At 71.3% G+C, this 57,671-nt stretch carries 44 protein-coding genes (2 of these 44 only partly in view); 26 read left to right on the top strand and 18 right to left on the bottom strand.

Going from position 1 to position 57,671, the window contains the following annotated elements; all coding sequences use genetic code 11:
- On the bottom strand, positions 1–449 hold the 5' portion of the coding sequence (locus ACFWYW_RS31495; protein WP_379609395.1) for a nitroreductase family protein. 187 nt of this gene lie to the left of the window's left edge; the window shows 449 of its 636 coding nt (coding positions 1–449); it begins with the start codon at positions 447–449; the stop codon falls past the left edge of the window.
- A complete protein-coding gene (locus ACFWYW_RS31500; protein WP_379609396.1) occupies positions 449–1,561 on the bottom strand; it encodes a CaiB/BaiF CoA transferase family protein in 1,113 nt (370 codons plus the stop codon). Before ACFWYW_RS31500 ends, ACFWYW_RS31495 begins: the two co-directional genes overlap by 1 nt.
- Positions 1,562–1,729: 168 nt before the next feature.
- Between ACFWYW_RS31500 and ACFWYW_RS31505 the strand changes: the two genes are divergently transcribed.
- The 4 genes from ACFWYW_RS31505 to ACFWYW_RS31520 all read left to right on the top strand — a co-directional run bounded on the left by ACFWYW_RS31505 (position 1,730) and on the right by ACFWYW_RS31520 (position 6,958).
- Positions 1,730–3,238 carry a serine/threonine-protein kinase gene (locus tag ACFWYW_RS31505; protein WP_379609398.1) on the top strand — a complete coding sequence of 503 codons (1,509 nt, stop codon included), beginning with the start codon at positions 1,730–1,732 and terminating at the stop codon, positions 3,236–3,238.
- Positions 3,235–4,215 carry an NAD(P)-dependent oxidoreductase gene (locus ACFWYW_RS31510; protein WP_379609399.1) on the top strand — a complete coding sequence of 327 codons (981 nt, stop codon included), beginning with the start codon at positions 3,235–3,237 and terminating at the stop codon, positions 4,213–4,215. Before ACFWYW_RS31505 ends, ACFWYW_RS31510 begins: the two co-directional genes overlap by 4 nt.
- A 130-nt stretch (positions 4,216–4,345) precedes the next feature.
- On the top strand, positions 4,346–5,695 hold the full coding sequence (locus ACFWYW_RS31515) for an FAD-binding oxidoreductase (protein WP_379609741.1): 1,350 nt from the start codon (positions 4,346–4,348) through the stop codon (positions 5,693–5,695).
- A 3-nt stretch (positions 5,696–5,698) separates the two neighbouring features.
- Positions 5,699–6,958 (top strand): class I SAM-dependent methyltransferase, encoded by a 1,260-nt coding sequence (locus ACFWYW_RS31520; protein ID WP_379609400.1) that lies wholly within the window; start codon positions 5,699–5,701, stop codon positions 6,956–6,958.
- Positions 6,959–7,004: 46 nt separating this feature from the next.
- Here ACFWYW_RS31520 and ACFWYW_RS31525 read toward each other — a convergent pair whose 3' ends face one another.
- On the bottom strand, positions 7,005–7,580 hold the full coding sequence (locus ACFWYW_RS31525) for a Uma2 family endonuclease (RefSeq protein WP_379609401.1): 576 nt from the start codon (positions 7,578–7,580) through the stop codon (positions 7,005–7,007).
- 106 nt (positions 7,581–7,686) lie between these two features.
- Between ACFWYW_RS31525 and ACFWYW_RS31530 the strand changes: the two genes are divergently transcribed.
- Positions 7,687–8,487 (top strand): LLM class flavin-dependent oxidoreductase, encoded by an 801-nt coding sequence (locus ACFWYW_RS31530; protein ID WP_379609402.1) that lies wholly within the window; start codon positions 7,687–7,689, stop codon positions 8,485–8,487.
- Positions 8,488–8,502: 15 nt separating this feature from the next.
- Here the strand turns inward: ACFWYW_RS31530 and ACFWYW_RS31535 are convergent, their stop codons facing one another.
- Genes ACFWYW_RS31535 through ACFWYW_RS31545 form a run of 3 tightly spaced genes read right to left on the bottom strand, consistent with a single transcriptional unit; the run spans position 8,503 to position 10,566 of the window.
- The gene (locus ACFWYW_RS31535; RefSeq protein ID WP_379609403.1) at positions 8,503–9,102 is read right to left on the bottom strand and encodes a TetR/AcrR family transcriptional regulator; all 600 of its coding nucleotides are present in this window, start codon (positions 9,100–9,102) and stop codon (positions 8,503–8,505) included.
- Positions 9,080–9,991: an alpha/beta fold hydrolase gene (locus ACFWYW_RS31540; protein ID WP_379609404.1), complete on the bottom strand. Its 912-nt coding sequence runs from the start codon at positions 9,989–9,991 to the stop codon at positions 9,080–9,082. The genes ACFWYW_RS31535 and ACFWYW_RS31540 overlap by 23 nt, the downstream gene beginning before the upstream one ends.
- 35 nt (positions 9,992–10,026) lie before the next feature.
- On the bottom strand, positions 10,027–10,566 hold the full coding sequence (locus ACFWYW_RS31545) for a hypothetical protein (protein WP_379609405.1): 540 nt from the start codon (positions 10,564–10,566) through the stop codon (positions 10,027–10,029).
- 105 nt (positions 10,567–10,671) lie between these two features.
- Between ACFWYW_RS31545 and ACFWYW_RS31550 the strand changes: the two genes are divergently transcribed.
- From ACFWYW_RS31550 to ACFWYW_RS31580, 7 genes are all read left to right on the top strand, one after another.
- The gene (locus ACFWYW_RS31550) at positions 10,672–11,952 is read left to right on the top strand and encodes an FAD-binding oxidoreductase (RefSeq protein ID WP_379609406.1); all 1,281 of its coding nucleotides are present in this window, start codon (positions 10,672–10,674) and stop codon (positions 11,950–11,952) included.
- Positions 11,953–12,350: 398 nt separating this feature from the next.
- Complete coding sequence (locus ACFWYW_RS31555) at positions 12,351–12,866, top strand: hypothetical protein (protein ID WP_379609407.1); 516 nt, start codon at positions 12,351–12,353, stop codon at positions 12,864–12,866.
- Positions 12,867–13,077: 211 nt separating this feature from the next.
- Entirely contained in the window at positions 13,078–13,926 is an 849-nt protein-coding gene (locus ACFWYW_RS31560) for a DUF4097 domain-containing protein (RefSeq protein WP_379609408.1), read from the top strand.
- Positions 13,927–14,163: 237 nt separating this feature from the next.
- Complete coding sequence (locus ACFWYW_RS31565; RefSeq protein WP_379609409.1) at positions 14,164–15,132, top strand: ATP-binding cassette domain-containing protein; 969 nt, start codon at positions 14,164–14,166, stop codon at positions 15,130–15,132.
- Positions 15,129–15,905 carry an ABC transporter permease gene (locus ACFWYW_RS31570; RefSeq protein ID WP_379609410.1) on the top strand — a complete coding sequence of 259 codons (777 nt, stop codon included), beginning with the start codon at positions 15,129–15,131 and terminating at the stop codon, positions 15,903–15,905. The genes ACFWYW_RS31565 and ACFWYW_RS31570 overlap by 4 nt, the downstream gene beginning before the upstream one ends.
- 16 nt (positions 15,906–15,921) lie before the next feature.
- Positions 15,922–16,386 (top strand): pyridoxamine 5'-phosphate oxidase family protein, encoded by a 465-nt coding sequence (locus ACFWYW_RS31575; RefSeq protein WP_379609411.1) that lies wholly within the window; start codon positions 15,922–15,924, stop codon positions 16,384–16,386.
- 69 nt (positions 16,387–16,455) lie between these two features.
- Positions 16,456–17,682 carry a serine hydrolase domain-containing protein gene (locus tag ACFWYW_RS31580; RefSeq protein ID WP_379609412.1) on the top strand — a complete coding sequence of 409 codons (1,227 nt, stop codon included), beginning with the start codon at positions 16,456–16,458 and terminating at the stop codon, positions 17,680–17,682.
- 340 nt (positions 17,683–18,022) lie between these two features.
- Here ACFWYW_RS31580 and ACFWYW_RS31585 read toward each other — a convergent pair whose 3' ends face one another.
- The gene (locus tag ACFWYW_RS31585; protein ID WP_379609413.1) at positions 18,023–18,469 is read right to left on the bottom strand and encodes a MarR family winged helix-turn-helix transcriptional regulator; all 447 of its coding nucleotides are present in this window, start codon (positions 18,467–18,469) and stop codon (positions 18,023–18,025) included.
- 96 nt (positions 18,470–18,565) lie between these two features.
- Here ACFWYW_RS31585 and ACFWYW_RS31590 point away from each other — a divergent pair, with 96 nt between their 5' ends.
- Positions 18,566–20,176: a DUF885 domain-containing protein gene (locus tag ACFWYW_RS31590; protein WP_379609414.1), complete on the top strand. Its 1,611-nt coding sequence runs from the start codon at positions 18,566–18,568 to the stop codon at positions 20,174–20,176.
- 56 nt (positions 20,177–20,232) lie between these two features.
- Here ACFWYW_RS31590 and ACFWYW_RS31595 read toward each other — a convergent pair whose 3' ends face one another.
- Entirely contained in the window at positions 20,233–21,768 is a 1,536-nt protein-coding gene (locus tag ACFWYW_RS31595) for a long-chain fatty acid--CoA ligase (protein ID WP_379609415.1), read from the bottom strand.
- A gap of 148 nt (positions 21,769–21,916) precedes the next feature.
- Here ACFWYW_RS31595 and ACFWYW_RS31600 point away from each other — a divergent pair, with 148 nt between their 5' ends.
- On the top strand, positions 21,917–23,476 hold the full coding sequence (locus ACFWYW_RS31600; protein WP_379609416.1) for a GMC family oxidoreductase: 1,560 nt from the start codon (positions 21,917–21,919) through the stop codon (positions 23,474–23,476).
- Here the strand turns inward: ACFWYW_RS31600 and ACFWYW_RS31605 are convergent.
- On the bottom strand, positions 23,446–26,916 hold the full coding sequence (locus tag ACFWYW_RS31605; RefSeq protein WP_379609417.1) for a helix-turn-helix domain-containing protein: 3,471 nt from the start codon (positions 26,914–26,916) through the stop codon (positions 23,446–23,448). The two genes, ACFWYW_RS31600 and ACFWYW_RS31605, sit on opposite strands and share 31 nt — an antisense overlap.
- A gap of 100 nt (positions 26,917–27,016) precedes the next feature.
- Here ACFWYW_RS31605 and ACFWYW_RS31610 point away from each other — a divergent pair, with 100 nt between their 5' ends.
- The 3 genes from ACFWYW_RS31610 to ACFWYW_RS31620 all read left to right on the top strand — a co-directional run bounded on the left by ACFWYW_RS31610 (position 27,017) and on the right by ACFWYW_RS31620 (position 29,730).
- Positions 27,017–27,373, top strand: coding sequence for a hypothetical protein (locus tag ACFWYW_RS31610; protein WP_379609419.1), 357 nt, complete (start codon positions 27,017–27,019; stop codon positions 27,371–27,373).
- 75 nt (positions 27,374–27,448) lie between these two features.
- Positions 27,449–28,702 (top strand): cytochrome P450, encoded by a 1,254-nt coding sequence (locus ACFWYW_RS31615; RefSeq protein WP_379609420.1) that lies wholly within the window; start codon positions 27,449–27,451, stop codon positions 28,700–28,702.
- Between the two features lie 191 nt (positions 28,703–28,893).
- Positions 28,894–29,730: an alpha/beta fold hydrolase gene (locus ACFWYW_RS31620; protein WP_379609421.1), complete on the top strand. Its 837-nt coding sequence runs from the start codon at positions 28,894–28,896 to the stop codon at positions 29,728–29,730.
- On the opposite strand, the gene ACFWYW_RS31625 is transcribed toward ACFWYW_RS31620, so the two are convergent.
- Complete coding sequence (locus tag ACFWYW_RS31625) at positions 29,699–30,916, bottom strand: beta-ketoacyl-[acyl-carrier-protein] synthase family protein (RefSeq protein WP_379609422.1); 1,218 nt, start codon at positions 30,914–30,916, stop codon at positions 29,699–29,701. The genes ACFWYW_RS31620 and ACFWYW_RS31625 overlap by 32 nt on opposite strands.
- Positions 30,917–30,976: 60 nt before the next feature.
- Positions 30,977–31,993 (bottom strand): methyltransferase domain-containing protein, encoded by a 1,017-nt coding sequence (locus ACFWYW_RS31630; protein WP_379609423.1) that lies wholly within the window; start codon positions 31,991–31,993, stop codon positions 30,977–30,979.
- 228 nt (positions 31,994–32,221) lie between these two features.
- Between ACFWYW_RS31630 and ACFWYW_RS31635 the strand changes: the two genes are divergently transcribed.
- Positions 32,222–33,463, top strand: a complete 1,242-nt coding sequence (locus ACFWYW_RS31635) for a cytochrome P450 (protein ID WP_379609425.1) — start codon at positions 32,222–32,224, stop codon at positions 33,461–33,463.
- Positions 33,464–33,466: 3 nt separating this feature from the next.
- Here ACFWYW_RS31635 and ACFWYW_RS31640 read toward each other — a convergent pair whose 3' ends face one another.
- A complete protein-coding gene (locus ACFWYW_RS31640) occupies positions 33,467–35,005 on the bottom strand; it encodes a hypothetical protein (protein WP_379609426.1) in 1,539 nt (512 codons plus the stop codon).
- Positions 35,006–35,683: 678 nt separating this feature from the next.
- On the opposite strand from ACFWYW_RS31640, the gene leuS reads away from it, so the two are divergent.
- Positions 35,684–38,167: a leucine--tRNA ligase gene (leuS, locus tag ACFWYW_RS31645; protein WP_379609427.1), complete on the top strand. Its 2,484-nt coding sequence runs from the start codon at positions 35,684–35,686 to the stop codon at positions 38,165–38,167.
- A gap of 12 nt (positions 38,168–38,179) precedes the next feature.
- Here leuS and ACFWYW_RS31650 read toward each other — a convergent pair whose 3' ends face one another.
- Genes ACFWYW_RS31650 through ACFWYW_RS31660 form a run of 3 tightly spaced genes read right to left on the bottom strand, consistent with a single transcriptional unit; the run spans position 38,180 to position 39,688 of the window.
- Entirely contained in the window at positions 38,180–38,416 is a 237-nt protein-coding gene (locus ACFWYW_RS31650) for a hypothetical protein (RefSeq protein ID WP_379609428.1), read from the bottom strand.
- A complete protein-coding gene (locus ACFWYW_RS31655; protein ID WP_379609429.1) occupies positions 38,407–39,357 on the bottom strand; it encodes an RNA polymerase sigma factor in 951 nt (316 codons plus the stop codon). The genes ACFWYW_RS31650 and ACFWYW_RS31655 overlap by 10 nt, the downstream gene beginning before the upstream one ends.
- Entirely contained in the window at positions 39,350–39,688 is a 339-nt protein-coding gene (locus tag ACFWYW_RS31660; protein WP_379609430.1) for a YciI family protein, read from the bottom strand. The genes ACFWYW_RS31655 and ACFWYW_RS31660 overlap by 8 nt, the downstream gene beginning before the upstream one ends.
- Positions 39,689–39,785: 97 nt before the next feature.
- Between ACFWYW_RS31660 and ACFWYW_RS31665 the strand changes: the two genes are divergently transcribed.
- The 3 genes from ACFWYW_RS31665 (at position 39,786) to ACFWYW_RS31675 (ending at position 45,434) form a co-directional block, all read left to right on the top strand.
- Positions 39,786–40,691, top strand: a complete 906-nt coding sequence (locus ACFWYW_RS31665) for an LLM class flavin-dependent oxidoreductase (protein WP_379609431.1) — start codon at positions 39,786–39,788, stop codon at positions 40,689–40,691.
- Between the two features lie 80 nt (positions 40,692–40,771).
- Positions 40,772–44,362, top strand: a complete 3,591-nt coding sequence (locus tag ACFWYW_RS31670; RefSeq protein WP_379609432.1) for a S8 family serine peptidase — start codon at positions 40,772–40,774, stop codon at positions 44,360–44,362.
- Positions 44,363–44,471: 109 nt separating this feature from the next.
- Positions 44,472–45,434, top strand: a complete 963-nt coding sequence (locus ACFWYW_RS31675) for a helix-turn-helix domain-containing protein (protein ID WP_379609433.1) — start codon at positions 44,472–44,474, stop codon at positions 45,432–45,434.
- A gap of 5 nt (positions 45,435–45,439) precedes the next feature.
- On the opposite strand, the gene ACFWYW_RS31680 is transcribed toward ACFWYW_RS31675, so the two are convergent.
- A complete protein-coding gene (locus ACFWYW_RS31680) occupies positions 45,440–47,809 on the bottom strand; it encodes a discoidin domain-containing protein (RefSeq protein ID WP_379609434.1) in 2,370 nt (789 codons plus the stop codon).
- A 146-nt stretch (positions 47,810–47,955) separates the two neighbouring features.
- Here ACFWYW_RS31680 and ACFWYW_RS31685 point away from each other — a divergent pair, with 146 nt between their 5' ends.
- The gene (locus tag ACFWYW_RS31685; RefSeq protein ID WP_379609435.1) at positions 47,956–51,114 is read left to right on the top strand and encodes a PDZ domain-containing protein; all 3,159 of its coding nucleotides are present in this window, start codon (positions 47,956–47,958) and stop codon (positions 51,112–51,114) included.
- Positions 51,115–51,121: 7 nt separating this feature from the next.
- On the opposite strand, the gene ACFWYW_RS31690 is transcribed toward ACFWYW_RS31685, so the two are convergent.
- Positions 51,122–52,201 (bottom strand): MalY/PatB family protein, encoded by a 1,080-nt coding sequence (locus ACFWYW_RS31690; protein ID WP_379609436.1) that lies wholly within the window; start codon positions 52,199–52,201, stop codon positions 51,122–51,124.
- Between the two features lie 443 nt (positions 52,202–52,644).
- Positions 52,645–53,412, bottom strand: coding sequence for a transcriptional repressor LexA (gene lexA / locus ACFWYW_RS31695; protein ID WP_379634651.1), 768 nt, complete (start codon positions 53,410–53,412; stop codon positions 52,645–52,647).
- 939 nt (positions 53,413–54,351) lie between these two features.
- Between lexA and ACFWYW_RS31700 the strand changes: the two genes are divergently transcribed.
- The 3 genes from ACFWYW_RS31700 to ACFWYW_RS31710 all read left to right on the top strand — a co-directional run.
- Entirely contained in the window at positions 54,352–54,678 is a 327-nt protein-coding gene (locus ACFWYW_RS31700; RefSeq protein WP_379609437.1) for a LysM peptidoglycan-binding domain-containing protein, read from the top strand.
- A gap of 497 nt (positions 54,679–55,175) precedes the next feature.
- Positions 55,176–55,679, top strand: a complete 504-nt coding sequence (gene nrdR, locus ACFWYW_RS31705) for a transcriptional regulator NrdR (protein ID WP_379609439.1) — start codon at positions 55,176–55,178, stop codon at positions 55,677–55,679.
- Positions 55,676–57,671, top strand: part of the annotated coding region (locus ACFWYW_RS31710) for a vitamin B12-dependent ribonucleotide reductase (RefSeq protein WP_379641128.1) (this coding region is incomplete at its 3' end). 799 nt of the annotated region lie beyond the right edge of the window; 1,996 of its 2,795 annotated nt are in view. The genes nrdR and ACFWYW_RS31710, both read left to right, overlap by 4 nt.

A 57,671-nucleotide genomic window follows, 5' to 3' on the forward strand; every position in this document is an offset into this window, starting at 1 on the left:
TTCGGGTGGAACATGCCGAGGATGGTGGTCAGCGCGGTGCCGACGCCGTGGGCGCGGGCGGCGAGCTGGGCGTTCCAGACGGCGGGGAAGATGGAGCCGCCGCTCGGGTCGTGCTGGACGAACGCGAACAGCAGCAGCGGGTAGCCGTCGAAGTGGTCGGCCAGGTACTGGGCTGAGGTGAAGACGCGGCGGGCCTGGTCGTCGGCCCGGTCGAGCGCGTCCTTGTAGTGCGTCTCGTACAGGCGGCGCAGGCCGTCCCGGTAGAGCGGCGCGAGCTCGGCCCGCAGAGCGGGGTCGTCGGCCAGCAGGAAGCGCCAGTTCTGGGCGTTGCCGCCGGTGGGGGCGCGGATGGCGGCGTCCAGGATCGAGCGCTGCACCTCCGTCGGGATCGGGTCGGGCTTCACCCGGCGCATCGCCCGCGTCGTGTAGAGGGCCTCGAAGACGTCCATCAGGCCAGTACCCCCGCTTCTCGTAGTTTGTCGGCCTCCGCGGCGTCGAGTCCCCACGCCGACAGGTCGGCCAGCCGGGTGGCGGGGGACAGATCGGGCGCGGGGGCGCCGAGCAGGCGCGGCGCCGGAACCGGCTGCCGGTACTCGCCCACCTGGACGAAGCTCTCCCTGGCCACGTTGTGCGGGTGTTCGATCGCCTCGCCCATGGTCAGCACGGGGGAGACGCAGGCGTCGGAGCCGTCGAAGACGGCCTCCCATTCGGCTCTGGTCTTCGACCTGAAGGCCTCCGCGAGCCTGGCCTTGAGCGCGGGCCACTGCTCCCTGTCGCCGCGGTCGGGCAGGTCGCTCAGCTCCATGAGGCGGACCATCTCGTCCCAGAACTGCGGCTCCAGCGAGCCGACCGCCACGAACCCCCCGTCGGCGGTCTCGTAGGTGTCGTACATGGGGGCGCCGGTGTCGAGCAGGTTGGTGCCGCGCGGGCCCCAGAAGCCGGACTGCACGCCGTGGTGGAACATCGCGAACAGGATCGAGGCGCCGTCCACCATCGCGGCGTCGATCACCCGGCCCTTTCCGGTGCGTTCGCGCTCGAAAAGGGCCAGCAGCACGCCGTACGCCAGCATCAGCCCGCCACCGGCGAAGTCTCCGAGGATGTTGATCGGCGGCGTCGGCTTGTCGCCCGCGCGGCCGAGCATCGACAGGATGCCGGAGATCGCGATGTAGTCGATGTCGTGCCCGGCGGTCGGGGCCAGCGGCCCGTCCTGGCCCCAGCCGGTCATGCGGCCGTAGACGAGCCTCGGGTTGATCTCGTGCAGGTCGGCGGGGCCGATGCCGAGGCGTTCCGCGACACCGGGGCGGAACACCTCGATGACCACGTCCGCGTTCCGCGCCAGTTCCTTGAACGCGCGCACGCCCTCGGGCGACTTCAGATCGAGGCCGACGGTCTGTTTGCCGCGGTCCATCACGTCCGTGCGCGGCCTGTCGGTGACCGCCTTGACGCGGTCGACGCGCAGAACCTCGGCGCCGTGGTCGGCGAGCATCATCCCCGCGAACGGCCCTGGCGCGAGCCCCGCCAGCTCCAGCACCCGCACTCCGGCCAGCGGACCTTCACGCATGAACATCTCCTCGACTCTGTTCCGGTACGGCGGGCGCGACCCGGCACCGGGCGCCCACCCTAGTAGAACAACCTTCGGTAGCAGGCCGCAACCATGCCGGGCTCATGTGATCACACTCTTCCGCACTCCCACTTATGGGAAACTTGCCCACTGTTGTGGAGGTTGGACATGGTTTCGGAACAGCTCGTCGCTCGGCGGTACCAGTTACTGCGCGAGCTGGGGCGCGGCGGCATGGGCGTGGTCTGGGAAGGTCGCGACACGCTCCTCAACAGGCAGATCGCGATCAAGGAGGTGCTGCTGCCCGACGGGGTCCCACCCGCCGACCGGGAGCGGCAGCTTTTGCGTACCGCCCGCGAGGCGCGCACGGCCGCCCGGCTCAACCACCCGTCGGTCGTCGCGATCTACGACGTCGTCGAGGAGGACGGCCGCCCCTGGATCATCATGGAGATGCTCAGGGCACGATCCATCGAGGAGATCGTGGCCACCACGGGCGCGCTGCCCATCCCGCAGGCCGCCGAGGTGGGCAGGCAGGTGCTCTCCGCGCTGCGCGCCGCGCACGAGCTGGGCATCCTGCACCGTGACGTCAAACCGAGCAACATCCTGCTCGACGACGACGGCAGGGCCGTGCTCACCGACTTCGGCATCGCCACCGCCGAAGGCGACTCCTCGCTGACCAGCACCGGCATGGTCACCGGCTCGCCCAGCTTCCTCGCGCCCGAGCGGGTACGCGCCGCCGAGGCCGGGCCCGCCTCCGACCTGTGGTCGCTGGGCGCCACCCTGTTCGCGGCGCTGACCGGGCGCTCGCCGTTCGAGCGGGGCGAGGCCATGGCCACGCTCACCGCGCTGCTCAACGAGGAGCCCGACTACCGGCGCATCCCGCCCGCCATGCATCCCGTGCTGCGCGGGCTGCTGCGCAAGGAGCCGCACGAGCGGCTGGGGGCGGAGGAGGCGGAGCGGCTGCTGGCCGGGCTGGCGGCCGGCCGTACCGAGGAGTCGGCGGAGAAGGTGGGCAGTCGCAAGCTGCTCGTCGCGGCCGTGGCGGCGGTCGTGCTGGTGATCGGCGGGGGCGTGAGCGCGTACTCGATCCTGTCGGCCGACGCGGAACCCACCCCGCGCCTCGCGCAGCGCGCGGCCAGCAGCCCGATGCCGAGCGTCTCCACGCCGACCCCGAGCCCCACGCTGTCACCGACGCCGACCCCCACCCCGACCAGGACCAGACCGCCGATGCGGGTCTGGACCTCGCCCGACGGCTGGTCGATCTCCCGCCCCACCGGCTGGCGGGGCGCGCGCGGCGACGGCTCGGCCACCTGGACCAGGCCCGACCGGCGCGGACAGCTGGCCGTCAAGCCCGTCTACTCCGAGACCGACCCGCACCAGCTCCTGCGCGACGAGGAGGAGATGTTCAAGGAGAGCGGCCAGGAGTTCACCACGGTCGGTCGCAAGGTCGTCAGGCACCGCGGGGTGGCCGCGGTCGAGTGGGAGCTCACCTGGCGGGCAGCGGGCGGCGCCGGCGAGACCGCCTGGGCGCAGGCCGGGCAGCGCTACCGCGAGGTCAGGCGCGCGGTCACGGTCGGTGAGACCGCCTACGTGCTGTCCTGGACCTTCACCGAGGCGCAGTGGCCGCGGCACCGGGAGCTCATGCGCAAGGTGATCAACAGCTTTACAGTGGGCGCATGACGCCCTGGAACCTGCTGGCGCTGCCGCCGCTGCCCGAGGAACTGCTGCGGGGCCTGCTCACACCCCTCGGCGATCGGGTACGGCTGAGCGTCCCCGCCCGGCGGGACCGGGCCGCCATGCTCGACGCCCTGCCCGAAGCGGAGATCGTGCTCGGTGACTGGTCGGCCGAACTCGCGCTCGACGCCGAGGCGGTCGCGGCCGCGTCCCGGCTCGCCTTCGTGCAGCAGCCGTCCGTCGGAGTGGACGGGCACGACCTGCCGGCCCTGACCGCGGCCGGGGTGCCGCTGGCCAACACCGCCGGGGTCAGCGCCGTGGCGGTCGCGGAGTGGTGCGTGTCGGCGGCGCTGGCCGTACGCAGGAAGCTGCGCGAAGCCGACGCCGCGGTACGCGCGGGTCGCTGGCCACAGCAGGAGCTGCAGCCGAGCGAGCTGTCCGGGTCGAAGGTCGGGATCGTCGGCCACGGCCCGATCGGCGCGGAGTGCGGCCGGTTGTTCCGCGCGTTCGGCTGCCAGGTGACCTACTGGACGCGTACCCCGCGCGAGGACCCCGCCTACACACCGCTGGAGACGGTCGTGGCCGAGTCCGACGTGCTCGTGGTGGTCATCGCGCTGTCGGAGCAGACGCGCGGGCTCATCGACGCGCGGCGGATGAAACAGGGCGCGCTGCTGGTCAACGCGGCCCGCGGCGAGGTCGTGGACCAGAGCGCTCTGGTCGAGGCGCTCGGCGGCCACCTGGGCGGCGCGGCGCTCGACGTCTTCACCACCGAGCCGCTGCCCGCGGACGACCCGCTGCTCGGGCTCGACCGCGTCCTGCTGTCGCCGCACATCGCGGGCGTCACGGGGCAGGCGACGGGACGCCTGCTCAAGGCCGTCATGGACAACCTGGAGGCGGCGGTCGACGGGCGGCCACTAGTCAACGTTGTCAACAGGGCAGATGCGATTGTCACCAGGAAGTTTGGTGATTCGCCCGCGGCGTAGGCTCTCGACCTGGCACTGTGAACAGTTTTCGTGTCTTTAACAGACCCCGGTCTGTTCTATGTGTTTGGAGGGAGATACGGTCTTACGGACGATCTCTACCAGCTCCAGGGGGTGTTCCGTGACGACAGACATGTCGACACACCAGAGGGCCGTAGAGCACATCCGGCAGTCGTACGCCGAGATTCCAGGGGACGCCGCGCCCCGCCTGGCCAAGGCCACGTCGAACCTGTTCAGGTTCCGCGACAACGGCAAGACGGCCAAGCTCTCCGCACGTGACCTCGACGAGGTCATCAGCGTGGATCCGGTCACGATGACGGCGGAAGTCCAGGGGATGACGACCTACGAGAACCTCGTGGACGCCACCCTTCCGCACGGGCTCATGCCGTACGTCGTGCCGCAGCTCAAGACGATCACGCTCGGGGGAGCGGTGACGGGTCTGGGCATCGAGTCGACCAGCTTCAAGGACGGTCTGCCGCACGAGTCGGTCGAGGAGCTCGAGATCCTCACCGGCGACGGGCGCATCGTCATCGCCCGCGACGACAACGAACACCGCGACCTCTTCCGGGCCTTCCCGAACTCCTACGGCACGCTCGGCTACGCGCTGCGCATCCGGATCAAGCTCAAGGCGGTCCAGCCGTACGTGCATCTCACGCACGTGAAGTTCACCGACGCGGACAAGTGCATGCTGGCCATGCAGGAGATCTGCGACACGATGGTGCACGACGGCGAGCAGGTCGACTTCATCGACGGGGTGTTCTTCAGCCCCGACGAGATGTACATCACGCTCGGCCGCTTCGCCGAGCGCGCCCCGTACGTCTCGGACTACACGGGTATGCGCATCTACTACCAGTCCATCCGCAAGCGCAACCGTGACTGGCTGACCGTGCGCGACTACCTGTGGCGCTGGGACACCGACTGGTTCTGGTGTTCGCGCGCGTTCGGCGTGCAGCAGCCGGTCGTCCGCTCGCTCATGCCGCGCCGCTACATGCGCTCCGACGTCTACCGCAGGCTCGTCGCCCTCGATCGCAAGTACGGTTTCACCGCCCGCGTCGACCGGTGGCGCGACCAGCCGGTGCAGGAGTCGGTGATCCAGGACGTGGAGACGCCGGTCGAGCGGGGCGCGGACTTCCTCCGGTTCTTCCACGAGAAGGTCGGCATGACGCCGGTCTGGATGTGCCCGCTCAAGTCGTCGAGCGACTGGCCGCTCTATCCGCTGGAGCAGGGCAAGCTGTACGTCAACTTCGGGTTCTGGGGGCTGGTCCCGTTGCCTCGGGGGCAGTTCGACGGGTACTACAACCGGCTCATCGAGAACTCTGTGCACGAGCTGGACGGGCACAAGTCGCTATATTCGACCAGTTTCTATGCCCGTGAGCAGTTCTGGCAGCTGTACAACGGCGATGCTTACTGGCCGGTCAAGCGGGAATACGATCCGAACGGTCGCCTGCTTGACCTGTACGACAAGTGTGTGCGGGGAAGGTAAGTGATGGCGCTCGCAACCATCTTTGAAAAAATCGTCGGTTCCCAGTCGAACATCTCGTTCCTGGCCTATGACGGCAGCAAGGCCGGGCCGGACGGGTCGGACGTCACCATCGAGGTGAAGTCGCCCATCGCGGTGGCGTACCTGGCTCAAGCTCCGGGGGAGCTGGGTCTGGCGCGTGCCTATGTCTCGGGGCACATCGATGTGCACGGCGACATCTACACGTTGCTCGACCGTATGTGGAACATCACCACCAACGACCTGACTCTTGCCGAAAAAGTGGACGCCGTCCGCTCTTTGGGCATGAAGCCGCTGATGATGCGTGTTCCGCCGCCTCCGCAGGAGATGCGGCAGAGCACGCTGGCCAAGCTCGGCTCCCGGCACGCCAAGCAGCGCGACGCCGAAGCCATCCACCACCATTACGACGTCTCCAACCGCTTCTACGAGTGGGTCCTGGGCCCGTCGATGGCGTACACCTGCGCCGTCTACCCCACCCAGGAATCCACGCTGGAAGAGGCCCAGTTCGCCAAGTTCGACCTGGTGGCCAAGAAGCTCGACCTGAAGCCCGGCATGCGCCTGCTCGACGTCGGCTGCGGCTGGGGCGGCATGGTCATGCACGCCGCCAAGAACTACGGCGTCAAGGCACTCGGCGTCACCCTGTCGAAGCAGCAGGCCGAATGGGCCCAGGCCGCCATCAAGGAGGCGGGCCTGGAGGACCTGGCGGAAGTCCGCTTCATGGACTACCGCGACGTCCCCGAGGGCGACTTCGACGCCGTCAGCAGCATCGGCCTGACCGAGCACATCGGCGCGGCCAACGTACCGGCCTATTTCTCTTTCCTGTACGGCAAGCTCCGCCCCGGCGGCCGCATCCTGAACCACTGCATCACCCGGCCCACCGGCAAGGAGAAGACGTTCAACAAGGGCGGTTTCATCAACCGCTACGTCTTCCCCGACGGTGAGCTGGAGTCGGTGGGTTACCTGGTCAGGCAGATGGAGGACCTCGGCTTCGAGATCCGCCACGAGGAGAACCTGCGCGAGCACTACGCCAAGACGCTGCGCGCCTGGTGCGACAACCTCGACGCCAACTGGGAGGACGCGGTCCAGGAGGTCGGCATGGGCACGGCCCGGGTGTGGGCCCTGTACATGGCCGGCTGCATCGTGGGCTTCGAGCGCAACAAGGTCCAGCTGCACCAGGTGCTGGGCGTGAAGCTCGACAAGGAGGGCCGCTCCGGCGTCCCCCTCCGCCCCGCCGTCAACTGGCCGTAGACGTTCCCCCTCCGCTGGAGCCCACCCCGGGCTCCAGCGGAGCACGTTACGGTGCCACCAGGTCGTCGAGCGGAACCGAGACCAGGATCGGCGACTCCAGCTCAAGCCGGTCCCGATGCACCCGGTGCAGCCGATACTCCGAGACCACCGCGTCCAGGTGAAACTCCCTGACCTCGGTGATCTCGTATTTCTCGTCGAGCAGAACCAGCAGATACAGCGGGATCCCCGCGTCGGCGTATTGGATCCGCTTGTCAGTGAGATCCTCGCGGACCGTCCCGGGCGAGGCGACCTCGGCGACCGCCCGGACATGTGAAGCATCGGCCTGCGAGGGACCGTAGTAGACCGCCACGTCCGGCCGCCGGAAGGTGAACGTCGGCTCCCGCCACAGCACCACGCCGATACCGGTCTCAATGCTCAGGCATGGCCCGGCGGCGGGGCGGGCGGATTCCAACGCTCCAGCCAACCGGCGTGCGATCCGGTTGTGCCGGGGAGCCGGTGACTCGCACTTGATCACGTGTCCGTGGACCACTTCGATGGTTTTGCCGACGGCCTCCGGCAGTGCCCGAAACTCCGCCTCGGTCATCGCCGCGGGGAGCGCGTCGAGCCAAGAAGGAACCGCCATCCGGGTCTCCCTCGCTCGTGTCCGATGCGGACAAGGGAAGCGTATTTGCCGGTCCCATCGCCACCCGCTCCGGGAAAGTGTCGGTGGCGGGTGGTTGGCTCGGGGTATGCGTTACGGCATTGACATCGCGATTCTCGGTGATCTCGCGGAGCCGGCGCGCCTGGTCGCCCTGGCTCAGGAGGCCGAGGCCGCCGGGTGGGAGGCGGTGCTGGTCTGGGACCATCTGGCCTTCGCCTGGGGGACGCCGTCGGCCGATCCGTGGGTGGCGCTGGCCGCCGTGGCCCAGGCGACCTCGCGCGTCAAGCTCGGCACGGCGGTGACGGCCGTGGCCCGGCACCGACCGGAGCGGCTGGCCCAGACCGTGGCCACGCTCGACCGGCTGAGCGGCGGCCGGGTGATCCTGGGCGCCGGGCTGGGCGGGGTGACGGCGGAGTTCACCGCCTTCGGCTCGGCGCGTCCCGGCGGGGCCGTGCTCGACGAGGCGCTCGGCGTGCTGGACGCGCTCTGGTCCGGCGACGAGGTGCGCCACCGCGGCCCCCACTACACCGTCGACGGCGTACGGCTCGCGCCGCTGCCCGTCCAGCGTCCCCGGGTGCCGGTGTGGGTCGGCGGCACGGCTCCCGCCGCCCTCCGGCGTGCCGCCCGCTGGGACGGCTGGATCGTCGCGGCCGACGACCAGGAGGGCCGCATGTCGCTCACGCCGGACGCCCTGGCCGCCCAGGCCGGTGAGCTGCGCCGGGCGGGCGCGGGCGACCTCGACGTGGCGGTCATCGGCGTGAGCGAACCCGGCTCGTCGGTACGGGCTTACGCCGAGGCGGGCGCCACCTGGTGGCTCGAACACCTCCACGGCTACCGGGGATCGATGGAAAGCCTGGTGGAGCGCGTCAAGGCGGGCCCGCCCGGGTGAACGCCAACCGCCGCGTCAGCCCGCGATGAACAGGCGGTCCAGCTGGTATTCGATGATCTCGACGGCGGCCTCGTGGCTGCGCTGCCCGCTGAGGACGCTGGAGGTCAGGCCGTTGGCGAGAGCCAGGAGGCCGGCGACCTCGGTACGCGGGTCACGATCGGGGGCGATGTCCCCGGCCTGCTGGGCGGCGGTCAGCCGTACGGTGAGGAAGTTCTCCAGCGCGTTGGGCAGGGTGAGCCCGACGGCGGCGAGTGCCGGGTCGGTGAGGGCGGCGGTGTAGTAGGCGGTCCAGGCCATGGAGTCGTGTTCACTCTGCTCGTCGAACGGCACGCTCACGCCGAGGACGGCGGCGAAGACGCCGCGCGGTGTCAGCTCGCCCGCGTCGGCGGTCCGCTGCCTGAACCGGCGCTCCATGCGGGCGCCCAGTTCGGTGAGGCCGGATTCGAGCAGGGCCTGCTTGTTCGTGAAGTAGTACTGGACGACGCGCAGCGAGACCCCGGCCTCGGCGGCGATCTCACGCATCGACACCGCCTGCAGACCGCGGGTGCTGGCGATGCGCAGCAGCGCGTCGGTGAGCTGCCGCCGCCGCTCGTCATGATCCACCTGTCGGGGCATGCCCGTGTCCTGCCTTTTGCCGGGGGAAGGTGAGGATGCGCTCGATGACCAGGTCCGGAGCCTCGACGGACAACGAGTGTCCGGTGCCGGGCACGATCTCCACGCGCCAGGACGGCGCGATGCCGGCCAGCCGCGCGGCCACGGCCCGCGGGTCGAGCAGCGTGCTGCGCGCGCCCAGCAGCATCTGGACGGGCACGGGCACCTGGCGTATCCGCTCGTCGGTGTAGGCGGGCGGCACGGGCAGCCGCCGGCGGAAGGACCATCCGGCCCGCGTCAGCCTCACCAGCCCATCCTCGCGCAGCACCCCGTTGTTCACGACGCCGGCCATGCGGTGCCGCAACGGGCGGGGAAGCAGGGAGGCGAGGGCCCCGGCGAGGGCCCATCGGACGAACCGCTTGGGCAACGGCGCGAAGCCGCCCGGGTCCACCAGCGTCAGCGCCGCGACCCGGCCGCCCTCGCCGAGCTGCTGCTCCACCGCGGTCCAGCCGCCGTAGGAGAAGCCCGCCACGTGTGCGCGCTCGACGTCGAGCGCGGCCAGGACGTCGGTGAGCCAGCCGCCGACCTCGGCGCCGTTCGTGAGCGGCCGGGTCTGAACCGAGCGGCCCGGCTCGCCGAGGGGATCGACGGTGAAGACCGGGCGGGTGCGCGCCAGCGGCTCGATGTAGCGGTACCAGGCCAGCGCGTTCCCGCCGGCACCGGCCACGAGGACCACGGGATCGCCTTCGGCGGGCCCGGCCCGGTGGATCCGTACCTTTCCCGCGCGGGTCTCGACGTCGAAGGCGTCCACCGGCACCGGCCACAGCTCGCCGAGCATGCGGTCGTAGACGGCGTGGAACCTGTCGCGGGCGGAGTCGTTGGTGAAGCCGGACGGCCGATCAGGTGCGCGCATGATGACCTCGTCTCCCGAATGGATACAGTTGTATCCTAACGCGGATCGACGCGCTGGAGGAGGCCGTAGACGAATCGGGCACGGTAGGTAGTGCCGGAGTGCGGGAAGGAGACGGCCCAGTGGTGGGGCGCGGCGCCCTCCTCCTGGACGGCGCCGGGGAAGCTCGCGCCGACGTCGGCGACGACGCACTCCCACGGCACGAGGCCGGCGAAGCTCAGCGTCCGGTCACCGGACGGCCGGACGAACCACTGGTTCCATATCTCGCCGCCCGGCCCGACCAGCAGCTCGAACTCCAGCCCCGGCCAGTACGGCAGCGCCCACCGCACCACGTCGCAGGTCAGGCTGCCGATCGGCCGTTCGCCCTCGAACGCGGGCCGCCCCAGCGCCGTCCGGAACCGGCCCGCCCCCTTCGGCGAACGGCCGGCGTAGGCGGTGCGGGTCCACAGGGTGTGGGCCTCGCGGAGTTCGGCGCGGGTGGCGCCCATGTCGGCGAGGGCGTCCTCGACCCGGGCGGGGTTGAGGTCCCGCATGCGGTGCATGAGTGCCAGTTCGAACGCGCGGACTCCGAAGACCATGCCCCGTACCCTCCCATGCCCGGAAAGAATCTTGGGCCGGCGTGTAGAGCGGGCGTCACCGGCTCCGACCTGTCTGCGAGAACACGGACTGGAAGGGCAACAGCGATGACGAACGACACGACGGCCACCGAGATCGTCCGCCCCGGTGACGAGGGGTATGAGCGGCTGAGCCGTACCTTCGCCAAGGAGGGCGCGCCCGCGCGCGTCGTCCGCCCCCGCGACGCCGAGGGCGTGGCCGAGGCGGTCGGGCACGCCGTGCGCGACGGGCTGGTGCTGTCGGTGCGCAGCGGCGGGCACAGCGTGCCCGGCTACGGCACCAACGACGGCGGGGTGGTGATCGACCTGGCATATCTCAACGGCGTCGAGGTTCTGGACGATGACCTGGTGCGGATCGGCGCGGGGGCCCGGTGGGGCGAGGTCTCGCGGGTGCTGGCGCCGCATGGGCTGGTGATCTCCTCGGGTGACACCGACTCGGTCGGCGTGGGCGGGCTGATGGTCGGGGGCGGGATCGGGTGGCTGGTCCGCAAGTACGGGCTGGCGCTGGATCACCTGGTCGAGGCCGAGGTGGTGACCGCAGCGGGGAAGGTGCTGCGGGTGGCCGCAGACGAGAACGCCGACCTCTTCTGGGCCATCAGGGGCGGTGGCGGCGAGTTCGGGGTGATCACCTCATTCCTGGTCAGGGCTCGCCGGGAGACGACCGTGACCTTCGCCCGCGTCGGATACCCCGCCGACGACGCCGCCGCGGTCCTCAAGGCCTGGCGGGACGTGGTGCGCGAGGCGGGGGAGGAGCTGACGTCGTCGGCGCACCTGTACCCGGCGTTCGGGGAGGAGGCGCCGGCGTCGATCATGATCCTGGCGGCCTACGCGGGCGACGCCCCCGCGGTCGTCGAGCCGCTGACCCGCCTGGGCGAGCCGACGTTCCAGGAGATCTCGACCGTTCCCTACGCCGAGGTCCTGGAGAGCGCCGAACTGCCGCCCGGCTGGCGCCCCATGGTCCGCAACCGGTTCGCCCCGGTTCTGACGGATGAGCTGATCGACGCGTGGGTGTCGGCGGACATTCCGATGATGTTCCGCGAGATCCGGGCGGTCGGGGGCGCGATGGGGCGCGGCGACGACACCGCCTTCGCGCACCGTGACAGCGAGGCGATGCTGATGGGGGTCCTGCTCGGCACGCCGGCCGACCACCCCGCGCGGCTGCCGGCCTACGACGCGCTGTGGGAGGCGATGGAGCCGCACGTTTCCGGCGCGTACGCGAACTTCTTCAGCGACCCCCGCCCCGCCGACGTCGCCGCCGTCTACCCACCCGCGACGCGCGCCCGCCTCGCCGCCGTCAAGCGGGCGTATGATCCCGCGCGGGTGTTCTCCCAAAATCTCGCCCGCTTCTGATCTCCCCCTTTTTTCCGTTACGGCACAGCCGCCAAGACCCCGCCCGCCGACCGTGGCCGGGCCCCGTCCAGGGGAACGGTCGTCCAGCGTGCGGGGCCGGCCGCCGTGACGTCCGCCCCGTTGGCCGGGCACCGCGCACTTCGTGCCCAGAGCCGAAAACGTATGGGCGCAGCCGGAACGCATCCTCGGCGGATTGGCGCCCTCCTGCTCGCCCCCCGGCGGCCGGACAACGCCGCTGCTCTCGTCCGGCGCCACGACAGGGTTTCGCCGACTTGGTGTGCCGCTCCCCTCGTGGCCGGAGGCGTGGCAGGATTGCCTGACCTGGTGTTTTCTTGAGTGGTGCCATGGTGGTGCCATTGACGCTTGAATTGGTGCCACTTGCATGTCATAGTGGTGTCATGGAACTCGCGCCCTATGTCGATCACCTCCGCCGGGAGCTGGCGGTCGCCGCCGAGGCGGGTGGTGAGGAGACCCGGGCGCTGGCCGGGCGCCTCATCGCGTCGCTGGAGTCGGCCGCCCGGCTGGCCCTGCTCGAGGCGCTGTCGGCCGCCGCCAACGAGATCACCAGGGAGCTCGCCCCCGGCTCGGTGGACGTACGGCTGCGCGGACGTGACCCCGACTTCGTCGTGACCCCGCCACCCGTGGCACCACGTGACGCGGAGGCGGGTCCAGGAGTCGCCCAGGCCCGCTCGGTACGCCCGCCGGAGACCGACGAAGGCGGCACCACCCGGGTGGCGCTGCGGGTTCCCGACCATCTCAAACCGCGCATCGACGAGGCCGCCGCCCAAGAGGGGCTGTCGGTGAACTCCTGGCTCGTCCGCGCGGTGTCGGCGGCTCTCGACCCCGACCACGGGGGCCGGGGAACGAAGGACGCCGGCACCGGCGGCCAGCGCTACACCGGCTGGGTCCGCTGACCCCGCATCCCGGCGCCGCCCATGGCGCCGTCGTCATATCGGCCCGCCGTACCGGCATCTGAGGGCGGCGCGCACCAGCATCGGCCCGCCGCACAGGCATCTGAGGGCGGCGGACACCGGCATCGGCCCCGCCATACGGGAGCGGCGGATGCCGGCATCGGTCCGCCGTTACCGGCGGCACAGGCGGCAGGTATCAAGAGGAGGCAGCGCCATGCCCACGTTCGACACGAACGAACCGATCTCGGCCAGCATCGAGATCGGCACCGGCCATATCCGTATCGTCGCGAGCGAGCGCACCGACACGGTCGTGGACGTGCGCCCGGCCGATTCCGGCAACGAATCCGATGTCAGCGCCGCCGAGCAGACCCGGGTCGAGTACACAGGTGGCAGGCTGACCGTGAAGACGTCCAAGGACACCGGCCGCCGTAGCTGGTGGTGGTCGTGGGGTGGTTCGGTCGAGGTGACGGTCGAGCTGCCCTCGGGGTCCGGCGTGGAGGTGCGGGCCGACGCGGAGGTGCGCTGCCGCGGGCGGCTGGGTGACTGCCGCTTCACCACGTCGATGGGCGACGTCGACGTCGACGAGGCCGGACGGCTCCAGATCCACACCGGTGACGGCGACGTCCTGGTGACGCGGGCCGGCGGGCCCGCCGAGATCACCACGGCCAACGGCGACATCCGGGTGCGGGAGATCGACGGCGCGGCGCTGGTGAAGACGTCCAACGGCAACATCACGCTCGGCCAGGTATCCGGTGACGTACGGATGAACACCGCCTACGGCGACATCCAGGTCGAGCGTGCGCTGTCGGGCGTGACCGCCAAGACCGCGGCGGGCGACGTACGGCTGGGCCAGATCGTCCGCGGTTCGACGGTGATCGACACGGCGTACGGCGAACTGGAGGTCGGCGTCCGCAAGGGCACGGCCGCCTGGCTGAACGTCAACTCCCAGTACGGCGACGTGCGCGTCCAGCTCGACGCCCACGACGGCCCCGCCGAGGCGGAGGACATGGTCGAGATCCACGCCACGACCGGCTACGGCGACATCCTCGTCCGCCGCGCCTGACCGGCAACCCCGACCGTCCACGCCTTTACCCCCCACGAGGTGACCACCTGACCCCTGCCTGACCACCCAGACCCCGACCTCACCTGACACTCGCCGCACGCCCGCCCGGTGACCGCTCCCGGGATCGCAGGCCGCGCGCGACAGTTCCCCGCACCGCCGCCACGGCGCGCCAGAGCGCGCCCGGAACCGGCCGGGCAGGACCCCCGACACCCACACGTCCGAAAGAGACGAGGCATCATGCCCACCCATGCCCCACCCGCCATCGCGGTGACCGGCCTGCGCAAGTCCTATGGAGACAAGCTGGTCCTGGACGGCATCGACCTGACCGTCCCGACCGGCACCATCTTCTCCCTGCTCGGCCCGAACGGCGCGGGCAAGACCACCGCCGTGGAGATCCTGGCCACCCTGAAGAAGCCCGACGCGGGTGAAGCGCGGGTCAACGGCTTCGACCTGGCCAGGCAGTCCGACGAGATCCGCATGTCCATCGGCGTCACCGGCCAGTTCGCCGCCGTCGACGGCTATCTGACCGGCGAGGAGAACCTGCTCCTCATGGCCGACCTGAACCACCTGTCCAAGCAGGAGGGCCGCCGCAGGGCGGCCGAGCTGCTGGAGCGCTTCGACCTGGTCGAGGCGGGCAAGAAGGTGTCGACCACCTACTCGGGCGGCATGCGCCGACGCCTGGACCTGGCGATGACGCTGGTCGGGGACCCGGCGGTCATCTTCCTGGACGAGCCCACCACCGGCCTGGACCCGCGCAGCCGCCACACCATGTGGCAGATCATCCGCCAGTTGGTCGCGAACGGCACCACGATCTTCCTGACCACGCAGTACCTGGAGGAGGCCGACGAGCTGGCGGACCGCATCGCCGTACTCGATCATGGACGGATCGTGGCGGAAGGGACCTCGGAGGAGCTCAAGCGGCGCATTCCCGGCGGTCACGTGAGCCTGCGCTTCGCCGACCCGCGCGCGCTGCGGGCGGGCGAGCTCGCGCTCAGGGCGGCGGGCGAGGTGAGCGCGGACGAGGACGCGCTCACGCTGCAGGTCCCGAACGACGGCAGCTTCCGCGCGCTACGCGCCCTCATCGACCGGCTGGACGGCGCGGCGGTCGAGGTGGAGGAACTGTCGGTGCACACCCCCGACCTCGACGACGTCTTCTTCGCGCTGACCGGCCACCCCCACGACTCCCAGAAGGACGCCCTCCGATGAGCTCGACGACCCTCGCCATGCGCGACTCGATGACGATGCTGCGGCGCAACCTGCTGCACGCCAAGCGGTATCCGAACATGACGCTGTCCGTGGCGTTCATCCCGATCTTCATGCTGCTGCTGTTCGTCTACGTCTTCGGCGGGGCGATCGGCAAGGGCCTGGCGACCGGCGACTACGTGAACTTCGTGACCCCCGGCATCCTCATGATGGCCACCATGTCCGGCTCGGTGGTGGTGGCGGTCTCGGTCTCGGTGGACAAGACCGAGGGCATCATCAACCGGTTCCGTACGATGCCGATCTCGCGGGCCTCGGTCATGACCGGGCAGGTGGTCGGCAGCGTCATCCAGACGATGATCAGCGTGGTGCTGGTCACGCTGGTGGCGTTGCTGATCGGGTTCCGGCCGGCGGCGGGGCCGCTGGGCTGGCTCGGGGTGATCGGGCTCATGCTGCTGGTGGCGTTCGCGATCACATGGATCTCGGCGGCGTTCGGGCTGATCGCCAAGGGCGCGGAGACGGCGAGCAACATCGGGCTGCCGTTCCAGTTCCTGCCCTTCCTGGGCAACGCGATCGTGACGCCGGAGTCGATGCCGGCGGGGCTGCGGTGGTTCGCCGAGTACCAGCCGTTCACGCCGATCATCGGCACGCTGCGCGCGCTGCTCATGGGCCAGCCCGTCGGCGGGCAGGGGCTGGTGGCGATCGCCTGGTGCCTGGCCGGGGCCTTCGCCGGATATTTCTGGGCACGTTCGGTTTTCAATCGCCGGGCGGACAGCTGACGCGCATACTCGGGCCATGGAGCCGAGGACCGAAGTACTCGACCTGCCCGACGGGTATCGCACCCAGCCGCAGACCATCACCCTGACCTGGGGCGAGGTGCGGGAGAAGCTCCGGGCCGCCCCCAGCTACTGGCTGGCGACGGCGCGCCCGGACGGCCGCCCGCACGTCGTCCCGGTCGACGGGTTGTGGGTGGCGGACGCCTTCTACTTCAGCGGCGGCGACGAGACCGTCCACATCCGCAATCTGCGCGCGAACGGCCACGCCTGCGTCCACCTGGAAGACGCGACCGCGGCCGTCATCGTGGAGGGCACGGCCACGTGGACCACTCCCGACCCGGACCTGGCCCGCCGCCTGGAGGCCGCTGACAAGGAGAAATACGGTTACGGCGCGTTCCTGCCCGACGTCTGGGCCCTGCGGCCGGAACGTGTCCTCGCCTGGAACAGCCTCCCCGAGGACGCCACCCGCTTCACCTGGACATGACAGTTGTCATTCCCAGCCGGTGACGCGCCGGACTGACCGCGCGGGCGCCCAGCGATCATGCTGGATCTCATGAGACGACCATTGATCGCGACCGTCGCCGCCGTCGCGGCGGCCCTGTACCTCGGCGGCGCACCGGCCGCGGCCACCACGGGCGAGCTCGACCGGCGCGAGCTGAGGCAGTCACTCGACGCCGTCCACGCCGCGGGCATGTACGGCATCTACGCCCAGACGCGCGCCGGCGGCCGGGAATGGGCGGGCGCGTCGGGCGTGGCCGACGTGGACACCCGTCGTCCGGTACGGCCCGGCCTGCGCCACCGGATCGGCAGCATCACCAAGACGTTCGTCGCCGTGGCCGTCCTCCAGCAGGTCGAACGCGGCCGGATCGACCTCGACGCCCCGGTGGCCCGCTACCTGCCCGGCCTCATCCCCGGCGAACGCGGCCAGAAGGTCACCACCCGGATGCTGCTCAACCACACCAGCGGCATCTCCGACCACGTCGCCGGCGCGTTCCCGTCGCTCCTGGAGGGCTCGGCCAAGAGTCTGGACGACAACCGCTTCCGCACCTTCTCCTCCGAGGAGCTGGTGAAGCTCGGCCTGGCCGCCCCCTCGTACGGCGAGCCGGGCGCCCAGCCGGGCTCCTACTCCAACACCAACTACGTGATCGCCGGGCTGGTGCTGCGGAAGGTCACGGGGATGAGCCCCGAAGACTACATCACCCGCCACGTGATCAGGAAGGCGGGGCTGCGGGAGACGGCCTTCCCGCGCTCGCCGTACATCCGGGGGGCGCACTCCAAGGCCTACGAGAACATGTACGGCTGGATCGACCCGCCGCGCGACTACAGCGTGTACGACATGTCGTGGGCCGGAGTCGCCGGGAACCTGGTCTCGACCATGGACGACCTCAACTCCTTCTACCGGTCGCTGCTGCGGGGCGACCTGATCGGGCCGGCGTCGCTGGCCCAGATGAAGACGACGGTGAAGGTGGGGGTGGCCGGGTTCGCCATGGACTACGGGCTGGGGCTGTATCCGCTGGACCTGCCGTGCGGGCGGTTCTGGGGGCATGACGGCGGGGTGTTCGGGATGGGCACGCAGTCGCTGGTCAGCGAGGACGGGCGGCGACAGGTGTCGTTCGGGATGAACCTCATGAAGTACCAGCGCTTTGACGAGAACGGGCAGATGCTGCCCAACGACATCGACCCGGCCTTGGGTTCCTTCCTGCTGAAGGGCGCCTGCGGCACGGACACCGCCTTCAAGTCCGCCCAGCCCTCCTTCCCGCTCCTACCCACCTCCCGCTGACACCCCGCCAAACCCCAAAAAACCCCCGGACCCCCGGACCCCCAGGCCTCGAACCCCGGATTTCCGGGCCCCCAGGTCCCGGACCCCCGGACCCCCGGACTCCCGGACTCCCGGACTCCCGGGCCCAGGGAGCCCGGGGTCCTGGCCTCCGGGCCTCGTGCCTCCGGGCACCCCGGGCCCCGGGCCCCTCAGACCCCGGCCCTCTGGCCCCCGAACCCCGGACGCCGGACCCCGGTCCCGGCCTCTCAGGCCCCGGACCCCGGGTTCCCTGGGTCTGGAGCGAGCTGGGGTTCCGGGGTCTGGGAAGGGCGAAAGACCGTAATGCCTGGAGGCGGGAAGGTCAGGGGGTTCGGGGTTGGTGGAGTTCTTGGGTGGCGGCCTGGTAGGCGTCGGCGGCCTCGGTGAAGTAGCGGAACAGCACCGCCCGATCCCCCTCCGCCATCCCCTCGAACACCTCGCCGAGCCGCCGCCGGGTCCCGGCGAGCACCTGCTCCAACCCCTCCGGCCGCGCCACCGACTCCACGATGACCTTGCGCCGGTCGTCCGGGTCCGGCACGCGGCGCGCGAACCCGCCCTTCTCCAGCCGGTCGATGAGGCGCGTGGTCGCGCCCGTGGTCAGGCCGGTGCCGGCGGCCAGGTCGCCGGAGGTCAGCGGACCGGACAGGTCGAGCAGGTTCAGCGCGTAGTAGTCGGTGGCGTTGAGTCCCGCCGCCTCCGCCGTGGCCAGCGCGTTGATCACGCCGGCGCTCAGATAGCGGCGGAAGACCTTGCTGGGGTCCGTTGACATCTCTGCACCGTAGCAGACAAAGCGTTTCTGCAACTACTGCCCTGAGGAAGATGTTCCGACCCCGCGTAATGAAGGAAATGTGGCTATTGTGCCTGGGTGAGCGCAATCTTCCGCCTGTGTGAGCAGTACATCCTGAGGGCGGCAGCCCTGGACCCCGTCGAATCCGTCTACCTGGGCATCGTCGGCGACTTCGGCGTGGCCACCGACTACAGCCCCGACGGCCATGCGGCCAGGCAGGAGCTGGTCCGCGACACCCTGGCCGAGCTGAGCCGCCTGGCCCCGGCCTCCGACGCCGACCGCAGAGCAGCGGCGCACCTGCGCGAGCGGCTGGAGGCGCAGGCCGCCGTCTACGCGATCGGCGAGCCGTACCGGGATGTCAGCTCGCCCTTCGGTCTCGTCTCCGGGCTCAGGGACAGCATCGACCTGCTGCCGCGCAACAACGACGAGCAGTGGCGCGCCATCGCCGCGCGCCTGGCCGCCGTCCCCGGCATGCTGAACGGCTGGCGCACCACCCTCGACGCCGGCCTGGAGCGCGGCCTGCGCGCGGCGCGGCGGCAGGCGTTCGGGGCCGCCGACCAGGCGGAGCGCTTCGAGGGCACCCACGACGACCTGATCGCCGGCTACGGCGACGGCCCGGTCGCGGGTGAGCTGGCCGAGGCCGCGCGCAGCGCCTACCGGGGCTACGCCGAGACCGCGCGTTACCTGCGCGAGCAGTACGCGCCGCGGGCCGACGAGCGCGACGCCGTCGGGCCGGAGCGCTACGCCGTGGCCGCCCGCATGCAGCTCGGCGACGAGATCGACCTGCGCGACGCCTACGCCTGGGGCTGGGCCGAGCTCGATCGCATCGAGGCGGAGATGGCCGCCGAGGCCCGCGCCATCCTGCCCGGCGCCACCGTGGACGAGGCCACCGCCCACCTGGACTCCACCGAGTACGTGGTCGGCCCCGACGCGTACCTGGCCTGGCTGAAGGATCAGCACGAGCGGGCGATCGCCGCGCTCAACGGCGCCCAGTTCGACATCCCCGAGCAGTTGCGTACGGTCGACGTGGTGCTCGCGCCCGGGTCCACGTCCGCCGCGCCGTACTACACGCAGCCCAGCGAGGACCTCTCGCGGCCGGGACGGACCTGGTGGCCGCTCGGCGGGCGGGAGAAGTTCGCCACGTGGAGCGATCTGACGACGGTCTTCCACGAGGGCGTGCCCGGCCACCACCTGCAGCTGGGCGCGGTCGCCGTCGCCGGTGACAAGCTCTCGCGCTACGCGAAGATGTCCTGGGTGGGCGGCCACGGCGAGGGCTGGGCCCTGTACGCCGAGCGGCTGGCCGATGAGCTGGGCTGGCTGACCGCCCCCGGCGCCCGGCTGGGCATGCTGGCCGCCTCCGCGTTGCGTGCCGCCCGCGTGGTCATCGACATCGGCGTCCACCTGGAGCTGCCGCTGCCCGACGGCTCGCGCTGGACGTTCGAGAAGGCCTGCGAGGTGCTGCGCGAGCGCGGCAGGGCCGAGGCGCACAAGGTCCACCCCGAGGTGTTGCGTTACTTCGGCTGGGCCGGCCAGGCCATCTGCTACAAACTGGGCGAGCGCGCCTGGCTGGAGGCGCGGGCCGAGGCGCAGGCCAGGCCCGGCTTCGATCTCAAGGCCTGGCACACCGCCGCGCTGGACCTCGGCCCGATGGGTCTCGGCACCATGCGCGAGGAACTGGCGAGGATCTAGACACGAGTACGGCTCGCGCCTCAGGGGGGAGGGCGCGAGCCGTACGGGCCGGTGGGTCAGCGCAGTTCGCGCTTGAGGATCTTTCCGGAGGCGGTCATGGGCAGCTCGTCGCGGAACTCGACGCTGCGCGGGTACTTGTAGGCCGCCATGTTCTCCTTCGACCAGGAGATCAGTTCGTCCTCGGTGATCGCCGAGCCGGCCGAGCGGATGACGTACGCCTTGATCTCCTCGCCGTGCGACTCGTGCGGCACGCCGAGCACGGCCACCAGCGAGACGTCCGGGTGGGACATGAGGACCTCTTCGACCTCGCGCGGGTAGACGTTGAAGCCACCCCGGATGATCATGTCCTTGGCCCGGTCGAAGATGGAGTAGTAGCCGTCGGCGTCGCGGGTGGCGATGTCGCCGGTGCGGAACCAGCCGTCGTTCATCACCTCGGCCGTGGCCTCGGGCCGGTTGTAGTAGCCCTTCATGATGTTGTGGCCGCGGATGGCGATCTCGCCGGGGCCCTCGCCCCCGACCGTGTTCCAGTCGGCGTCGATGAGCTTCATCTCCACGCCCCAGATGGGCGTGCCGATCGTGCCCGGCTTGGTGGGCCGGCCGAGCTGGTTGAAGCTGGCCACGGGGGAGGTCTCCGACAGGCCGTAGCCTTCGAGGATGCCGATGCCGAACGTCTTCTCGAAGTCGTTGAGCACCTCAAGGGGCGAGGCGGCGCCGCCGGCGACGGCCACGTTCAGTGTCGTCGGCACCTCGGCGCCGTCGGCGTGGATCTTCGTGAGCATGGCCCAGTACATGGTCGGCACGCCGGCGAAGAACGTCACGCCTTCCTTACGCATGATCGCCAGCGCGTCGCCCGGCTCGAAGCGGGGGAGCAGCACCATCGTGGCCCCGCGCAGGAAGCCGGTGTTCTGGATCACGGTCTGGCCGAAGGAGTGGAACAGCGGCAGCACGCCCAGGTAGACGTCGCCCCCGTCGCTCCTGGGGAACATCTTGTCGCAGACCATGGTGTTGAGCAGCATGTTCTGGTGGCTCAGCTCGGCGCCCTTGGGCTGGCCGGTGGTGCCGGAGGTGTAGAGGATCACCGCGGTGTCGTCCGGCGCCGTCTGCACGGTGGCGAACTCGCTGGACATGCCGCCCAGCGCCGCCCAGATCGACTCGCCGTGCTCCGACTCGGTCGCCAGCGCCGTGGCGGGCAGCACGAAGAAGTGCTCGCAACCCTCGGTGGCCTCGAACCCGGCCTTGCCCCGCGCGCCCAGCGGCAGCTCGGGCGTCCCCTCGAAGCAGAACAGCGCCTTGGCGTCGCTGTCGGCGAGGTGGTAGGCGATCTCCCTGCCCTGAAGCAGCACGCTCAGCGGCACCACGGTGGCGCCGGCCTTGAGGATGCCGAAGTAGATGAAGGAGAAATAGGGCAGGTTCGGACAGGCCAGCGCGACCTTGTCCCCCTTGCCGATGCCCCGCGAAACCAGCAGATTGGCCACTTGGTTGGCCACGTTGTCGACCATCGAGTACGGCAGTCGCATATCACCGAAGACGATGGCCGTCTTGTCTGGCGCGTTCCTCGCGCTGTCCTCCAGGACGATCGACAAGTTGAGCATGGAAGAGCTTCCTCCCTCGGGCCGGCTTGCCGCCATCTAAGCAGGCGATGCATACCGACCGGTAGGTAACTGAGGTCACAACTGCGTATGGACGGGACCTGTCCCCTGGGGTAGGCAAGTACCAGGTTACTTACCGTTCGGAGGGGTCATGGAGTACGACTACGTGGTCGTCGGAGCGGGCTCGGCCGGGTGCGTCCTGGCCAACAGGCTGTCGGCCGATCCGGGCGTGACCGTGGCGCTGGTCGAGGCCGGCGGCCAGGACGACAAGCTCGAGATCCGGATGCCGGCCGGGTTCAAGGCGCTGTTCAAGACCGAGTACGACTGGAACTACACCACCACCAAACAGGCCGAGATGGCCGGGCGCGAGCTCTACTGGCCGCGCGGGCGGGTCATCGGCGGCTCCTCCTCGCTCAACGCCCAGATGTGGGTACGCGGCTGCGCGGCCGACTACGACCAGTGGGGCGTCCCCGGCTGGGGCTTCAACGACGTCCTGCCGTACTTCAAGAAGGCCGAGCACCGCGTCGGCAGCAACAACGGCGGCGTGTACGGCACCGCGGGACCGCTCCACATCTCCGAGCTGCGCAGCCCCAACGTCACCACCGCGGCCTTCCTCAAGGCCTGCCAGGAGCTCGGCATGCGCCGCCTCGGCGAGCTGAACGAGCGCGTCAACGAGGGCTACAGCCCCACCCCGGTCACCCAGGACCGCGGCCGCCGCTGGAGTTCGGCCGACGCCTACCTGCGCCCGGCGCTCAAGCGGCCCAACCTCACCGTGCTCACCGGCGCGACCGTGGACCGCGTGGTGTTCGAGGGCAACCGGGCCGTCGGGGTCGAGCACGGCGGGGTGCGGGTGTCGGCCAGGCGGGAGGTCGTGCTGTCGGCGGGGGCGATCGGCTCGCCGTACCTGCTGCTGCGCTCGGGCGTGGGCGCGGCCGAGGACCTGCGCGAGGCCGGGGTGGAACTCGTCCACGACCTGCCCGAGGTCGGCAGGAACCTTCAGGATCACCTGTCCAGCGGCGTCTACGTCGAGTCCAGACAGCCGGTCACGCTGGTCAAGGCCGAGTCGCTGGTGCAGCTGGTCCGCTACATCGTGCTGCGCTCCGGCATGCTCACCACGAACGTGGGGGAGGCGGTCGCCTTCATCAAGACCTCGCCGGAGGAGCCCGCGCCGGACATCGAGCTGATCTTCGCGCCCGGCCCGTTCATCGACCACGGCCTCACCCCGCCGACCGGGCACGGGCTGACCGTCGGCGTCGTGCTGCTGCAGCCGGAAAGCCGCGGGCGGGTCTCGCTGAGCGGGCGCGAGGTGGCCATCGACCCCGGGTACCTCACCCAGGAGGCCGACGTGAAGCGCCTGGTCGCCGGGCTGAAGGCGGCCAAGCAGGTGTTCACCACCGCGGCGATGCGCCCCTACGCGGGCGGGCCCATGGCGCCCTACTGGGCGCCCGAGAGCGACGAAGAACTGGCCCAGTGGGTACGCGAGCGCGGCGAGACGCTCTACCACCCGGTCGGCACCTGCCGGATGGGCACCGACGCCGAATCCGTCGTCGACCCCGCGCTCAAGGTGCGCGGGCTCGAAGGGCTGCGCGTCGTGGACGTCTCGATCATGCCGACGCTCAACCGGGGCCACACCCACGCGCCCGCCATCATGATCGGCGAGAAGGGCGCCGACCTGATCCTTCAGCCGCGCTCGGGACACACCGGGGCGTAAGCGCCGTCGGAGACGTGCCGGCCCCACTCCCGCGCGCTGACGGGAGTGGGGTCGAGCGCGCAGATGCGCGCGGCCACCGGCTCCGGATCCAGCGTCCACCGGTGGAGCAGGCCGTCGTGGTCGCCGGAGACCAGCCGCCCGCCGGGCAGGAAGCGCAGCGCGGCGCCCGCGGTCCGCCAGACCGCCTGGAGCCGGTGCCGCTCCCACAGGCGCAGCGTCCCGTCGGTGCCGATCGTGGCCAGGCGCTCGCTCGCGGCGTCGAACGAGACGCTCTTGACGATCCCGGTGTGCCCGGTCAGCCGCGCGACGGGCGTGTCCTCGGTACGCGACAGGTCCCACACCAGCGCGGCGCCGTCGTGCCCGGCGCTGGCCAGGTACCGGCCGCCCGGATGCCAGTCGAGGTCGTCGGAGTAGCCGGTGTGGCCCTTGAGCACCCTGACCCGCTTCGGCGCGTCGGGGTGGCCGACGTCCCAGATCTGCACGTTGTTCTCCGCGTCGCCGACGGCCAGCAGGTCCTCCCTGAGGATCACGTCGGTGACGCCGTCGACGCCGGGCAGCTCGCCCAGGCGCTTCCCGGACGCCGGGTCCCACAGGAGCACGTGCCCGTTCTCGCAGACGCTCGCGCCGATCCGGCCGTCCTGGCTCAGGGCGGCGCCGACCACGTCGGTGTCGTGCCCGGTGAACCGGCTGAGCAGGCGCGGGCCGCCCGGCCGGGAGACGTCCCAGACGCCGACGGTGTCGTCGTCGCTCGCCGAGGCCATCAGGCCGCCGGCCAGCACGAGGTTGTTGACCTGGCCGTCATGCTTCCCGGCCGTGCCGAGCGGGGCGCCGTCGAGGGTCCACAGGCCGACGCCGCCGTCCTTGCCGCCGGTCGCCATGAGCCGCTCGTCCGAGGTCACCGCCATGACCTCGCCGGGGTGGGCGCGCGGGGCCGGCAGCGGCATCGCCCAGCGGAACACCTCCCCGTCGGCCACCCCGGCCAGCAGGTCGCGGCCGCCGTAGGCCAGCGCCCGTACCTCCGCCGGGTGGGGGAGGTCGGTGAGGAGCGCGCCGTCGGCGGTGCTCCACAGGCGCACGCCGGGCGCGCTGGTGCCCGCGGCGACCTGCCGGCCGTCGGGGCTGAAGGCCAGCGAGTAGATGAAGCCGCCGGTGGTCGGCAGTTCCCTGGCCCGGCCGGACTCGCGTTCGACCAGCCACAGCCGGTTTCCGTCCGCGGCGGCGAGGGTGGTGTGGTCGGGGCTGAGGGCGAAGAGCGTGCCCTGCCGGTCGGTGCCGATCGGGCCGTCCGGCGTCAGCCCGACGAGCCGGCCCGTCTCTTTTGAGCGCTCCGGCGTGGCGTCCTTCCAGGTCAGCGTCCCCTCGCCGGTGCCCGCCACCACGGCTTCTCCCTCGAAACCCAGGAAGCCGACAGCGGAGGCCGCGTGGGTGGCGATCGGCTCGGGCCTGCCGACCCGCCAGACCCGCACGCCCTTCTCGCCGCCGACCGCCACGACCCGCCCGTCCGGGCGGAAGGCCGCCGCGGTGATCCGGCCGAGGTCCCAGGCCAGCCGTACCGCCGACTCTCCGGTACGGCCGGGCCCCACTTCACCCGCCGAGTCTCCGGTACGGCGCAGCCACACCTCACCCGCCGAGTCGCCCGTCACCACGGCGGCGCCGTCGGCGCTGGCGGCCATGACCGTCACCCGCCCCGAGCCCGCACGTGACCGGCTCCCGGCGGGGAAGCCGCTGGAGCCGAGCAGCGCGCCGAGCGACTCGGGAGTCTCGGCCCGTTGCCACGCCGCCAGCGCCAGGCCCGCCGCCAGCGGCGCGTTTCCCGGGCGGACGGAACCGGCGACCGCGGCCACCTGCCGCGAGAGCGTCTCGTCGCGCTCGGCCCTGGCATCGCCGACCTGCCAGACCACCACCCCGGCCGTCATGGCCGTGACGACCACCAGCGCGGTGCGCGCCGCGACCAGGCGGCGCAGCTTCCTCGCGGCGCGCCGCTCCTCGTGCTCGCCCGCGCGCACGAACTCCGCCTCCAGCGGGCCGAGCTCGTCGGGATGCGCGGCCGCCCACTCGCGCGCCACCGCCAGCGAGGCTCCCCGGTAGGTGAACGAGGCGTCGTCGTCCGCCTGCCGCCACGCCTGGGCCGCCTCGCCCAGCCTGCGCCGGGTCTGCAGGCCCGCGCGGTCGGTCTCGATCCAGTCGCGCAGCCTCGGCCAGGCGCCCAGCAGCGCCTCGTGGGCGATCGACACCTCGCTCTCGTCGGCCGTCAGCAGGCGGGCGCCGACCAGCGCGTCAAGGACCGGCCGCCAGGCGGGCGAGATCAGGCCGAGCGGTACCCGGCGGCGGGTCTGGCCGCCGTCGGGGTCGAGCTGCACCAGCCGCAGCAGCAGGCGTCTGGCCACCTCGCGCGCGGCGTCGTCGAAGCCGGTGTAGAGGTCCTCGGCCGTGGTGGCGACGGCGCCGTGGATGCCGCCGGTGCGGTGGTAGCCGGCCACGGTGAGCATGTTGCCCTCGCGCTGCTGCCACAGCGCGCGCAGGGCGTGGGCCAGCAGCGGCAGCGTGCCGGGCTCGCCGCCGTCGCGCAGATGGCCGTCGCGCAGGAGGCCGTCGCGCAGAAGCAGGTCGGCCAGGCCGGGTTCGAGGCTCAGGCCCACGGCCTTGGCGGGTTCGGTGATGGCGGCGCGCAGTTGCCTCTCGGTCAGCGGCGCGAGCGCGAGCTGGCCGCCGCGCAGCGCCGCCACCAGCTCGGGGTGGGCGAGCAGGTGGCCGTAGAAGTCGGCGCGCAGGCCCAGCACGACGAGCGCCCGGCCGGAGACGGCCAGCTCGTTGAGCGTGCGGACGAACAGGTCGCGTTCTGCGTCGTCGCGGCAGAGCGTGAACGCCTCCTCGAACTGGTCGGCCACCAGGACGAGCGGGCCGTCCGTGCCCAGGATCTCCGCCAGGCGGGCCATGGGCCGGGCGGTCGGCGTGAACAACACGACCGGCCACTCGCTGGAACCCGCGCGGGGCAGCGCGCCGCGGGCCAGCGCGGGCACCAGACCGGCGCCGAGCAGCGAGGACTTGCCCGCTCCCGACGGCGCCACCACCACGAGCGGGCCGCCGCCGTCCATCCTGGCGGCCAGCCGCATGGTCAGCTCGGCGGTCGCCTCCTCGCGGCCGAAGAACCAGTGGGCGCTGCCGGGGCCGAAGGCGTCGAGACCCGGGTAGGGGCATTCGTCGCCGCCGCCGGTTCTGGGCGGGGCCAGCCGTACCAGGGCGCCGTTGGCTTCGAGCGCGCGGTCGCAGGCGCGCGCCAGCTCGGGCGTGGGCCGCTTGCCGCCGTTCTCGATCTTGCTCAGGTAGCCCTTGCTGTAGTGCACCCGCTCGGCCAGCGTGGTCAGGGAAAGCCCGCGAAGCGTGCGCCACCTGCGTAGTTCCGCGCCGAACGCGGTCGTTTCCTGGCGTCGCCCATCCATCGGGAAACGGTCAACCCCTCCCCATTGCCGCACCGCCCCGCCGACAGTGGAGGCATCGCACAGCGTAGCCATCCCGCTACGCGCCGAGAGGAGAAATCTCATGATCAAGAACGCTCTGGTGGTCCTGACCGCGGCCCTCGCGGTGGGCGGGGCGCCGGCTCTGGCGTCGGACGACAAGCCGTTCCGCTGCAAGGCGCCCGCCATGGGCTGGAACAACGGCTGCCAGGTCCGTACGGTCCCCGCCGGGGCGTGCGTGTGGGTCTACAACCGCACCTCGCAGGGCACCGACATCACCTTCCGGATCCAGGGTTCGCAGCTGCGGCTCAAGGAGCGTCAGGCGGGCCGGCTCTGGAGGAACGCGAGCAATCACCCCGTCGACGCCACCCTGGGCGTGTACGCGCACGACTTCGACGACACCGTCTGGACCGAAGGCAAGACGTACATCGACGGCTGCTGAGGCGTGTTCCGACCGGCGTCGCGGGGGTGGCGCCGGTCTTGACGTAAGTGATTGCTTGCGCAACTCTTGGGAGACATGACGGCGACATCCGACATCGACCTGTCGCAGATACCGTTCTGGGCCTTACCGCAAGCCGAGCGCATGGACGCCTTCCGTCAGCTGCGCGGGCTCGAGCGCCCGGTGTTCGTCCGCGAGAACCACGTGCCCTTCATCGGCGGCGGCCCCGGCTACTACGCCCTGGTACGCCACGCCGACGTCACCGAGGCCAGCCGCAACGCGGCCGTGTTCAGCAGCGAGCCCTGCTCCAACAGCATCCCGGACATGCCGCGCTGGCTGGCCGTGTACTTCGGCTCGATGATCAACATGGACGACCCCAAGCACGCCAGGCTGCGCAGGGTCGTCTCCCGCGCCTTCACCCCGCGCATCCTCTCCAAGATGGAGGAGGACCTGGCCAGGGCCGCCGCCGAGATCGTGGACGACGCCATCGCGCAGGGCCCGGGTGACTTCGTCGAGCAGATCGCCGCCAGACTCCCTGTACGCGTCATCTGCGACATGATGGGCATCCCCGCGAAATTTCATGACATGGTGCTGCGGCGGACCAACATCATCCTCGGCAACACCGACGCCGAGTACACGGGCATCGAGCCCGACTTCAAGCGCATGAACGTCGCCCGCGGCCTCGGCAAGCTCCTCCACGCCGGCTACAGCCTGAACCGCCTCGCCGCCCGCCTCGGCGACCAGCGCCGCAAACACCCCACGGGCGACCTGGTGAGCCTCCTGGTCAACGGCGAAGAACGCCTCACCTCCCAGGAACTCGGCTCCTTCTTCATCCTCCTGGTGGTGGCCGGCAGCGAGACCACCCGCAACGCCATCGCGTACGGGCTGAAGCTCTTCACCGACCACCCAGGCCAGCGCGAACACCTCATGGCCGACTTCGACGGCCGCATCGCCAAGGCCTGTGACGAGATCGTCCGGTACTCGACGCCGGTCATCCAGTTCCGCCGCACGCTGACGCGGGATATCGAGATGAACGGCATGCGGTACAACCAGGGCGACAAGGTGCTGCTGTTCTACAACTCCGCCAACCGCGACGAGGCGGTCTTCAAGGACCCGGACACCTTCGACATCACCCGCGACCCCAACCCGCACGTCGGCTTCGGCGGCCCCGGCCCCCACTACTGCCTGGGCGCCCACCTGGCCAAGCGCGAGATGACCGTGATGTTCCGCGAACTCCTCACCCGCCTGCCCGCCATCAAGTCCGCGGGCGAACCCGACTTCCTCCTGTCCAACTTCATCAACGGCATAAAGCACCTCCGCTACACCACCTGACACCCAATCGGCCGGGCATCTGGCCGGCGGCGATCCCTCCGCGAAGCCCCATGGCGGTCCGTCTGCCCGCTCGGCCGTGCGCTTGTGTCACGCCGCCCGGGTGCCGGGTCGTGCCGTGCCGGGCGGTGGTGGGCCGGGCCGGGTGGGGTGGTTGATGGACGGGGGGCGGAGAGGGCACTAGGTTTCCGCGCATGGAGATCAGGAATATCCACGCCAACGGTGTGGAGTTCGCTTACCTCGCATTGGGTGACGGGCCGCTGGCCCTGTGCATGCACGGCTTCCCCGACACCGCGCACACCTGGCGGCACCTGATGCCCGAGCTGGCCGAGCGCGGTTACCGCGCCGTCGCCCCCTTCATGCGCGGCTACGCCCCCACCGAGGTCACAGAAGGCTACGAGCTGGGCGCCCTGGTGGCCGACGCCAACGCCCTGCACGAGGAGCTGGGCGGCGACGAGAACGCGGTCATCATCGGCCACGACTGGGGCACCTACCCCGTCTACGGCACCACCGAGCGGTTCCGCAGGTCGGTGGCGCTCGCCGTACCTCCGACGAAGTGGTTGCTCGGCACGTTCTTCACCTACGAGCAGCTCAAGCGGTCCTTCTACATCTTCCTGTTCCAGACGGCGCTGGCCGAGACCGCGGCGTCGGCGCCCGGGTTCCTCGACGGGCTGTGGCGGGACTGGTCGCCCGGCCATGACGCCACCGAGGACCTCGCCTTTCTCAAGCAGAGCCTGGGCGAGCCGGCCAACCTGGCCGCCGCCATCGGCTACTACCGGGCCATGCTCGGCACCACCCCGCCTTCAGGCCGGTACGCCACCGAGCAGGCCGCCGCGACAGAAGGCCCGGTACGCCCCGTGCTGTACCTTCACGGCGCCCAGGACGGCTGCCTCGGCGCCGACCTGGTGGCGGACGTGGCGAGCGTGCTGCCCGAGGGGTCGCGGGCGGAGATCGTCGAGGGCGCCGGGCACTTCCTGCACCTGGAGAAGCCGCGCGAGGTCAACGCGCGGATCCTCGACTGGCTGGGGTGAGCACCAGGCTCACGTTGTGGCCGCCGAAGCCGAACGCGTTCACCATCGAGGGTCCGGGCAGCCAGCGGCGGGGTGCGCCGGTGACCACGTCCAGTTCGACGCGGGAGTCCGGGCGGTCCAGGTTGCGGGTGGCGGGGATGCGGCCGTCGCGCATGGCCAGCACCGCCGCCACGGTCGCGAACGCGCCGGACGCCCCGCACAGGTGCCCCGTCATCGACTTGATCGCGGTCACCGCCGGATGCCCGCCCACCGCCTGGGCGATCGCGGCGGCCTCGACCACGTCGCCGTCGGGGGTCGAGGTGGCGTGCGCCTGCACGTGCGTCACGTCCTGGCCCGACAGCCCCGCCTCGCGCAGCGCGGTGCGCATCGCCCGCGCCTGGCCGTCGAGCTGGGAGGCGGTGATGTGCCCGGCGTTGGCGGTGATCCCGTACCCGGCCAGGTGGGCCAGCGGCGCGCCGTCGCGCCACCCGGCCCGTTCCAGGACCACCACCGCGGCTCCCTCGGCCAGCACGAACCCGTCGCGGTCCGCGCCGAAGGGCCGCGAGGCCCGCTCGGGCCGGTCGTTGCGGGTCGAGACCGCCTTGGCCTGGGCGAAGGCGGCGAGCGTCAGCGGGTGCACGCACGCCTCCGTACCACCGGCGACGACGACGTCCGCGCGCCCCAGCCGGATCAGGTCGGCTCCGGCCGCGATCGCCTCCGCCCCGGCCGCGCAGGCGCTCACCGGGGCGTGGGCGCCGGCCCGCGCGCCGAGTTCGATGCTCACCCAGCCGGCCGGGCCGTTCGGCATGAACATGGGCAGGGTGTGCGGCGACACGCGGCGCACGCCCTCCTTCTCCAGCACGTCGTCCTGGTCGAGGAGGGTCGTGACGCCGCCGGTGCCGGTGCCGATCACGACCGCCAGCCGTTCGGGATCGACCTCGGGACGCTCCGCGTCCGCCCAGGCCTGACGGGCGGCGAGCAGCGCGATCTGCTCGCAACGGTCGAGGCGGCGGGCCAACTGCCGCCCCAGGAGCGCGGCCGGATCCACGGTCAGCCGCCCCGCGATCCGCGCGGGCAACTGCTCCGCCCAGGACTCCCGCAGCGCCACCACCCCCGACCGGCCGGCCAGCAGCCCCGCCCACGTCGAGGGAACATCGCCGCCCAGCGGCGTCACCGCCCCGAGCCCCGTGATCACAACCTCGCTCATGTATCCACGCTGCCAGCCGCCGGACCCGGCCCGGATGTCTCCCGCCCACCAAAACCGTGATCAGGATTTGTCCGGAGTCATCATGGCCAGGATGGGATGCCGCCCAAAAAGCGAAATATCCACTCGCTCCGGTACGGCCCAGCCGCGCGGCACCTCAGGCACCAGCGCCACCACCCTCCCTCCGTCGGCCAGCACCCGGCGCAGCTCCGCCCAGAGCCGGTGACCGGACCCGGCCAGCCGTACCTGCCGCTGCCAGGGCGGGTTGACCAGCACGCGGTCCACGCTCCCCGAGGGCAGCGGGAGGCGCCCCGCGTCGGCGCGCGCCCACGCCAGGCGCGGACCGTTGGCGGCGGCCGCCGCGATCGCCTCGCGACAACGGTCGAACCCGAGCGTGCGGGCCTCCGGCGCGCGGGCGGCGGCCTCGATGAGCGTGGTGCCCGCGCCGCAACACGGATCGATCACCAGCCCCTTCGGCTCGGCCAGGTACGCCATCGCGGCGGCCAGGGGCGGGTGCAGCGTCCCCGGCACCGAGCGCACCTTGTAGGCACGGCGGTGCAGCGGGCGCGCGCCCGCGCGCAGGGCGATCACGGCCCGCTCGCCCTCGACCGTCACCCGCCAGGACACGGCGCCGGCCGGAGGCACCCGGCCGGCGCGCCGCGCGTGGTAGGGACGGCCGAGCACGGGCCCGACCGCGTCCTCGATGTCGTAGCGGTTGTAGGCGCGCCGCCCCAGGAACGAGGCCGACACCTCCACTCCGGAAGGCCCTCCGCCAGATTCGAGCGGACGCCCGCCGAGTTCGAGGGGGCGTGCGGCGGTGAGGCGGTGGACGTCGATGGTCGCGGCGGCCGAGGCCAGGCGGCGCAGCGCGTCACGGCGGGGCCCGACGCCGTCGACCACGGCTCCCACGAGCAGTACGTCGTCGGCCATGCGGAGCTCCAGCGCCCCCGGCCCCGTGATCTCGAACCAGACCTCCCGGTGCCGCACCTCGCGCACGATGCCCAGCCCGGCGTGACGGATCTCCGTGGCAACCAGGTGTTCGATGCCGTGCACCGACCTGGCCACGGCAAGGGTATGCACGTGTCCTTCTCCCACGTCGCGACTCGGGAGGGCGTGGAGCCGTCCCGCATCGCCGGCGGTGGGTCACGAGCCGCGTGCCCGCCGACGGGTCGCTAACGCAGGAAGAAGAACGTCATACGCCCGACGCTATCGGGCTCGCGGACGTCCGGCCATCGATTTTCCAGGGCATACGTACGGTGTACGTTCAAAGTATTGACGTAAGTAGGCGCTTTCTCGAATTATGGGCGTATGAGCGCACTCGACTTCGATCTGTCGGATCAGCACTTCTGGGCCAGGCCCATGGCCGAGCGGGAAGCGGCCTTCGACACGCTGCGCGCACGGGACACCCCGGCCTTCTTCGAGGAGATGGAGGTGTCCTTCGCCCCCAAGGGCATCGGCTACCACGCGCTCGTCAGGCACGCCGACATCCTGGAGGCCAGCCGTAACCCGGAGGTGTTCAGCTCGGGCAGGGGCGGGGCCACGAACATCCCCGACATGCCCCCGGAGTTCGCCGAGTACTTCGGCTCGATGATCAACATGGACGACCCGCGCCACGCCCGCCTGCGCCGCATCGTCTCCCGGGCCTTCACGCCCAAGATGATCAAGCAGTTCGAGGCCGACGTGGAGACCGCCGCCGCCCGGATCGTCGACGACCTCCTCGTCACCGGCTCCGGCTGCGACTTCGTCACCGAGGTCGCAGCCCGCCTGCCGTTGAAGATCATCTGCGACATGATGGGCATCCCGGAGAAGGACTACCAGTTCATCTTCGAGCGCTCGAACCTGATCCTCGGCGGCTTCGACCCCGAGTACGCCGGCGACGACCTGACCAAGATCGCAGAACGCCTGCTCAACGCCGGCATGGAACTCCAGCAGCTCGTCCAGGACCTCGCCGCCCACCGCACGGACAACCCCTCGGGCGACCTCATCTCCGCCCTGGTCAACGCCAACATCGACGGCGAGCGGCTGACGCTGCAGGAGCTCGGCTCCTTCTTCATCCTCCTGGTCGTGGCCGGCAACGAGACCACCCGCAACGCCATCTCGTACGGCATGCGCCTGCTCTCCAACCACCCGGACCAGCGTGCCCTCCTCCTGGAGGACACCGAGGCCCGCCTGCCCGGCGCCGTCGAGGAGATCGTCCGTCTCGCCTCACCGGTGAACTTCATGCGCCGCAAGGTCACCCGCGACCACGAGATGAACGGCAACCTGTATCGCGAGGGCGAGAAGGTCGTCCTGTTCTACTGGGCCGCCAACCGCGACGAGCGCGTCTTCGCCGACCCGTACGCCTTCGACATCACCCGCGACCCCAACCCCCACGTCGGGTACGGCGGGCCGGGCCCCCACTTCTGCCTGGGCGCCCACCTGGCCCGCCGGGAGATCACCGTGATGCTGCGCGAACTGCTGCGCCGCGTCCCCCGGCTGGAGGCCGGTCACCCGGACCGGCTGCACTCCAGCTTCATCAACGGCATCAAGCACATGGAGTGCACGTTCTGAGGGTCAGGGGGCCGGGTTGGTCACCTTGATCTGCTTGACGACGGTGTTGATGTCGGGCAGGAGCCGCTTGGCGTCGCCGGGGATCGACATGTAGACGATGGCCGGCAGCTCGTTGGCCGTGTTGATCGCCGCGGTCACGATCGTGGCCTTGCCGGTGCCGGAGGTCAGCTCGTAGGCGATCAGGCGGCCGGTCGAGCCGTTGATCTTGAGCGGCTGCTGGGCGATCTTCCTGACCTTGTTGTCCTCGGGGAAGAAACGCTTGCGGGCGCTCAGCACGACCTGCTTGATCACCGGCTCCAGGTCGTCCTTGGAGGTGTAGGAGGCGGCCAGGCGCTGGGGGAGCGGGCCGGTCATCAGGTTGGCGTAGGTGTCGGTGCCGACCTGGACGTACTGGCGGGTGTCGTAGCCGTAGGTGGTCTTCACCAGGGGCCGCTGGTCGAGCAGCCACGTGCCGCCCAGGCGGGGCACCGAGATGCCGGCCTGCTGGTCGGGGACCACGCCCATGACCGGGGCCGCCTTGCCGGGGAAGCGCTTCAGCGGGCCGATCGTGGTGGACGGCTTGGTGGGCGTGGGCTTGCCGCTGGCCTGGGGCTTGGCGGCGGGCGGGTCCGTCGGCTCGCTCTCGCTGGCCAGCGGTCCCGCGACGAACGCCCACACCAGCGCGATCACCAGGGCCACCGCGACGGAGGCGGCCAGCGCGAACAGCCACACCGGCTTGCCCGGCTCGTCGAGCGACTCCTTGCCGTCGTCGCCGATCTCCTGGTAGTTGTCGCCGAAGACGGTGTTCCAGAGCTCCTGCTGGCGCTCGGGCGGCGGGGTGCGCGAGCCGCTGATCTGGCCCGCGGTGACGAACGGGCGGTCGGGGTCGGACGGGTCACGGCTCAGGTTGGAGCCCGGCCGGGCGTGCTGGCCCTGCTGGCCGTGCTCATCCGGCTCCTGGGGCGGGGCGGCCGGGGTGGGGTAGGCCTCGTTGTAGGTGATCGTCCGGTCCATGGGGTCGCCCTTGGGCTGCTGATCCTGCTGCCCCTCGGGCTGCCACCCCGGGGCCTCCGCGCCACGCCCGTCCGGCTGCCACCCCGGGGTCTCCGTGCGTCCGTCCGGCTGCCAGGCCGGGGCCGCCTCGGGGCGCCCGTCCTGCGGCCAGGCGCGCGGGTCGGGCTGGGCGTCCACCGGCGGCGGCGCGGCCGGTGGCCACGGGTCCTTCTGCGGCGGTCCTGCCGGGGGCCAGGGGGCGGGGCTGGACAGGTTGGACCAGGCCCCGTCGGCCGGCGGCGGCATCTCCGGCCACACCTGCTGCCCCGGACTCTGCTGCGCGGAAGGGTTCTGCGCCGACGGGTTCTGCTGTGCCAAAGGGTTCTGCTGCGCCGAAGGGTTCTGCGGGGCGGAGTGGGCGCCCTGCGGAGCGGAGTGGGCGCCGCCGGGCTGCGCGGTCTCCGGCCAAGGAGCGGGGGCGGGGGCGTCGGACCAGGCGGGCAGCGGATCCCGGACGGGGGGCTGCTCACGCGCGCCCAGTTGCTCACGCGCGCCCTGCTGATCACGCATACCCTGCTGATCGCGCATGTTCTGCTGGTCTCTCATTCCCTGTGCGTCCCGGCCCCGTCTACCACCCGACAGGTCACCCAAGGGGTCACGAGGATCCACCAAGGGATCCCGGCCACCGAGCGGGTCACGTTGTGGTGGTTCCGGCCAGGTGGGCTGTGGCGGCGGTCCCGCCTCCGGCCATGAGGTCGGCACCTCGTCGCGAGCCTCCGGCCAGGACGTGGGCACCTCGGGCCAGGATGGCGGCAAGTGTGGTGCTCCGGAATTCTCCGTTGCCATTGCTGCCGTACCTCCCGAGGTTATGTCCGGATTAGACGCATCCGGCATGATCTCATGTGGCCCGTGGTGTTCCGCAGGGAAACGTGCGAAGCCGTGCGGATCCGTCGGCGGATCCTGCATCGGCAGGTCGGCCGCTGATCGATCAGGCTCAGCAGGGTTGGCCACGGCGACGAGAGTATTCTAATGGGACATATGAGGTCACAACGGATGGATCTCAACGAGGTCTCATAGGACCTGAAGGGCCCATTCTGCCGGGTGCCCCAGGCGTAGTCCCCTCATTCTTCCGAAGACGTGCGCTAGGCTTGACCTATGCGTTCCGCGACCCTGCTTCTTAGCGGGCCGCGACGGCCCTGAGATCTCGCCGTCGCGGCTACCCCTCGTTGTCATACGAGGGGTTTTCTTATGGGGTCAGAATCAAACCAGAAGGACACCGCCGTGAGTGAGTACGACCCGCAGGCGCTGCAGGCCAAGTGGCAGCAGCGATGGGAGGAGCAGGACCCGTTCCGGGCCAGCGAGGACGCCGCCGACCCCCGCGAGCGCCGCTACATGCTGGACATGTTCCCTTACCCCTCCGGTGACCTTCACATGGGCCACGGCGAGGTCTTCGCCATCGGCGACGTCGTCGCCCGCTACTGGTTCCAGCAGGGTTACAACGTCCTGCACCCCATCGGCTGGGACTCCTTCGGCCTGCCCGCCGAGAACGCCGCGATCAAGCGGAACGCCCACCCGGCCGAGTGGACCTACGCCAACATCGACGTCCAGGCCAACTCCTTCAAGCGCTACGCGATCTCCTTCGACTGGTCGCGCCGCCTGCACACCAGCGATCCGGAGTACTACCGCTGGAACCAGTGGCTGTTCAACCGCTTCTTCGAGCGCGGCCTGGCCTACCGCAAGGGCGGCCTGGTCAACTGGTGTCCCAACGACCAGACCGTGCTGGCCAACGAGCAGGTCGTGGCGGGCAAGTGCGAGCGCTGCGGCGCCGAGGTCGTGCGCCGCGAGCTGACGCAGTGGTACTTCAAGATCACTGACTACGCGCAGCGCCTGCTGGACGACATGAGCCAGCTGGAGGGCGGCTGGCCGGAGCGCGTGCTGACGATGCAGCGCAACTGGATCGGCCGCTCCGAGGGCGCCGACGTGCTGTTCGAGATCGAGGGCCGCGAGGAGCCGGTCCACGTCTTCACCACGCGTCCCGACACCCTGTTCGGCGCCACGTTCTTCGTGGTCGCCGTGGACGCCGCGCTGGCCGACGAGATCGTCACCGGCGAGCACCGCGCCGAGTTCGAGGCCTACCGCGCCGAGGTCGCCAAGCTCAGCGACATCGAGCGCATGTCCACCGACAAGGACAAGAGCGGCGTCTTCCTGGGCCGCTACGCGATCAACCCGGTCAACGGCGAGCGCATCCCGGTCTGGGCGGCCGACTACGTCCTGGCCGACTACGGCCACGGCGCGATCATGGCGGTGCCCGCGCACGACCAGCGCGACCTGGACTTCGCGCTGAAGTTCGGCCTGCCGGTGCGGGTCGTCGTGCACACCGGGCTGGCCGACCCCGGCGAGACCGGCGAGGCCACCCCCGGCGAGGGCACGCTGGTCAACTCCGGCCCGCTGGACGGCCTGAGCAAGACCGAGGCCATCGCCACGATCATCCGGAGCCTGGAGACCGACGGCCGGGGCAAGGGCGCGATCAACTTCCGCCTGCGCGACTGGCTGCTGTCGCGTCAGCGCTTCTGGGGCACCCCGATCCCGATCATCCACTGCCCCGACTGCGGCGAGGTGCCGGTCCCCGACGACCAGCTGCCGGTCACGCTGCCCGACCTGCGCGGCGAGGCGCTGGCCCCCAAGGGCATCTCCCCGCTGGCCGGAGCCACCGAGTGGGTCAACGTCGCCTGTCCCAAGTGCGGCGGCGCCGCCAAGCGCGACACCGACACCATGGACACCTTCGTCGACTCCGCCTGGTACTTCCTGCGCTACACCGACCCCACCTACACCGACGGCCCGTTCGACGTGGAGAAGATCCGCGAGTGGGGCCCGATCGACATGTACGTCGGCGGCGTGGAGCACGCGGTCCTGCACCTGCTGTACTCGCGCTTCTTCGTCAAGGTGCTGCACGACATGGGCATGGTCGGCTTCACCGAGCCGTTCCTGCGCCAGCTCGGCCAGGGCCAGGTGATCAACGGCGGCAAGGCCATGTCGAAGTCCCTGGGCAACGGCGTCGACCTGGGCAAGCAGATCGACGACTTCGGCGTCGACGCGGTCCGGCTGACGATGCTGTTCGCCAGCCCGCCCGAGGACGACATCGACTGGGCCGACGTCTCGCCGCAGGCCTCGCAGAAGTACCTGGCCCGCGCCTTCCGCGTGATGGACGAGGTGGCCGGCGAGCCCGGCGCCGACTTCGCGCAGGGCGACCCGGCGCTGCGCAAGGTCACCCACAAGACCATCGACGAGGTCACCAAGCTGATCGAGTCCTACCGGTTCAACGTGGCGATCGCCCGCCTGATGGAGCTGACCTCCGCCGCCCGCAAGGCCATCGACTCCGGCCCCGGCGCCGGCGACCCCGCGGTGCGCGAGGCGGCCGAGTCGCTGGCGGTCATGCTGTCGCTGGTCGCGCCCTACACCACCGAGGAGGGCTGGGAGCGGCTGGGCCGTACCGGCTCGGTGGCGCTGGCGGGCTGGCCGGTGGCCGATCCCGCGCTGCTGGTCGAGGAGTCGGTGACCGCCGTCGTGCAGGTGGCCGGCAAGGTCCGCGACCGGCTGGAGGTGGCCCCTGACATCTCCGAGGGCGACCTGCGCGCGCTGGCGCTGGCCTCGGAGAAGGTGCGGGCGCACCTGTCCGGCGAGCCCCGCAAGGTGATCGTCCGCGCGCCGAAGCTGGTCAACATCGTCCCCTGATCCGGACGGACGTCACCGCAGGGCCGTCAGCCGGCCCCGCAGGAACGTGCGCTCCGCCGCGTTGCCGGTGAGTGCGATCGCCCGTTCGTAGGCCAGCGCCGCCTCGGCATTCCTGCCCAGGCGGCGCAGCAGGTCGGCGCGGACGGCGTGGCAGATGTGATAGCCGTCCAGCGGGAGCTCCTCGACCAGGGGAAGCGCCGCGGCGGGTCCCCGGACCTCGGCGAGCGCGACCGCCCGGTTCAGCGCCACGACGGGGGTCGGGTCAGCGCGATCAGCTGGTCGTACAGGGCCAGGATCTGCGTCCAGTCCGTCGGCGGCGGGTCGCTGTGGACCGCGTTGATCGCCGCCTGGATCTGGTAGGGGCCGGGGCTGCCGCGGCGCAGGCACCGCCGTACCAGCTCACGGCCTTCTGCCATGAGCGCGCGGTCCCACCGCGCGCGGTCCTGCGCGGCGAGCGGGACCAGCTCACCCGACTCCCCGGTACGGCCGGCCCGCCGCGCCTCGATCAGCAGCATGAGCGCCAGCAGCCCGGCCACCTCGGGCTCGTCCGGCATCAGCGCGGCCAGCAGCCGCCCGAGCCGGATCGCCTCGGCGCAGAGATCCTCCCTGGCCAGGTGGCCCTCGTTGAAGATCAGGTAGACGACGGCCAGTACCGAACGCAGCCGGTCGGGCAGGTCGGACTCCTTCGGCACCCGGTACGGGATCTTCGCGTCGCGGATCTTGCCCTTGGCGCGGACCAGGCGCTGGGCCATCGTCGGCTCCGGCACCAGGAACGCCCGCGCGATCTCGGCGGTGGTGAGCCCGCCGAGCAGCCGCAGCGTGAGCGCGACCTGGACGTTCCTGGCCAGGGCCGGGTGGCAGCAGGTGAAGATCAGGCGCAGCCGTTCGTCGCGCACGGGCCCCTCCTCGGCGGGCGGCTCCTCGCGGGCGTGCAGGAGCGCGGCCTGGAGGTGCCGGTCCTGGCGGGAGGACTCCTTGCGCAGCCGGTCGATGGCCCGGTTGCGGGCGGTGGTGATGATCCACCCGGACGGGCTGGGCGGCGGCCCCTCCTCCGGCCAGCGGCGCAGGGCGGTCGCGAACGCGTCCTGGACCGCCTCCTCGGCGAGGTCGATGTCGCCGAAGGCACGGACCAGGACCGCGACCGCGCGGCCGTACTCCTCGCGGAAGACGCGTTCGACCTGGTCAGTCACCGTGGATCGGGCGCACCTCGATCGGCAGGCCGACGGCCTGCGCCAGCTTGCCCGCCCACTCCAGGGCGTCGTCGAGGTCGGGGGCGCTGATCACGGTGAAGCCGCCGAGATGTTCCTTGCCCTCGGTGAACGGCCCGTCGGTCATGAGCACGTCGCCGTCCTTGGCGCGTACGACGGTCGCGGTCGAGGCCAGGTGCAGCCCGGCGGCGAACACCCATTGCCCGGCCGCCTTGATCTCCTCGTCCCAGGCCATGACGCGCGGCAGCACCTCGTCGAGCAGTCCCTCCGGCGGCTCGCCGTCGGGCTGGTAGATCGCGAGCAGGTAGTTCATCCTCTTGTCCTTCCCTCGGTCACCTTCTATACGAACGGCCCGGCCCTTTCTCGACAGGAGTTGACCTCAAGTCGAGTTGAGGTCGCACAGTGGACCCATGGTGAAGATCGGCGTCGGACTTCCGACGATGCAGGAGATAGAAGCGCTCGGCCCGGACGGCGTGGCCCGCGCGGCACGGCTGGCCGAGGAGGCCGGTCTCGACTCCGTGGGCGCCGCCGACGTGCTCATCGGGGACGGGACGCTCGCGCTGGAGAGCGTGGTCACGCTGGCCACGGCCGCCGCCGTCACCGAGCGGATCAAGCTCGACTTCGGGGTGCTGTCCGTGCCCACCCGGCCGGTGGCGATGATGGCGGCGCAGGTGCAGACCTTGCAGTACCTCTCGCGGGGCAGGGTCCGGCTGGGCGTGGGCATCGGGGGTTTTCCCGGCTCGCCGTTCTGGACCGCGATCGGCGCGATCGGCACGAACCGCGGCCGGGCGGCCGACGAGGCCCTGCGCGCGCTGCCCGGCCTGATCGCCGGGCGGCCCACCCCGGTGGGTGAGGGCCCGGAGGTGACGCTGGCCCCCGGTACGGCGGTGCCGCCCCTGCTGGTCGGCTCCGGCATCGGCGAGGCCGGCCTGCGGCGGGTGGCACGTCACGCCGACGGCTGGCTGCCCTCCGGGCTGACACCGGCCCAGCTCAAGACGGCCGTGGCCAGGCTGAACGAGCTTGCCGACGAGTACGGCAGGCCAGCCCCCTTCGTCCACGTGGGCGTGCACGCCGTCCTGGGCGACGACCCCGAGGCGAAGCGGGCGATGGAGGCCCAGCTCGCCGGCTTCTTCCAGCTCTCGCCCGAGGAGATCCGCGAGGCCACGGTGAGCGGCTCCCCGCGGGAGGCGGCGGAACGGGTGGCGGCCTTCGCCGAGGCGGGCGCGGCCGAGGTCGGCTTCGGCATCGACGGCACCGACTTCCTCCACCAGGTGGAGCTGGCCGGGGAGGTCAACGCCCACGTGACCCGCGGTTAGGTGGCGGGTCGCCGCCAAGGCGGGTTTCCGCCAGGGCGCCGTCTAGGCCGGGCCGATCGGGGCGGCGTTAGATCGGTCGCATGCCCCTCATCGTTTCTTCCCGACGGCTCGCCGGGGCGGTGGCCGCCACCGCGCTCGCGGCCACCGCGTTAGCCCCCTTACCGGCCCACGCGTCCCCGGAGACGGCCTCCCAAGGCGTCACGGTCACGCTGATCACCGGGCACCAGGTCCGCCTCAAGGCGGACGCGGTCTCCGTCGAACGTCCCAAGGGCGCCACCGGCGGCGTCCAGACGTACCACGCCGGCGGCGACGTCCACGTCGTCCCCGACGAGGCGGCCCCGCTGCTGGCGGCCGGAAAGCTCGACCCTCGCCTGTTCAACGTCACCGACCTGGTCGAGATGGGCTACGACGACGCGCGCAGCGGCGGCGTGCCCATGATCGCCACCTACCAGGGGGCCGCCCCGCGCTCGGCCCCGCGCGGCGCCTCCATCGTGCGGGCGCTGCCCAGCGTCAGGGGCGCCGCCCTGCGGGCGCCCAAGAAGGACGTCCGCGAGTTCTGGAACGGCCTCGCCACCTCCGGAGCCGCCAAGATCTGGCTCGACGGCAAGGCGAGGGCGAATCTCAAGGAGAGCGTCCCGCAGGTCCAGGCCCCGGCGGCCTGGGCGCAGGGCCTGGACGGCGCCGGCGTCAAGGTGGCCGTGCTCGACAGCGGCGTCGACGCCACCCACCCCGACCTCCAGGGCCAGATCGCCGAGCAGGCCAGCTTCGTGCCCGGCCAGGAGGTCAAGGACGCCAACGGCCACGGCACCCACGTCGCCTCCACGATCGCCGGCACCGGCGCCGCCTCCTCCGGCGCCAACAAGGGCGTGGCCCCCGGCGCCGACCTGCTGGTCGGCAAGGTCCTCGACGACGAGGGCAGCGGCCAGGACTCGTGGATCATCGCCGGCATGGAGTGGGCGGCCAGCAAGGCGGGCGTGGTCAGCATGAGCCTCGGCTCGCCGCTGCCCGACTCCGGCTCCGACCCGATGTCGCTGGCCGTGGACGAACTGTCCAAGAAGCACAACACGCTCTTCGTGATCGCCGCGGGCAACGCCTACAACCCCGGCGCGATCGGCTCGCCGGGCTCGGCGGCCAGCGCGCTGACCGTGGCGGCCGTGGACAAGGCCGACCAGCGCGCCCCCTTCTCCAGCCAGGGCCCGCTGACCCTCACCTACGGCCTCAAGCCGGACATCTCCGCCCCCGGCGTCACGATCAACGCGGCGCGGTCGTCGTTCGCCGGCGGCAGCGGTCCGTACGTGGCCATGGACGGCACCTCCATGGCCACCCCGCACGTGGCGGGAGCGGCGGCGATACTCAGGCAGCGCCACCCGGACTGGACCTGGCAGCAGCTCAAGGACACGCTGATGAGCAGCGCCAAGGGCCTGGACAACACCCCGTACGAGCAGGGCACCGGCCGGCTGGACGTGGCCGCCGCCGTCGGCGCGAAGGTCAGCGCGACCGGCTCGGTGCCGGTGGCGCTGTTCGACTGGCCGCACGAGCCGGGCGAGGCGCCGCTCAAGCGGGTCATCACCTACCGCAACGACGGCGACGCCCCCGCCACCCTGAACCTCACCGCCCAGGCGCCGGCCAAGCTGTCCGCGCCGTCCGTCACCGTCCCCGCCCAGGGGAGCGCCACGGTGGAGCTGAGCGTCGACCCGGACGGGCTGGAGGCCGACCAGACCCTGTCGGGCCTGGTCACCGCGACCGACGGCACGATCACGGTCCGCACCGCCTTCGCCGCGGTCAAGGAGCGCGAGCTCTACGACCTCACGCTCGAACTGCGCGACCGCTCCGGCGAGCCCGCAGCGGGCTACGTGGTGCTCTCGCAGCTCGGCGACCGCTATCCGTGGCAGTACGCCGTGGACGGCAAGCGCACGCTGCGCCTGCCGCCCGGCTCGTACATGGCCACCAGCTACCTGCCGGTGGCGGGCGAGCGGGCCGACGCGCTCGGCACCGCCGTACTCGTGGATCCCGAGATCACGCTGGACAAGGACACCCAGGTCGTCCTCGACGCCGCCCGCGCCCGGCGGGTCAGCGCGAAGGTCGCGCAGCGCACCGAGGACCACCAGGTCAAGGTGGACTTCTACCGCTCACCGCCGGAAGGCGAGGGCGCGCGCGGCGCCTACCAGGTGCCCGTCGCGATCGAGGACGTCTACGTCAGCCCCACCGAGAAGGTCGCCCGGGGCTCGTTCGGCCTGCTCACCCGCTGGCGCAAGGGCGAGCCCATGCTCAGCGTGAGCGCCCCCGGCCTGCCGCCGATCGAGGCGCTGGTCCAGATCGACGCCACGATCACCGACGGCCGTGCCCTGCTCAAGGGCGTCCACGCGGGCAAGGGCGACGACTACACCGGCATCGACGCCCGCGGCAAGGCCGTGATCGTCGAGCGCTCCGACGCCGTCACCCCGCAGGCGCGGGCCGCGAAGGCGATCGCCGCGGGGGCGAAGCTCCTGCTCGTCGTCAACGACCGTCCCGGCCGCCTCATGGAGGTGTACGGCGAAGCCGTCACGATCCCCGTGGCCTCCCTCACCCGCGACGCCGGAGCGAAGGCGGCCGAGCTGGCCAGGAAGGGCCGCCTGCTCCTGGCCACCGAGCAGTCCCGGTACGCCGACTACCTGTACGACCTGGTAGACGTGCACCCGGAGGCGGTCCCCGACCGCGACCTGACCTACCGCCCGCGCGGCCTGGCCCGGATCGACTCCACCTACTACGGCAGCGGCGCCAAGGCCGGCAGCGGCTACCGCTACGACATGCGCGAGGGCTGGGGCCCGGCCATCGGCTTCGAGGAGTACGAGACGTTCCCCAAACAGCGCACGGAGTGGGTCTCCACCCAGCCGGGCTCCATCTGGTACGAGAACCACGGCGTCGGCCTGAACTACTTCGCCGCCTGGGAGATGCGGCAGTCGCCGCGCACGTACCGGCCGGGCGAGCGGCTGGAGCAGGAGTGGTTCCACCCGGTCGCCAGGCCCCGGCTCGGCGACACCTACTGGGGCCCGTTCCGGCAGACCAACGGCTACGTCCAGTTCAACATCACGCCGTGGACGGACGGCGGGCCGAGCCGGGCGGGGTCGATGCCGGACGACGAGTACGACACCACCTCGATCGCGCTCTACCAGGGCGACAAGCTGATCCAGCGGGCCAAGGGGCGGGCGTTCTCGCCGCGTGACCCGCTGCCGGAGGCGGCGCTGCCGTACCGGCTGGTGCTGGACAGCGCCAGGGACGGCGGGACGTGGCGGACCTCGACCCGCACGCGCACCGAGTGGGGGTTCACCTCCGGCGCCAACGACCCGGACGGGCCGTTCAACGTGGACATCCCGCTGCTGCAACTCGACTACGACGTGCGTACGGACCTGGCGGGCGACGTGCGCGGGCCGGTGGCGCGCATCGGGCTGTCGGGCACGACGCAGGAGTGGCTGGCCAAGCCGGTCAAGGCGACGGAGGCGACGCTGCAGGCCTCCTTCGACGACGGCGCGACGTGGCAGCCGGTACGGCTGCGCCCGGCCGGGGCGGGCGCGTGGCGCGCGGACCTGGTCACGCTGGGCAAGAAGGGGTTCGTCTCGCTGAAGGCGACCGCCAAGGACGGGCAGGGCGGGACGGTCTCCCAGGAGATCATCCGTGCGTTCGGTTTGCGCTGACATAACCGTGAAATCACGATCCGGGGCCGAAGGCGGGATTTCCGGCTTCGGCCTCGGGCCTGCCCCCATACTGATCCGCGTCCCGACACGGCGGGGAAGGGCGGGCAACGTGCTGGAGGCGCTCGGCCTCACCGACGAGGAGGAGGCGGTCTACCGCCACCTGGTCGCCCGGCCGTCCGCCTCAGCGGGGGAGATCGGCGCCGCGCTCACCCTCCCCGGCCCGCGCGCGGACGAGCTGGCGCGCAGCCTCGCCGCCCGCGGCCTGGTCAGCACCCTGCCCGGCGAGCGGTTCTGCGCCGTGCCGCCCGCGGTCGCGCTCGGCTCGCTGCTCACCGTCCGCCGCGACGAACTGCGCACGGCGGAGCTCGCCCTCATCGCCCTGGCGGAGGAGCATCGCTCGGCCGCCGCCGGTCGCGCCATCGGCGACCTGATCGAGGTCGTGTCCGGGGTCGACGCGCTGCGCCAGCGCTTCGCCCAGGTACAGCACGCCGCCAAGGAGCAGGTACGCAGCTTCTCCACCGCGCCGTTCGTCGCGGTGCCGATCGGCGAGAACGCCGCCGAGGAGCAGGGCGTCAAACGCGGCGTGAGCTACCGCGTGGTGGTCGAGCGCGACCTGCTCACCGCGCCCGGCGCCGCGCAGGAGGCGGTCACCTCGTTACGCCAGGGCGTGCGGGTACGCGTCGCCGACCGGCTGCCGATCAAGCTGATCATGGCCGACTCGGCGCTCGCCCTCGTCCCCCTCAGCACCTCGGCCGGCGACCGGCCCGGCGCGGTGCTCCTGCACGGCAGCGGCCTGCTGGCCGCCGTCGAGGCGCTGTTCGAGGCGGTGTGGGAGCGCGCCTACCCGCTGCGCATGGACGCCTCGGCGGCCGTGGCGGAGCCGGACATCACCGAGCTGGATGCCAAGATCCTCAGCCTGCTGCTGGCCGGGCTGACCGACGAGGCCGTCGCCGGTCAGCTCGGTCTGTCCCTGCGCACGCTGCAGCGGCGGATCAGGCAGCTCATGGACCTGGCGGGCGTGCGTACCCGCGTCCAGCTCGGCTGGCAGGCAGCGCAGCGCGGCTGGGCCTAGGGCTTCTAGCCTCCCCAGGCCTCGAACTCGTAGATCCGGGCCGCCGGGTCGCCGTTCTGGGTGGGTGTGGTGACATTCAGGCGTACGTGGCGGGCGGTGAGCGCCACCGGGTGGTCGGAGACGGCGGCGGTGTTGGCCGCGACCGTGACCGCGGTGGTCCAGGCGTCCGAGGCGGAGGCGCGGACCTGGATGGCATAGGCCCGTGTGTTCCAGGAGGCGGACTCGCCGCCCGCCTGCGCGTGCCTGACGGTGAACCTGGTCAGGGCCTTGGCCGCGCCGAGGTCCACCTCCATCCACTTGGCCGAGGTCAGGGCGCACCACTTGTCGGTGTTCCCGCCGCCCACGCTGCCGTTGACCGCCTTGGCCGGGCCCTCGTTCGCGTTGCACTGGCCCGAGGCGGTGGCCGGGCGGTTCAGCGCCAGGTTCGTCTCGCCGGTGCCGGACCAGGAGACCGTGGTGCTGGCGGGGGCCGAGCGGCCGTACTCGGCGCTGACCGCCTCCACGTCGAGCGTGGTGCTCGCCTCGGATCCGGCGCGGTCGAGCTGCGGCACGAAGTAGGCCTCGCCCGGGGTGGCGCCCAGGTAGGTGCGGGTGCCGTCGGGGTTGCGGCGGTAGAGGTCGTAGTGGTGGGGGTGGCCCGAGCCGGTCCAGCTCAGGCGGAGCGACTTGCGGGCGGGGGAGACGTCGGTGGCGCCGAGCACGGTGAGCCCGGACGGTGCGCCGGGCACGTCGACCGCGCCGTCGTAGACGGCGAGCTGGCCGACCCTGACGTCGTAGGCGCCCGCCGTACCTTCGGCGCGCAGGCCCACCTGGGCGATGGTACGGCCCGCGTGGGCGGACAGGTCGAGCGTCCTGCGTTCCCAGCCGGTGCCGCCGGTCGAGCCGAGATCCAGCGGCACGAACGTGGACGGGGTGTCGGTGAAGGCCACGGCCGCCTTCAGCCGGGTCGGCCCCGCGGCGGGCGTCTTCACCACGACCGACAGCTTGGTGCCGGCCGCCACCGGCAGGCGCGTCTGGTACAGGCGCAGCGTGTTGGCGGCGTCGAGGGTGCCGGTCAGGCGGAGCGAGGAGCCGCCCTCGTAGGCGTCGCCGTAATCGATGGACGGGGTGAGCCTGGTGCCGGAGGAGGTGATGACCCAGCGGTAGGTGGGCGGCACGTCCTGGACGGACAGGTTGTTCCAGCCCCCGGTACGCACCCGGACCCCGCCGACGTTGTAGAAGTCGCCGTGACCGGTGTTGAACCCGGTGACGAACGGCTTGCCGGTGACCGGGCTCGACTCGGCAACGTAGTGGGCCAGGCCCTTCCAGGCCGAGGTGGTGCTCGTGTTCGACGGGTCGGCGTTGGCGCCCACCCAGTAGCGGGAGTCGCGGGTGCGGAAGTCGGCGGGGCCGCTCGCGGACTTCCACGTCCACTCGGGGCGGTAGATGCCCAGCGAGGTCACGTGCGGCTGGCCGCCGGGGAAGACCGCGTTCCAGTTGACGCCCGAGTTGTAGCCGTTGGCCTCGGTGTCGATGCCGCTGTACAGGTCGAACTCGCTGCGCCCCATCTGGCGGGCCAGGTCGCGGGAGGAGGTCAGGCCCGACCAGCCGAAGTCGATGAACATGTTGTCCGAGGCCTGGAAGAAGCTGTCGTTGGCGCTGGTCAGCGCGTCCTGCCAGGAGATGGCGCCCGACTCGGTCATGGCGTCGTACCACATGACCTGCATGCCCTTGGCGCGTAGATAGGAGATCACGTTGCGCAGCTCGGTGGCCAGCGCGGCGTCGCCTCCGGCGGTCTCCTGGTTGATGAACCAGCCGTCGAAGCCGTAGTGCTGCGCCACCTGGGCGAGCTTGTCGGCGACGGGGTAGGTGGAGCCCTGCTTCTGGACGAAGTCCCGTACCCACTGGATCTGGCCGCCGTAGGCGGTGGGCGGGAAGAAGACGGTCCCGTAGACCCTGACGCCGTTGCGGTGGGCGGCGTCGATCACGGGGCCGTTGGGGGCGAGGATCAGGCCCTCACTGGCCGAGCCGCCCCAGAGGACCAGCGTGTCGATGTACTGCCAGTAGGTGAAGGCGTAGTAGTTCGGGTCGGGCCCGCCCTGGGAGGGGTTGCCGGAGGTGGGGGCGAAGGCGGCCAGCGAGGCGACGCGGCCCTCACCGGCGCGGGCGTTGGCGTTGGCCTTCAGCGCCGGGTCCGAGACGCGGGGCCGCAGCGGGACGCTCGACCGGTTGAACCGGGCGTCGGGATCGCTCGCCGGGTTCCAGGACAGGATGGTGCCGGGATGCCAGTACGAGGCGTACGGCTGGTCGCCGGGGGCGGCGGCCCGTGCGGGGAGGGCGACGAGGGCGGTCGCGACCAGGACCCCGCACAGCAGGGGTAACAGACGACGGGTCATGAAGATCTCCTCGATGCTAAATCGCTTTAGCTGTCTGCGGTGGAGACGCTACTTCATCCTCTGTTGCTGTACTAGACCGCTTTAGCGAGCTGTTCGCTGGGAGCGAGCACGAGCCGTCGCCGCGGACCGAGCACTAGGGTTCAGATGTGACAAATGGCGCATACCTGAGATATCCGCATCTGCACGGTGACCTGGTCACCTTCGTCGCCGACGACGATGTCTGGCTCGCTCCGCTGAGCGGCGGCCGCGCGTGGCGGTTCACCGCCGACCGCATCCCGGTCAGCTTCCCCCGCTTCTCGCCCGACGGCACCCGGCTCGCCTGGACCGGCGCCCGCGAAGGCGCGCCCGAAGCCTTCGCCGCCGAGATCGACGGCGCGGCGGGCGACCGGCTGACGTTCTGGGGCAACGGCACGACCGGCGTACGCGGCTGGACCGCCGACGGGAACGTGCTGGCCGTGACCGCGGCGGGCGAAGGCGGGCGGAGCCGGACCTGGGCCTACTCCGTGCCGCTCGACGGCGGTCCCGCCACGCGGCTGCCGTACGGGTGGGTCAGCGAGGCGGCCGTCGACGGTGAGCGGGTCGCGGTGGTCTCCGCGGTGTGGCGCGAGCCGTCGCAGTGGAAGCGCTACCGCGGCGGGACCGCGGGCAAGATCTGGGTGGACGCCGACGGCGACGGCGAGTTCGAGCGGCTGTTCGCCGACCGGCTCTCGCCGTACTCGTCGGTCATGTGGGTGGGGGAGCGGCTGGCGTTCCTCAACGACGAGGACGGGACCGCCAACCTCTACTCCGCCCTGGCCGACGGTTCCGACCTGCGGCGGCACACCACGCACGACGGCTTCTACGCCCGGCACGCGGCCACCGACGGGCAGCGCGTGGTCTACAGCCATGCGGGGGACCTCTGGCTGATGGAGGGTCTGGACGCGGAGCCGTACAAGCTGGACATCACGCTCGGCGGGCCGCGCCCGGCGCGCGCCAAGCGCCCGGCGCCCAGCCGCGTCGGCGGCTTCTCGCCCGACGCGACCGGACGCGCCAGCGCGATCGAGATCCGCGGCACCGCGCACTGGGTGACCCACCGCGACGGTCCCGCCGGCGCGCTACGCGCCGAAGCAGGCGTGCGGGTACGGCTGCCGCGCACCCTCGACGCCGACGGCCGCGCCATCTGGGTCTCCGACGCCACCGGCGAGGACGCGCTGGAGACCGGCGTGCCCGGCGGCGAGATCCGCACCCTGGCCGCCGGAGAGCTCGGACGGGTACTCGAACTGGTCGCCGCGCCCGACGGCAAGCACGCCGCCGTCGCCACCCACGACGGCCGCCTGCTCGCCGTCGACCTCGACAACGGCACCCTGCGCGAACTCGACAGGACCGCCCACGGCGACATCGGCGACCTGGCCTTCTCGCCCGACTCCGCCTGGCTCGCCTGGGTCCACCCGCACCCGGAGCCGCTGTCGCAGATCAAGGTCGGGCGGATCGACGGGACCGCCACGCTGGAGGTGACGCAGCCGCGCTTCTCCGACTACTCGCCGGTCTTCACCAAGGACGGCAAGCACCTGGCGTTCCTGTCCATGCGGACCTTCGATCCGGTCTACGACTCGCACGTCTTCGACCTGTCCTTTCCCAATGCGTGCCGGCCGTACATCGTGCCGCTGCAGGCCACCACGCCCAGCCCCTTCGACCCGAGCCTCCAGGGGCGCGGGTTCAACGGCGAGGACGACGACAAGGGCTCCAAGGACGCCAAGGACAAGAAGAACGGCGACACGCCGCCGCGTACCGAGGTCGACGCCGAAGGGCTTGGCGCCCGCGTCGTGCCCGTCCCGGTGCCCGCCGGCCGCTACGGCAACCTGCGCACCGCCAAGGACGCCCTGCTGTGGCTGCGCCACCCGCTGACCGGCCAGCTCGGCGACGGCACCGACGTCACCCCCGAGGTGGTGCTGGAGCGCTACGACCTCAAGAAGCGCGCCAAGGCCGAGCTCGGCAAGGAGTACCGCGCGTTCGAGGTCAGCGCCGACGGAAGCCGCCTGGTCACCAACGGCAAGAACGGCCTGCAGACCCGCGCCGCCGGCGAGGGCGACGAGGTCGTCACCATCGACCTCGACCGCGTCGGCGTCACCGTCGACCCCGTCGCGGAATGGCGCCAGAGCTACCGGGAGGCCGGCCGCCTCATGCGCGACCACTTCTGGCGCGCGGACATGAACGGCGTCGACTGGCAGGGCATGCTCGACCGCTACGCCCCGCTCGTCGAGCGCATCGGCTCCTACTCCGAGCTGATCGACCTGCTCTGGGAGGTACAGGGCGAACTCGGCACCTCCCACGCCTACGCCCGCCCCAACGGCACCGGCGTCGACCCCCGCCGCCGCCAGGGCCTGCTCGGCGCCGACCTGGCCCGCGACGAGGACGGCACCTGGCGCGTCACGCGCATCCTGCCCGGCGAGAGCTCCGACCACGACGCGCGCTCGCCGCTGCTCGCGCCCGGCGTCGCCGTCCGCGAGGGCGACGCGATCCTCGCCGTCGGCGGCCGTCCCGTCGACCCCGTGCGCGGCCCGCTCGCCGCCCTCGCCGGCACCGCGGGCCAGCCCACCGAGCTCACGGTACGGCCGGCCTCGGGCGGCGACCCGCGCCGCGTCGTCGTCACCCCGATCACCGACGAGACCCAGCTCCGCTACCACGAGTGGGTCGAGAGCCGGCGGGCCCGCGTCCGCGAGCTGTCCGGCGGCCGGCTCGGCTACCTGCACGTTCCCGACATGGTCGCCGCGGGGTGGGCGCAGTTCCACCGCGACCTGCGTACCGAGATGGACCACGACGGCCTCGTCGTCGACGTGCGGGAGAACGGCGGCGGGCACACCTCCGAGCTCGTGCTGGAGAAGCTGTCCCGGCGGGTGTCCGGCTGGGAGCGCGCCCGAGGCTACGAACCCCACCGCTACCCCCGGGACTCCCCGCGCGGCCCGATCGTCGCCGTCGCCGACGAGTTCGCCGGCTCCGACGGGGACATCGTCAGCGCCGGCATCAAGATCCGCGGCATCGGCCCGCTGGTCGGAACCCGGACGTGGGGCGGCGTCATCGGGATCGACTCCCGGTACTCGCTGGTCGACGGCACCGTGGTCACGCAGCCCCGGTACTCGTTCTGGCTGGAGGGACACGGCTGGGGGGTCGAGAACTACGGCGTCGACCCCGATGTGGAGGTGGTCATGACGCCGCAGGACCGGGTGGCGGGGCGGGACCCGCAGCTGGAGAAGGCGGTGGAGCTGGCCTTGGCCGCGCTGGAGGAACACCCTGCGGCGACGCCGCCCGACCTTCCGCCTCTCGCCTGACCGTTTCTCAGGCGAGGACCGGCACTATACGGTCCAGGATCTGGGCCACGGTGTCCTCGGTGGTGGCGAAGTTGAGGCGCACGTAGTCGTCACCACCGGGGCCGAAAGCGGCCCCGTCGTTCAGCAGGACCCTGGCCTCGCGCTCCAGGACGTCGGCGACGCCCGGACGGCCGACGTTCAGCCAGGCCAGGTACGTGGCCTCGGGCACCCGGTAGGCGACCGTGTCCGGGAGGCGGGCGGCGAGGGTGTGGCGGTTGCGGTCCAGGAGGGCGAGCGTGTCCGCCAGCCACGTGTCGCCGTGCCGCCAGGCCGCCACCGTGGCCTCGACGCCGAACAGGTGGGCGGAGCCGTACAGGAAGGGGGGCTGCTCCTCTAGCGCCTTGCGGACCTCGGGCATGCCGACGTGGGCGATCGAGCAGCGGATGCCGCCCAGGTTGAACGCCTTGGTGGCCGAGGTCAGGGTGACGGTGCGTTCCGGGAGGATGGTGGCGAAGGGGATGTGCCGGTGGGGGGCGTACACGAGGTCGGCGTGGATCTCGTCGGAGATCACCAGCAGGTCGTGGCGGATCGCGTGCTCGGCCAGGAGTTCCAGCTCGGCGCGGGTGAAGACGCGTCCGGTGGGATTGTGCGGGTTGACCAGCAGCAGTACCCGGCAGCCGCGCAGGTCCGGCACCTCGAACCGCCACGACTCGCCGTCGGGTTCGAGCTGGATCGGGCGCATCGGACGGTCCATTCCGGCAAGCGTGCCCAGGAACGGATGGTAGGCCGGTGTATGCAGCGCCACCCCGTCGCCGGGGCGGGTCCAGACCTGCAGGAACACCTGGAGAGCCTGGTTGAGGTCACTATAGGTCCTGCAGTGCCCGAGGTCGGGAGCCCACCCGAACTTGGCGGCCATGCGCTCGGCGAACGCCTCGGACATGGGACCGGCCTGGTGGTTGTCCAGCCAGGTCGGATAGCCGAGATCACTCTCCGCCCGCGCCTTGAGCGCCTCGACGACGGCCGGTGCGGTGGGCAGATCCATGTCCGCCACCCAGGCCGGAATCACACCCGGCGCGACCTTGCTCCACTTCAACCCATCACGTTTCACCCGAGCATTGTATTTTTCCCGACATTTCACGACAGAGCCCACAACCCCGACCCAGCACCCACCGCGTGGGGCGCGGCCCACGGAAAGCCTCCGGCCATGGATCACCTATGCGGCGCAGACCACGGCCCGCTCACCCGACCCGCACCCACCACCTGGGGCGCGGCCCACGGAAGCCTCCGGCCATGGACTACCTATGCGGCGCAGACCACCACCCGCTCATCCGAACCGCACTTGGGCGCGGCTCACGGAAAGCTCCGGCCATGGACCACCTATGCGGCGCAGACCCCTCAAGCGTGGCGGGGCGGCGCGTACCCAAGAGAGGGGCCCTTGCTCCCACGGCATCGGCGCGCGTCAAGGAGGAGTCGCACGCGTCAGAGGGAAACCGTGACGGGAGAGGGGAACCGTGAGGGGAGAGGGCCCGGCGTGGTGCCGGGCCCTGAGGGTCAGAGGCGGCGGAGGACGGCTACCACCTTGCCCAGGACGCTGGCCTCGTCGCCTGGGATGGGGTCGTAGTTGGGGTTGTGGGGGACCAGCCAGACGTGGCCGTCCTTGCGCTTGAAGGTCTTCACCGTGGCCTCGCCGTCGATCATGGCGGCCACGATGTCCCCGCTCTCGGCCACCGGCTGCTGGCGGACCACAACCCAGTCGCCGTCGGCGATCGCGGCCTCGATCATCGAGTCACCGGAGACCTGGAGGAGGAAGAGCGTGCCCTCGCCGACGAGCTGCTTGGGGAGGGCGAAGACGTCTTCGACGCTCTCCTCGGCCAGGATCGGGCCACCGGCGGCGATGCGGCCGACCAGCGGGACGTACGCCGCGGTGGGGCGGCTGACCGCGGGCTCGTCGTCGTTGGCGTCGGGATCGACCCACAGGACCGGCTCGCCGGGCAGGCGGACCTCCAGCGCGCGCGGACGGTGGGGGTCGCGGCGCAGGTAACCCTTGCGCTGCAGGGCCGTCAGCTGGTGCGACACGCTGGACGTGCTCGTCAGCTGGACGGCCTCGCCGATCTCCCGCATGGACGGGGGATAACCGCGCTGCTGGACGGAATCGCGGATCACCTCGAGGATCTTGCGCTGCCGTGGGGTCAGGCCCAGGGAGTCACGCCGGCGCACCGCGAGGTCGCTGACCCCGTTTGCGTCATCCCGCTCGCTCATGCTCTCCTCCTCGCCCGGTGGGCGGCCTCTGCGGCGCGCCTGCCGGTCTGTGGTCTTCATGTCGCACACAGCGACGATATCGCCGTCGAAGATCATCCTCAAACAATTGTTCGAGTCTTCCTCGAAAATGTCGCCAGCGTGGTGTACAACATCGTACGGGAGTTCGATCGACACCGTGTTCGATTTGCCGATCTTTATTGGGCCTTTTGCTAAGGCCACAGGGGCGGGAGGCCAATCGTGCGAGCGACCACAACCACATCATCGACCAGCGACGACGTCCAGGGGCTCACGCTGATCGCCGACATCGTCCTGGCCGACGCCCGGCGCGCCGCCGAGAGCGCCGGGCACCACCGTTCGAAAAATCGGGGCACCGGGCGTTCGAACAACGGCGTCCTGGGGGACTCCGTAGAGCGGGCCGCGGCGCGCACGGCCGGGCAGGGCTCGCGTCCCGGCCGCGTGCGCCGCGGCCGTCCGGGTGGCCCGACCCTGTGGCTCGTCCCACCGCCACGCACGGAGCCCACGGGCACGGACCCCGGCACGCGACCCGACAGTCCCGCACGGGGCGACGGACCTGCGCGGCCTGACAGCCCCGCGCGGGGTGACGGGCTCGCGCGGCCTGACAGTCCCGCGCGGGGTGACGCGCTCGCACGGGGCGGACGGTCCGCGCCGCCTGATGGGGCCGCGTCGCGTGACCCGTCCGTGCATGGCGACGGGTCTGCGGACGGTCGCGGGAGTTCGGGTGAACGGCCACGCCGTCGCCAGGAGCGTGCCCGGGGCCGTTCGAGGAACGGCGGGCGGTCGCGGGGCCGTCAGGAGCGTGCGCGGAGCAGGGTCGCCGGGGCCGCGGGGGCTCTCGGGGACACCCGAACGCACGACACCCAGCCGATCCCGCGCAAAGGCGGGCCCAGCGGGCGAGGGACCGGTGGGAGTGGCGTCGCCGGGCGCGGAAGTGCCGGGCGTGAAAGTGCCGGGCGTGGTGGTTCCGGGCGTGGTGGTGGGGTGCGGGTCAATCGGCCCAAGCCTCCCGTACGGCTGACGCGGCGCGGCAGGGCGGCGCTGGTGGTGGTCGTGGCCGCGCTCTCCCTGGCCGGCCTGTGGCTGGGCACCCGGGCGGTGAGCCTGGCATCGGCGGGCCAGGCCCTCCCCAGCCACGCGGGCCTGCCGTGGGTCGTGGTCGAGGACGGCGACACCCTGTGGACCATCGCCGCAACCGTCTCCCCCGAGGCCGAGGCCGACGCCGTGGCCCGGGACATCATGCGGCAGAACGGGCTGAAGAGCTCCCTGATCCGTCCCGGCACCCGCCTGTACATCCCCGCGGGCCGCTGAGGACGCATCGCCGTACACCTGAAGGCGGAAGCGCGCGCCCGGCAACGGGCGCGCGCTTTCCGCGCTCACCCGGCAAGCCTCACGGACATACAGGCGCCACACCCCTCACACCGGCCTCGGAAACCTCCGGAACCCCGGCGCACAAGGGCTTCCCGCACTCCAGGCAAGATCATCAAGGCCCCAGCGGGCAAGCCCGCCAGCACCCCACCGACCTGCGGAAACAGGTCCGGGAACACCCGGCTCGCCCCGCTTGTTGACGCCGACACGCCCGGCCGGAGCGCCCACCACCCCGCTGATCAGCGACTTCGATGGGAAGGGCCGCGCCAACTTGCGTTCATGGTCGCGCGCTTCTAACTTAGGACCACAACATCTAGTAGTTACACCGATGTAGTTCACCACAACTTGTGTTTCCGTGACCGCTCCATGGCTCGCCGTGGGGTGTGCGCGAGCGTACGGGGACAACCGCTTTACGCGGCCGTTCGAGGAGGCGAAGCAGCGTGCACTGTCCGTTCTGCCGCCACCCCGACACGAGGGTCATCGACAGCCGCTCCACGGACGACGGCGCGGCCATCCGGCGACGCCGGACGTGTCCGGAGTGCGGGCGCAGGTTCACCACCCAGGAGACGGTCCTGCTGATGGTGAGCAAGCGTAGCGGGGTGACCGAGCCCTTCTCGCGGGACAAGGTCGTCGCGGGCGTACGGCGGGCCTGTCAGGGCAGGCCGGTGACGGAGGACTCTCTGGCCCAGCTGGGGCAGAGGGTCGAGGAGGTCATCCGGGCCAGGGGCGCGGCGGAAATCCCCTCCAACGAGGTGGGGCTGGCGATCCTGGGCCCGTTGCGGGAGCTGGACGAGGTGGCGTACCTGCGGTTCGCATCGGTATATCGCGGTTTCGAGAGCCTGGCGGACTTCGAGGCCGAGATCGAACAGTTGAAGACGGAGAGGGAGTCGAGCCGCACCGGCGAGACGAGCTCGGCCGTCAAGGGCCTGAAGGGGGAGTCATGACGGAGACGGCAAGCGGTTCAGTGGCGCGCGGGGGCAAGAGGCCCCGCAAGGGTCTGAAGATGAAGCGGATCTTCACCAAGCCGGGCGTGCATCCCTACGACGAGATCACCTGGGAGCGCCGTGACGTCGTCATGACCAACTGGCGCGACGGGTCGATCAACTTTGAGCAGCGGGGTGTCGAGTTCCCCGAGTTCTGGTCGGTCAACGCGGCCAACATCGTGACCACCAAGTACTTCCGGGGCGCCGTGGGCACCCCGCAGCGTGAGTGGAGCCTGAAGCAGCTGGTCGACCGCGTGGTCGGCATGTACACCAAGACCGCGGTCGAGCACGGCTACTTCGCCACCGACGAGGACGCCGAGATCTTCGACCACGAGCTCAAGTACGCGCTCTCGCACCAGGTCTTCGCCTTCAACTCGCCGGTCTGGTTCAACGTGGGCACGCAGTCCCCGCAGCAGGTCAGTGCGTGTTTCATCCTTGCCGTGGACGACCAGATGGAGTCGATCCTGGAGTGGTACAAGGAAGAGGGCGTGATCTTCAAGGGCGGTTCCGGCTCGGGCATCAACCTGTCCCGCATCCGCTCCTCCAAGGAACTTCTCTCCAGCGGCGGTACGGCCAGCGGCCCCGTCAGCTTCATGCGCGGCGCCGACGCCTCGGCCGGGACCATCAAGTCGGGCGGCGCCACGCGGCGCGCGGCGAAGATGGTCGTGCTCGACGTCGACCACCCCGACATCGAGGAGTTCATCGAGACCAAGGCCCGCGAAGAGGACAAGATCCGCGCCCTCCGCGACGCCGGTTACGACATGGACCTGGGCGGCAAGGACATCGTGTCCGTGCAGTACCAGAACGCCAACAACTCCGTGCGCGTCTCCGACGAGTTCATGCACGCGGTGGAGAAGGGCGAGAAGTTCGGCCTGCGCGCCCGCCTGACCGGCGAGGTCATCGAGGAGGTCGACGCCCAGGACCTGTTCCGCAAGATGGCCAAGGCGGCGTGGGAGTGCGCCGACCCGGGCATCCAGTACGACGGCACGATCAACGACTGGCACACCAGCCCGGAGACCGGCCGCATCACCGCGTCCAACCCGTGCAGCGAGTACGTCCACCTGGACAACTCCTCCTGCAACCTGGCCAGCATCAACCTGCTGAAGTTCCTGAAGGACGACAACTCCTTCGACATCGCGAACTTCGTGAAGCTCACCGAGCTGATCATCACGGCGATGGACGTCTCGATCACCTTCGCGGACTTCCCGACGGAGAAGATCGGCGAGACCACCCGCGCCTACCGCCAGCTCGGCATCGGCTACGCCAACCTGGGCGCGCTGCTCATGGCCACCGGCCACGCCTACGACTCCGACGGCGGCCGCGCGGTGGCCGGAACCATCACGAGCCTGATGACCGGTGTCTCCTACCGCCGCAGCGCGGAACTGGCCGGGGCCGTCGGCGCGTACGAGGGTTATGCCCGCAACGCCGAGCCGCACAAGCGCGTCATGCGCAAGCACGCCGCCGCCAACGACAACCTGCGCACGGTCGGCATCATGGACTCCAAGATCCACACCGAGGCGTCGAAGCAGTGGTCGGAGTGCCTCAAGCTCGGCGAGAAGAACGGCTACCGCAACGCCCAGGCGTCGCTGCTGGCCCCGACCGGCACCATCGGCCTGATGATGGACTGCGACACCACCGGCATCGAGCCGGACCTGGCGCTGGTCAAGTTCAAGAAGCTCGTCGGCGGCGGCTCGATGCAGATCGTCAACCAGACGATCCCGCGCGCGCTCAAGCAGCTGCGCTACCAGCAGGAGCAGATCGAGGCGATCGTCGAGTACATCGCCGAGCACGGCCACGTCGTCGACGCGCCCGGCCTCAAGCAGGAGCACTACGAGGTGTTCGACTGCGCGATGGGCGAGCGCGCGATCGCGCCGATGGGCCACGTGCGGATGATGGCCGCCACGCAGCCGTTCCTGTCGGGCGCCATCTCCAAGACGGTCAACCTGCCCGAGT

The organism is Nonomuraea sp. NPDC059023 (assembly GCF_042740095.1).
Taxonomy (GTDB): Bacteria; Actinomycetota; Actinomycetes; order Streptosporangiales; family Streptosporangiaceae; genus Nonomuraea.

What these genes read in the sequence shown, in the direction of transcription:
- ACFWYW_RS31500 (WP_379609396.1), bottom strand. Translation starts at nt 1,561, where the DNA reads ATGCGTGAAGGTCCGCTGGCCGGAGTGCGGGTGCTGGAGCTGGCGGGG.
- ACFWYW_RS31505 (WP_379609398.1), top strand. Translation starts at nt 1,730, where the DNA reads ATGGTTTCGGAACAGCTCGTCGCTCGGCGGTACCAGTTACTGCGCGAG.
- ACFWYW_RS31510 (WP_379609399.1), top strand. Translation starts at nt 3,235, where the DNA reads ATGACGCCCTGGAACCTGCTGGCGCTGCCGCCGCTGCCCGAGGAACTG.
- ACFWYW_RS31515 (WP_379609741.1), top strand. Translation starts at nt 4,346, where the DNA reads ATGTCGACACACCAGAGGGCCGTAGAGCACATCCGGCAGTCGTACGCC.
- ACFWYW_RS31520 (WP_379609400.1), top strand. Translation starts at nt 5,699, where the DNA reads ATGGCGCTCGCAACCATCTTTGAAAAAATCGTCGGTTCCCAGTCGAAC.
- ACFWYW_RS31525 (WP_379609401.1), bottom strand. Translation starts at nt 7,580, where the DNA reads ATGGCGGTTCCTTCTTGGCTCGACGCGCTCCCCGCGGCGATGACCGAG.
- ACFWYW_RS31530 (WP_379609402.1), top strand. Translation starts at nt 7,687, where the DNA reads ATGCGTTACGGCATTGACATCGCGATTCTCGGTGATCTCGCGGAGCCG.
- ACFWYW_RS31535 (WP_379609403.1), bottom strand. Translation starts at nt 9,102, where the DNA reads ATGCCCCGACAGGTGGATCATGACGAGCGGCGGCGGCAGCTCACCGAC.
- ACFWYW_RS31540 (WP_379609404.1), bottom strand. Translation starts at nt 9,991, where the DNA reads ATGCGCGCACCTGATCGGCCGTCCGGCTTCACCAACGACTCCGCCCGC.
- ACFWYW_RS31545 (WP_379609405.1), bottom strand. Translation starts at nt 10,566, where the DNA reads ATGGTCTTCGGAGTCCGCGCGTTCGAACTGGCACTCATGCACCGCATG.
- ACFWYW_RS31550 (WP_379609406.1), top strand. Translation starts at nt 10,672, where the DNA reads ATGACGAACGACACGACGGCCACCGAGATCGTCCGCCCCGGTGACGAG.
- ACFWYW_RS31555 (WP_379609407.1), top strand. Translation starts at nt 12,351, where the DNA reads ATGGAACTCGCGCCCTATGTCGATCACCTCCGCCGGGAGCTGGCGGTC.
- ACFWYW_RS31560 (WP_379609408.1), top strand. Translation starts at nt 13,078, where the DNA reads ATGCCCACGTTCGACACGAACGAACCGATCTCGGCCAGCATCGAGATC.
- ACFWYW_RS31565 (WP_379609409.1), top strand. Translation starts at nt 14,164, where the DNA reads ATGCCCACCCATGCCCCACCCGCCATCGCGGTGACCGGCCTGCGCAAG.
- ACFWYW_RS31570 (WP_379609410.1), top strand. Translation starts at nt 15,129, where the DNA reads ATGAGCTCGACGACCCTCGCCATGCGCGACTCGATGACGATGCTGCGG.
- ACFWYW_RS31575 (WP_379609411.1), top strand. Translation starts at nt 15,922, where the DNA reads ATGGAGCCGAGGACCGAAGTACTCGACCTGCCCGACGGGTATCGCACC.
- ACFWYW_RS31580 (WP_379609412.1), top strand. Translation starts at nt 16,456, where the DNA reads ATGAGACGACCATTGATCGCGACCGTCGCCGCCGTCGCGGCGGCCCTG.
- ACFWYW_RS31585 (WP_379609413.1), bottom strand. Translation starts at nt 18,469, where the DNA reads ATGTCAACGGACCCCAGCAAGGTCTTCCGCCGCTATCTGAGCGCCGGC.
- ACFWYW_RS31595 (WP_379609415.1), bottom strand. Translation starts at nt 21,768, where the DNA reads ATGCTCAACTTGTCGATCGTCCTGGAGGACAGCGCGAGGAACGCGCCA.
- ACFWYW_RS31600 (WP_379609416.1), top strand. Translation starts at nt 21,917, where the DNA reads ATGGAGTACGACTACGTGGTCGTCGGAGCGGGCTCGGCCGGGTGCGTC.
- ACFWYW_RS31605 (WP_379609417.1), bottom strand. Translation starts at nt 26,916, where the DNA reads ATGGATGGGCGACGCCAGGAAACGACCGCGTTCGGCGCGGAACTACGC.
- ACFWYW_RS31610 (WP_379609419.1), top strand. Translation starts at nt 27,017, where the DNA reads ATGATCAAGAACGCTCTGGTGGTCCTGACCGCGGCCCTCGCGGTGGGC.
- ACFWYW_RS31615 (WP_379609420.1), top strand. Translation starts at nt 27,449, where the DNA reads ATGACGGCGACATCCGACATCGACCTGTCGCAGATACCGTTCTGGGCC.
- ACFWYW_RS31620 (WP_379609421.1), top strand. Translation starts at nt 28,894, where the DNA reads ATGGAGATCAGGAATATCCACGCCAACGGTGTGGAGTTCGCTTACCTC.
- ACFWYW_RS31625 (WP_379609422.1), bottom strand. Translation starts at nt 30,916, where the DNA reads ATGAGCGAGGTTGTGATCACGGGGCTCGGGGCGGTGACGCCGCTGGGC.
- ACFWYW_RS31635 (WP_379609425.1), top strand. Translation starts at nt 32,222, where the DNA reads ATGAGCGCACTCGACTTCGATCTGTCGGATCAGCACTTCTGGGCCAGG.
- ACFWYW_RS31640 (WP_379609426.1), bottom strand. Translation starts at nt 35,005, where the DNA reads ATGCGTGATCAGCAGGGCGCGCGTGAGCAACTGGGCGCGCGTGAGCAG.
- leuS (WP_379609427.1), top strand. Translation starts at nt 35,684, where the DNA reads ATGGGGTCAGAATCAAACCAGAAGGACACCGCCGTGAGTGAGTACGAC.
- ACFWYW_RS31660 (WP_379609430.1), bottom strand. Translation starts at nt 39,688, where the DNA reads ATGAACTACCTGCTCGCGATCTACCAGCCCGACGGCGAGCCGCCGGAG.
- ACFWYW_RS31665 (WP_379609431.1), top strand. Translation starts at nt 39,786, where the DNA reads ATGGTGAAGATCGGCGTCGGACTTCCGACGATGCAGGAGATAGAAGCG.
- ACFWYW_RS31670 (WP_379609432.1), top strand. Translation starts at nt 40,772, where the DNA reads ATGCCCCTCATCGTTTCTTCCCGACGGCTCGCCGGGGCGGTGGCCGCC.
- ACFWYW_RS31680 (WP_379609434.1), bottom strand. Translation starts at nt 47,809, where the DNA reads ATGACCCGTCGTCTGTTACCCCTGCTGTGCGGGGTCCTGGTCGCGACC.
- lexA (WP_379634651.1), bottom strand. Translation starts at nt 53,412, where the DNA reads ATGAAGACCACAGACCGGCAGGCGCGCCGCAGAGGCCGCCCACCGGGC.